Origin of the sequence: Eilatimonas milleporae (assembly GCF_003688555.1) — a bacterium.
GTDB lineage: Bacteria > Pseudomonadota > Alphaproteobacteria > Sphingomonadales > Kordiimonadaceae > Eilatimonas > Eilatimonas milleporae.
The window spans coordinates 749,729-807,399 of record NZ_REFR01000009.1; the positions used below are offsets into that span (position 1 = coordinate 749,729).

Annotated in this window: 44 protein-coding genes and 1 pseudogene (2 of these 45 running past the window's edge); 6 read left to right on the plus strand and 39 right to left on the minus strand. The window is 64.9% G+C overall.

The features are described 5' to 3' along the window. Together glmU and glmS are read left to right on the plus strand one after the other, a co-directional pair. A protein-coding gene (glmU, locus tag BXY39_RS04090) for a bifunctional UDP-N-acetylglucosamine diphosphorylase/glucosamine-1-phosphate N-acetyltransferase GlmU (protein ID WP_121937525.1) crosses the window boundary here: on the plus strand, positions 1–1,006 show its 3' portion. The gene continues 368 nt to the left of window position 1, outside the view; 1,006 of the gene's 1,374 nt are visible here — the last part of the coding sequence; the start codon falls outside the window, past its left edge; it ends in the stop codon at positions 1,004–1,006. A gap of 13 nt (positions 1,007–1,019) precedes the next feature. Further along, positions 1,020–2,843 carry a glutamine--fructose-6-phosphate transaminase (isomerizing) gene (gene glmS / locus BXY39_RS04095; RefSeq protein ID WP_121937526.1) on the plus strand — a complete coding sequence of 608 codons (1,824 nt, stop codon included), beginning with the start codon at positions 1,020–1,022 and terminating at the stop codon, positions 2,841–2,843. A 1,152-nt stretch (positions 2,844–3,995) separates the two neighbouring features. Here glmS and BXY39_RS04105 read toward each other — a convergent pair. Continuing rightward, positions 3,996–6,224: a PatA/PatG family cyanobactin maturation protease gene (locus BXY39_RS04105; RefSeq protein ID WP_170163608.1), complete on the minus strand. Its 2,229-nt coding sequence runs from the start codon at positions 6,222–6,224 to the stop codon at positions 3,996–3,998. Between the two features lie 618 nt (positions 6,225–6,842). Between BXY39_RS04105 and BXY39_RS04115 the strand changes: the two genes are divergently transcribed. Beyond that, a complete protein-coding gene (locus tag BXY39_RS04115) occupies positions 6,843–7,739 on the plus strand; it encodes a hypothetical protein (RefSeq protein WP_121937530.1) in 897 nt (298 codons plus the stop codon). Between the two features lie 108 nt (positions 7,740–7,847). Beyond that, positions 7,848–8,513, plus strand: coding sequence for a ferritin family protein (locus BXY39_RS04120; protein WP_121937531.1), 666 nt, complete (start codon positions 7,848–7,850; stop codon positions 8,511–8,513). Here the strand turns inward: BXY39_RS04120 and BXY39_RS19125 are convergent. From BXY39_RS19125 to BXY39_RS04175, 13 genes are all read right to left on the minus strand, one after another. After that, positions 8,430–9,461: an SGNH/GDSL hydrolase family protein gene (locus tag BXY39_RS19125; RefSeq protein WP_147453460.1), complete on the minus strand. Its 1,032-nt coding sequence runs from the start codon at positions 9,459–9,461 to the stop codon at positions 8,430–8,432. The two genes, BXY39_RS04120 and BXY39_RS19125, sit on opposite strands and share 84 nt — an antisense overlap. Beyond that, positions 9,451–10,515 carry a hypothetical protein gene (locus tag BXY39_RS04125; protein WP_121937532.1) on the minus strand — a complete coding sequence of 355 codons (1,065 nt, stop codon included), beginning with the start codon at positions 10,513–10,515 and terminating at the stop codon, positions 9,451–9,453. Before BXY39_RS04125 ends, BXY39_RS19125 begins: the two co-directional genes overlap by 11 nt. Before the next feature lie 16 nt (positions 10,516–10,531). Beyond that, positions 10,532–10,732, minus strand: a complete 201-nt coding sequence (locus tag BXY39_RS04130; RefSeq protein ID WP_121937533.1) for a hypothetical protein — start codon at positions 10,730–10,732, stop codon at positions 10,532–10,534. Next, positions 10,729–12,561 (minus strand): carbamoyltransferase family protein, encoded by a 1,833-nt coding sequence (locus BXY39_RS04135; protein WP_170163609.1) that lies wholly within the window; start codon positions 12,559–12,561, stop codon positions 10,729–10,731. Before BXY39_RS04135 ends, BXY39_RS04130 begins: the two co-directional genes overlap by 4 nt. Further along, on the minus strand, positions 12,558–14,192 hold the full coding sequence (locus tag BXY39_RS04140; protein ID WP_121937535.1) for a class I SAM-dependent methyltransferase: 1,635 nt from the start codon (positions 14,190–14,192) through the stop codon (positions 12,558–12,560). The genes BXY39_RS04135 and BXY39_RS04140 overlap by 4 nt, the downstream gene beginning before the upstream one ends. After that, positions 14,189–15,361, minus strand: coding sequence for a methyltransferase domain-containing protein (locus tag BXY39_RS04145; RefSeq protein WP_121937536.1), 1,173 nt, complete (start codon positions 15,359–15,361; stop codon positions 14,189–14,191). Before BXY39_RS04145 ends, BXY39_RS04140 begins: the two co-directional genes overlap by 4 nt. A gap of 30 nt (positions 15,362–15,391) precedes the next feature. Then, on the minus strand, positions 15,392–16,480 hold the full coding sequence (locus BXY39_RS04150; protein ID WP_147453461.1) for a hypothetical protein: 1,089 nt from the start codon (positions 16,478–16,480) through the stop codon (positions 15,392–15,394). Between the two features lie 40 nt (positions 16,481–16,520). Next, entirely contained in the window at positions 16,521–18,392 is a 1,872-nt protein-coding gene (locus BXY39_RS04155; RefSeq protein ID WP_121937538.1) for a B12-binding domain-containing radical SAM protein, read from the minus strand. Continuing rightward, entirely contained in the window at positions 18,389–19,735 is a 1,347-nt protein-coding gene (locus tag BXY39_RS04160) for a hypothetical protein (protein ID WP_121937539.1), read from the minus strand. Before BXY39_RS04160 ends, BXY39_RS04155 begins: the two co-directional genes overlap by 4 nt. 1 nt (position 19,736) lies before the next feature. After that, positions 19,737–21,851: a B12-binding domain-containing radical SAM protein gene (locus BXY39_RS04165; protein WP_170163610.1), complete on the minus strand. Its 2,115-nt coding sequence runs from the start codon at positions 21,849–21,851 to the stop codon at positions 19,737–19,739. Between the two features lie 5 nt (positions 21,852–21,856). Beyond that, entirely contained in the window at positions 21,857–23,557 is a 1,701-nt protein-coding gene (locus BXY39_RS04170; RefSeq protein ID WP_170163611.1) for a tetratricopeptide repeat protein, read from the minus strand. A 13-nt stretch (positions 23,558–23,570) separates the two neighbouring features. Next, positions 23,571–24,341 (minus strand): hypothetical protein, encoded by a 771-nt coding sequence (locus BXY39_RS19290; protein WP_170163612.1) that lies wholly within the window; start codon positions 24,339–24,341, stop codon positions 23,571–23,573. Positions 24,342–24,564: 223 nt separating this feature from the next. After that, complete coding sequence (locus tag BXY39_RS04175) at positions 24,565–25,662, minus strand: calcium-binding protein (RefSeq protein WP_170163613.1); 1,098 nt, start codon at positions 25,660–25,662, stop codon at positions 24,565–24,567. A gap of 494 nt (positions 25,663–26,156) precedes the next feature. On the opposite strand from BXY39_RS04175, the gene BXY39_RS04180 reads away from it, so the two are divergent. Further along, complete coding sequence (locus BXY39_RS04180; protein ID WP_121937543.1) at positions 26,157–28,082, plus strand: hypothetical protein; 1,926 nt, start codon at positions 26,157–26,159, stop codon at positions 28,080–28,082. Between the two features lie 212 nt (positions 28,083–28,294). Here BXY39_RS04180 and BXY39_RS04185 read toward each other — a convergent pair whose 3' ends face one another. The 21 genes and pseudogenes from BXY39_RS04185 to BXY39_RS04285 all read right to left on the minus strand — a co-directional run bounded on the left by BXY39_RS04185 (position 28,295) and on the right by BXY39_RS04285 (position 48,998). Then, positions 28,295–32,137: an FG-GAP repeat protein gene (locus BXY39_RS04185; RefSeq protein ID WP_121937544.1), complete on the minus strand. Its 3,843-nt coding sequence runs from the start codon at positions 32,135–32,137 to the stop codon at positions 28,295–28,297. Between the two features lie 82 nt (positions 32,138–32,219). After that, a complete protein-coding gene (locus BXY39_RS04190) occupies positions 32,220–33,323 on the minus strand; it encodes a TIGR03032 family protein (protein WP_121937545.1) in 1,104 nt (367 codons plus the stop codon). Between the two features lie 504 nt (positions 33,324–33,827). Beyond that, positions 33,828–34,148, minus strand: a complete 321-nt coding sequence (locus BXY39_RS04195; RefSeq protein WP_147453462.1) for a hypothetical protein — start codon at positions 34,146–34,148, stop codon at positions 33,828–33,830. A gap of 394 nt (positions 34,149–34,542) precedes the next feature. Beyond that, the gene (locus BXY39_RS04200) at positions 34,543–34,914 is read right to left on the minus strand and encodes a hypothetical protein (RefSeq protein WP_147453463.1); all 372 of its coding nucleotides are present in this window, start codon (positions 34,912–34,914) and stop codon (positions 34,543–34,545) included. A 64-nt stretch (positions 34,915–34,978) separates the two neighbouring features. After that, positions 34,979–35,659: a hypothetical protein gene (locus tag BXY39_RS04205; RefSeq protein WP_121937548.1), complete on the minus strand. Its 681-nt coding sequence runs from the start codon at positions 35,657–35,659 to the stop codon at positions 34,979–34,981. Between the two features lie 330 nt (positions 35,660–35,989). After that, positions 35,990–36,301 carry a hypothetical protein gene (locus BXY39_RS04210; RefSeq protein WP_121937549.1) on the minus strand — a complete coding sequence of 104 codons (312 nt, stop codon included), beginning with the start codon at positions 36,299–36,301 and terminating at the stop codon, positions 35,990–35,992. A 291-nt stretch (positions 36,302–36,592) separates the two neighbouring features. Further along, the gene (locus tag BXY39_RS04215; RefSeq protein ID WP_121937736.1) at positions 36,593–36,880 is read right to left on the minus strand and encodes a gas vesicle protein GvpK; all 288 of its coding nucleotides are present in this window, start codon (positions 36,878–36,880) and stop codon (positions 36,593–36,595) included. An 88-nt stretch (positions 36,881–36,968) separates the two neighbouring features. Next, positions 36,969–37,826, minus strand: coding sequence for a GvpL/GvpF family gas vesicle protein (locus BXY39_RS04220; RefSeq protein ID WP_121937550.1), 858 nt, complete (start codon positions 37,824–37,826; stop codon positions 36,969–36,971). Further along, a complete protein-coding gene (locus BXY39_RS04225) occupies positions 37,801–38,082 on the minus strand; it encodes a gas vesicle protein (protein ID WP_211332077.1) in 282 nt (93 codons plus the stop codon). Before BXY39_RS04225 ends, BXY39_RS04220 begins: the two co-directional genes overlap by 26 nt. Positions 38,083–38,216: 134 nt before the next feature. Then, the gene (locus BXY39_RS04230; protein ID WP_121937551.1) at positions 38,217–39,578 is read right to left on the minus strand and encodes a GvpL/GvpF family gas vesicle protein; all 1,362 of its coding nucleotides are present in this window, start codon (positions 39,576–39,578) and stop codon (positions 38,217–38,219) included. Then, positions 39,575–41,812 (minus strand): CDC48 family AAA ATPase, encoded by a 2,238-nt coding sequence (locus BXY39_RS04235; RefSeq protein WP_121937552.1) that lies wholly within the window; start codon positions 41,810–41,812, stop codon positions 39,575–39,577. Before BXY39_RS04235 ends, BXY39_RS04230 begins: the two co-directional genes overlap by 4 nt. A 251-nt stretch (positions 41,813–42,063) precedes the next feature. Next, a pseudogene (gvpJ, locus tag BXY39_RS19980) lies at positions 42,064–42,339 on the minus strand (gas vesicle protein GvpJ); the annotation flags it as partial. 156 nt (positions 42,340–42,495) lie between these two features. Further along, entirely contained in the window at positions 42,496–43,047 is a 552-nt protein-coding gene (gene gvpO, locus BXY39_RS04245; RefSeq protein ID WP_121937554.1) for a gas vesicle protein GvpO, read from the minus strand. Between the two features lie 18 nt (positions 43,048–43,065). Further along, positions 43,066–43,302: a gas vesicle protein GvpG gene (locus BXY39_RS04250; protein ID WP_121937555.1), complete on the minus strand. Its 237-nt coding sequence runs from the start codon at positions 43,300–43,302 to the stop codon at positions 43,066–43,068. A gap of 102 nt (positions 43,303–43,404) precedes the next feature. Further along, on the minus strand, positions 43,405–44,208 hold the full coding sequence (locus tag BXY39_RS04255) for a GvpL/GvpF family gas vesicle protein (RefSeq protein WP_121937556.1): 804 nt from the start codon (positions 44,206–44,208) through the stop codon (positions 43,405–43,407). Between the two features lie 69 nt (positions 44,209–44,277). Continuing rightward, complete coding sequence (locus BXY39_RS04260; protein ID WP_147453464.1) at positions 44,278–44,940, minus strand: Hsp20/alpha crystallin family protein; 663 nt, start codon at positions 44,938–44,940, stop codon at positions 44,278–44,280. Positions 44,941–44,989: 49 nt separating this feature from the next. Then, a complete protein-coding gene (locus BXY39_RS04265) occupies positions 44,990–45,385 on the minus strand; it encodes a hypothetical protein (protein ID WP_121937558.1) in 396 nt (131 codons plus the stop codon). Then, the gene (gvpN, locus tag BXY39_RS04270) at positions 45,385–46,770 is read right to left on the minus strand and encodes a gas vesicle protein GvpN (RefSeq protein ID WP_170163615.1); all 1,386 of its coding nucleotides are present in this window, start codon (positions 46,768–46,770) and stop codon (positions 45,385–45,387) included. Before gvpN ends, BXY39_RS04265 begins: the two co-directional genes overlap by 1 nt. Before the next feature lie 148 nt (positions 46,771–46,918). Then, on the minus strand, positions 46,919–47,689 hold the full coding sequence (locus BXY39_RS04275) for a hypothetical protein (protein WP_147453465.1): 771 nt from the start codon (positions 47,687–47,689) through the stop codon (positions 46,919–46,921). Between the two features lie 181 nt (positions 47,690–47,870). Continuing rightward, a complete protein-coding gene (gene gvpA, locus BXY39_RS04280) occupies positions 47,871–48,125 on the minus strand; it encodes a gas vesicle structural protein GvpA (protein WP_121937738.1) in 255 nt (84 codons plus the stop codon). Between the two features lie 135 nt (positions 48,126–48,260). After that, positions 48,261–48,998, minus strand: a complete 738-nt coding sequence (locus BXY39_RS04285; RefSeq protein ID WP_121937561.1) for a response regulator transcription factor — start codon at positions 48,996–48,998, stop codon at positions 48,261–48,263. Positions 48,999–49,431: 433 nt separating this feature from the next. Here BXY39_RS04285 and BXY39_RS04290 point away from each other — a divergent pair, with 433 nt between their 5' ends. Continuing rightward, on the plus strand, positions 49,432–50,091 hold the full coding sequence (locus BXY39_RS04290) for a tyrosine-type recombinase/integrase (RefSeq protein WP_121937562.1): 660 nt from the start codon (positions 49,432–49,434) through the stop codon (positions 50,089–50,091). 291 nt (positions 50,092–50,382) lie between these two features. Here BXY39_RS04290 and BXY39_RS04295 read toward each other — a convergent pair whose 3' ends face one another. The 4 genes from BXY39_RS04295 to BXY39_RS04310 form a co-directional block, all read right to left on the minus strand. Continuing rightward, complete coding sequence (locus tag BXY39_RS04295) at positions 50,383–51,915, minus strand: alpha/beta fold hydrolase (RefSeq protein WP_121937563.1); 1,533 nt, start codon at positions 51,913–51,915, stop codon at positions 50,383–50,385. A 736-nt stretch (positions 51,916–52,651) separates the two neighbouring features. Further along, positions 52,652–55,696: an FAD-binding protein gene (locus BXY39_RS04300; protein ID WP_121937564.1), complete on the minus strand. Its 3,045-nt coding sequence runs from the start codon at positions 55,694–55,696 to the stop codon at positions 52,652–52,654. Beyond that, complete coding sequence (locus BXY39_RS04305; protein WP_121937565.1) at positions 55,686–57,296, minus strand: class I adenylate-forming enzyme family protein; 1,611 nt, start codon at positions 57,294–57,296, stop codon at positions 55,686–55,688. The genes BXY39_RS04300 and BXY39_RS04305 overlap by 11 nt, the downstream gene beginning before the upstream one ends. Beyond that, positions 57,296–57,671 carry the 3' portion of an amidohydrolase family protein gene (locus BXY39_RS04310; protein WP_121937566.1) on the minus strand. Its footprint extends 545 nt past the window's final position, so 376 of the gene's 921 nt are visible here — the last part of the coding sequence; the start codon falls outside the window, past its right edge — the gene reads right to left on this strand; it ends in the stop codon at positions 57,296–57,298. Before BXY39_RS04310 ends, BXY39_RS04305 begins: the two co-directional genes overlap by 1 nt.

Here is a 57,671-nt window from a genome sequence, read left to right on the forward strand (position 1 = left end):
ATCACCCGAAGACGCGCCCGGCCTCGTCATTCTCGGCTTCATGGCGGAAAATCCAACCGGATATGGCCGGCTGATCACCGACGACGCCAGCCATTTGCTGAAAATCGTCGAGGAAAACGACGCGAACGCGCAAGAGTGCGCCGTACGGCTGTGCAATTCCGGCCTGATGCTGATCGACGGCACCGCCGCGCGGGGTTGGCTGGGCCGGCTGGACAATGACAATGCGGCCGGCGAATATTATCTGACCGACCTGGTCGCCATGGCCCGCGCCGACGGCCGCGCCGTCGCGGTGGTTCATGCGGACGAGAGCGACCTTCTCGGCGTTAACAGCCGCGCCGAACTAGCCGTGGCCGAAGCCGCCTTTCAGGCCCGCGCGCGCCGTGCCGCCATGGCCGCCGGCGTCACCCTGCGCGATCCGGCCAGCACCCATTTCAGCCATGACACTGAACTGGGCAAGGATGTGACGGTGGAACCGCATGTGGTGTTCGGCCCCGGTGTGCGCGTGGCACGCGGCGCCGTCATCCGGGCCTTCAGTCATCTGGAGGGGGCGACCGTCGGCGAAGACGCCAGTATCGGCCCATATGCCCGCCTGCGCCCCGGCACTGACGTGGGCGGCACCGCGAAAATCGGCAATTTCGTCGAAATCAAGAAAGCCGCCATCGGGGACGGCGCCAAGATCTCCCACCTGTCCTATATCGGCGATGCCCATGTGGGCCGGGACGCCAATATCGGCGCCGGGACCATCACCTGTAATTATGACGGTTACAACAAATATGTCACCGATATCGGCGCCGGTGCCTTCATCGGATCGAACAGTGCGCTTGTCGCCCCTGTCACCATCGGCGCCGGCGCCGTCGTCGGTGCCGGCAGCGTCATCACCAAGAATGTGGAGGGCGACGCGCTGGCGCTTACACGCGCGTCCCAAAAAAGCATCGGCGGCTATGCCGCACGCCTGCGGGCCGGGGCTGACGGCAAACGGACAGCCGGAAACGAGCCTGCTGAATAAGGATATCTGAATAATGTGTGGCATTATCGGCATCACTGGGCGGTCTCCCGCCGCTCCCCGCATGATGGAGGCGCTGAAGCGGCTGGAATATCGCGGCTATGATTCCGCCGGGATCGCCACCTTTGCACCTGGGTTGGACCGGCGACGCGCCGTCGGCAAGCTGTCGGCGCTGGACGCCGTCCTCAAGGAGGCCCCGCTGGCGGGCACGACCGGTATCGGCCATACACGCTGGGCCACGCACGGTCGGCCGACCACCGACAATGCCCACCCGCACATGGCCCCGATGGATGCGCCCAAGGTGGCGGTGGTCCACAACGGCATCATCGAAAATTTCCGCCCGCTGAAGGACGATCTCATCGCGCACGGGGCGCGGTTCGCCGGCGAAACCGATACCGAGGTGATCGCCGCCCTCATCGCCGGGGAACTCGGTGCCGGACAGGACCCGGCCGCAGCCTTCACGGCGGCGGTGGACCAACTGGACGGGGCCTTCGCGCTCGCCGTTCTGATCGACGGTGCGGACGATACGCTGTTCGCGGCGCGACGGGGCAGTCCGCTTGTCATCGGCATCACCGACGGCGAGCATTTCGTCGGCTCCGACGCCCTGGCGCTGGCCGGTTTCGCCGAACGTCTGGTTTATCTGGAGGAAGGCGACAGCGCCATCCTGACACCGGACGGATACACGGTGTTCGCCGCCGACGGCAGCCCCGTCGCGCGTCCGGAAAGCCCGGCCATGGACGGCGGCGGACTGGTGGGCAAGGGCAATCACCGCCATTTCATGCATAAGGAAATCTTCGAGCAGCCCATCGTCATCGCCCAGACGCTGGGGCGCTATGTCGACCCCGGTGCCGGCACCGTCACCCTACCCGATCTGCCATTGCCGGCAGGCGATCTGCGCCGCATCATCATGGTGGCCTGCGGCACGGCCCATTATGCCGCCATGGTCGGCAAATACTGGCTGGAAAGTCTGGCGCGCCTGCCGGTCGAAGTGGATATCGCCTCGGAATTCCGCTACCGCGACCCCGTTCTGGGCGACGGCGATCTGGTCGTGGTCATTTCCCAGTCGGGCGAAACCGCCGACACACTCGCCGCCCTGCGTCACGCCAAAGGGGCCGGCATCCCGGTCGCGGCCATTGTCAATGTGCCCACATCCACCATCGCCCGCGAGGCCGACGTCCGTCTCGATACCCATGCCGGGCCCGAAATCGGCGTCGCCTCGACCAAGGCCTTCACCTGCCAGTTGGCCGTCCTGGCCTGCCTGGCCGTGGGCCTCGCCGCCGCGCGCGGTACGCTGACTGCGGCCGAAGAAACCGACGCGGTGCAACGCCTGGAACACCTGCCCGCCATGATGGCGCGCATGCTGGTGGACGAAGACGCCATCGCCGCGCTCGCCCGCGACATTTCGGGCGCCCGCGACGCCTTTTTCGTCGGACGCGGCACTCTCTATCCGCTCGCCCTCGAAGGGGCGCTGAAACTGAAGGAAATCAGCTATATCCACGCCGAAGGCTATGCCGGCGGCGAGCTGAAGCATGGTCCCATCGCCCTGATCGACGCGGGCGTGCCCATCATCGGCCTGGCGCCGGACGGCGACCTGTTCGGCAAAAGCTGGTCAAATCTTGAGGAAATCATGGCACGTCAGGGCCATGTCTATCTGTTCACCGATGCGGACGCACCGGCCGACACGCTCAGCGGCCATGTGCCGATGCCGGCGACGGACCCGCTGACCGCCCCCATCGCCTACGCCCTGCCCATGCAGCTTCTCGCCTATCACACGGCGGTCGAAAAAGGCACCGACGTGGACCAGCCGCGCAACCTGGCCAAATCCGTAACGGTGGAGTAACGCCACGGAAAGAACAAACCCTCAGGGATTGGCATGGGACCCGGACCGAGCATTGCGCCGGCAACCCACGACCGCCCGGACATCCTGGCCCAGCCTGTATCACGCATCAAAGGGCAGGGTCACAGCACAAAGACCGTCAATTGCATCAGGGGCACAGGGCCGCCTTTCCGGCGCCTGCGTCCTTTGCCTTTTACAGCCGGCATGGATGGTCTCTCGTCCGCCCATGCCCGTCCCACCATATGATGCATATAGGGACGCGGTCGCGGCGCGGCTTGGGCCGGGGTATGGAGGGCGGTCGCACCGGCGGCGGTGACACTCTGTTCGGTGGCGGCGGATACCATGGAAAAATCCTCCGGTTAAAATCATGGCGGTCGGCGGCATATGGCCGGAAAACAAACGGCAGGAACTCGCGCCTCATCTACGGCGTGAACGCAAGGATCAGAGCCGGGAGACCCGCCAGTCAATAGTCTCTCACTCCCGGAATGCGATATCCCCATATGACGACCGTCCATCCGGGATACATCAGGCCGGGGTCACGTAACCGGTGTCACGAAACCCCGTGCACCAAAATGTTATTTGGGCACACATGCTCCTACGCAATGACCTAAAATACACAGACCCGCGCATGAGCTGTTAGCATCACAGTTGCACTGCCCCGGATGCGATTGCCGTACCGTCGACATGACGGCAGCTGCTTTAATCGGATTGCGGTATACTGGCCCGGTTTGAAATGGAGTTTTCATCATATCGTCCTTTCCTTGTTGAGTGAGAGGGTACGGGGCCGCAAAGCCCCGCACCGGGAGGTCGGATCCTTGTTTAAGGACCGCCTGTCGAAAGTGTTCTAGACGCAGGCTCCGACGCACCTGCCAAGAACGCATGCGCCAAGGCACATGGTCGGACAGTTACATTTGTCAAAAGACTGTCCCACGCCGGATACGCCTTGAACGGCCTTCAGGGACCCGCGCTGAACGGGGGTCGATTGCATTGGAGATCTCATGGTTTCACCTCTCCTGTGTTGATGGTGGCGCCTGCGCTCATATCGTCCCGCAGGCTTGGACGTGGGGGCCGGCACCGCATGCCGGCCATGTCTGACGAGACGCCAGTTCCGCTAACGGGGCATCGCCCGCCATCGCACACCACGGGCAAAACGCCCTAAAGCTGCGACAGGGGTGCCGCCCAGCTACGGATCGGGCCGACGGTCACGGGCAGCGTTTCGCTGACATCCACCGTAAAGCGGTAAATGCGGCCCGCCCGCCGGTCATTTTCAGGATCGAACATCTGCAAATGCACATCCCAGCAATCGGAATCAGGCCGGCAGATCGGGCTTTTGGCGACCCTGATGGCGAACAGTTCCAGCTTCCGCGTCGCGCAGTCCCGAAACACGGTGGCCGCCTGATAGGCATTGGTCGCGGCAAAATTGATGGCACGGTCCTGCGGCGTCGTGCCCAGATTGCGCAATTCGTCATATACCCGCGCCAGGAAATTCAGGATGACGTCCTCGGGCACATCCTCGGCGTCGGCCGCCGCGCGCACGCTGGATACCAGATCCTCGGACTTCCACTGGTACATGCCCCGCAAATCGGGCACCAGCACCGGCAGGGTCATGCCGTTCATCAGACGGGTGGTGCCGCCGACGATCCCCGGTACCGATACCCGCTGCATGTCGCCACCACTGTCCAGCGCACTGCTCAGAGCGCCCAGAACGGCCTTGTAGACAGGTACGGCAAAGGTCCCGGCAGGCTGAATGGCGTATAACGGAATTTGGTCCTGCATCAGGATGAACGTGATGCCGCCGGCATATTCCAGATTGTCGGACAAAAATTTGATCAGCTCGGCCGGGGTGTTGGCCTTCACCGGATCGCCGATCGCCTGCACGATCGCGTCATAACGCGCTTCTGTGCCGAAATCGAACCACAACGCCCCAAGGGCATAGACCGTCTGCGGTGCCTCGCCGCCGCCGCAGCCACAGCCCGATTGTTCCACCGGGGCGCCCTCGGCCTGCGACGGGACCACGGCCCCTTCAGTGGGCCCCGTGTCCTTCAGGCCTGATTCATGAAGGCCGGATTTATTCAAACCCGCCGCGCCGCCTTCGGCTGCGGGCATACCGTCATGCGCGGACGGCGCCATACCCTGTAACGACACGCCCTGTGGTGCTGAACTTTGGGCGAACGCGACCGGAGTGTTCGTCATTGGGGCCGCCGGGCCCTGTGGCAGGGGCGCTGCCGCAAGGCCCGGATCGGCGGCATGACCGGTATCGCCGGAAGGCGTTACGGCCGTTTCGGAAGCAGTGGGTGTTTGCATCGGTCTTTCTCTCTTGTTTGCTGGGTGGCTGATATGCGCGGGGCAGCGGTCCCCCCGCATGGCGGATGGCGTAACGAAATCCGAAAAACCGGCCCCGTCGGAGGCAGAGCCCGAAGAAGCGCTGCCAGAAAAGACGGTGTCAGAAGAGACGGCATTGGAAGAAACGGTGTTGGAAGGAACAATGGCGCGGGGAGCAGAACTCCGCACAACGCGCGCATTTGCACGGCCCCGGTCATGCAAATGCCGGATGGCTGCGGCAATATTCAGACGCCCGGCCAGAAGACGCTCGCAGGCACCGTCACGGTCCGGCACGCAAGGGTCGGCGCTCTCGATCAGGACCGCCCGGATGTCGGCGGCTCGCAAATCGTAACCGGCCTGCCGTGACAGATGCAGAAGATGGGCGGCAACGCCCGACACAATGGCGGTGGCATAACTGGTGCCGGTGCGTTTCGCCGACCTGCCGTGCCGGTCGGTCAGCGCGATCCCGACACCCGGCGCCATAAGGCCGTGTGTGCCGTAACTGTCGCCCCAATTGCTGCTGTCATGCGGCCGGCCGTCTGCATCCATCGCCCCCACGGCCAGCACGGTGGGAACCGCCGCCGGTACATGCAGGCATGCGCATCCGTCATTGCCGACGGCGGCGATGACCAGAACGTCTTCCCGTTCGCAGTGGGCCAGCGCATCCTCAAGATGGCTTCCCGCATCCGCCGTCGATGTTCTTTGCCCGGCACTGACATTGACGATGGACGCACCACGCGCCACCGCCAGATTGAGGGCACGCGCCAGATCCAGTTGCGAGGCCATGCGCGCACCCGGTTGCCCAGGCCCTGCGGAAAAGAAAATGGGCAGCGCCAGCGCGGACAAAGGCGTCGCCCCATCGCCAAGCGCCTCAGCCGTATCGAAAATCAGCCCGCACACATCGGTCCCATGATCGTCAGGAGCCTCACAGGCCGGCGGAATCAGGCTTGTTTCCATGGTGACGCTCCGGTCGACCAGCGCCGGCGCCTTCAGATCGGGCACACCGTCGACCACGGCAACCATAACGGTATCGGATCGCTCGGCGGCGGCGTTGCGTGACATGGATATATTCCCCTGGACTGGAATGACCGGTTTCGTTTTGAAGAGATGTTGGCGGCAGCGCCTGCGACACGGGCTCCGCCCGGATGGCATCAGGGTGCCGCCGGCATGGGCACCGTCGCGCGTTCGGGAGGTGGGATGTCCGGTAAATATACCGGCAAACAGTCCGGCATATCGTGTGATGCATGGGCCGTCGAAGACGCAGCCCCATACAGTGCCACAGACACTGCCGGCATACGGACGGTATTACCGTCACAGCCTGCTTGGACCAGCAGAAAAGCGGTTGCCTGTATCATGATCTCGCACCCCCCATCGGTGAATGAACACACCCATAAAGGGCAATTTGCATGCCAGTTCGGTGATGCCACATGACAAGAGGACACAGCGGCTGTCCGGTGATACGGAAAACGGCGGTGAAACAAATAGCTATCGTCTTCAGGGGGACAGACGGGGACGGATTTCACCCCGCCCTGGGGCCCTCTCGGTTCTCGTCGGGAAAGATGTCCAAAATGTCCGGACAGTCGCACCGGACACTTTGGACATCCTGGGCGGGGCCGCCATTTCCTGACCCCGTAAGCGATACGGACGTGACAGCGTCAGCGCACAGCCTATACTTGTGACATGCTGCCCTTTTCCATCAATATGCGAGACAGAAAGCTGTACTTTCTCGACCGTGACATTACCGCCCTGTCATGGGAGCCGGCCTTGGATGTGCGCGCCATACTGTGCGAGACGCCGCTTTTTGAAATGGATATGACGGATGAGACACTGCACACGCGTCAAACGGATGTGCCGGTCACCTTTTTGTTTCATCCTTCCTTTTGCCACTCCACCCTGTTAACCGCGCTGCTGCATGAAAATGGTCTGACCGCCATCAATGAACTGCTGCTGCTGCATCAGCTTGAAAGCGAAATGGAAAGCGGGAACCCCGACGGTCTGCGACCGGTCATTCATTTCACCCTGGAGACGGTCTTTCATCTGAATGAGGACAGACCGTTCATTTGCAAACTGGATACGCTTTTACTCGCGGACCTGCTTGTGGCCTGTTATCCGAACGCGCAAACCATCCTGTTGATGCCGTCCCTGGAACAGTTTCTGTTTCACATCCTTGACAAATATAAACGACAGGCCTGGTGTGAGGATCAGTTTTTTCGCTATCGCAAACTCTGCGGCCTGCAACGGATCCAGCCCAAAAACGATCTTGAATATATCGTGGCGCTGTGGGACTGCTCCGCGCATATTCTGCAACGCATCGCCGACCGGCAACCGTCGCTGTTCATACAGTCCGGGGATTTGCTGGCGGACCCGGAAGCCACCCTTCGAAAATGCTGCGCGTTTTTCGGTCACGGACCCGACCGGATTTCCCTGGATGCGATGGGGTATCATTCCAAGACCCGGGGCCGCTTTCTGCCGGAAGACTATGCCGGCCTGTTGCGGGAATTTTGTGACCGCCGGCCGCACATGATCGAAACCGCCCATATGTATCGCTCTCAACTATGCCGCGAACGAAAAATATGATATTTGTGCATCATCGGGTTTCGGGTACCGCGCCAGGGATTTACGAACAGAAAAGAGATTTACGGACAGGATATACGCATTTGTCTCCTTCCCGGGAGGCCCGCACATATGAGAGCATTTCTGATAAAATATTTCACCCGCGCCTCTTGGGGGTCGAGCCCGAGACGCCTTGCACTGTCGCTGCACCGTTTTTCCCAGGTTGAAGCGGATTCCGGCTGGCAGGCCCTCAACCTTCTCTACCGGACCGACGATGTCGACCTGCAGGCGGAACTGTTCAAGATCGCGGTTGAAGAGGCCGAACATGCGGAACTGTTCCGCAATCTGGCCCAAAAAATCGACCCGCAGGCCAGGGCGTTTCTGGCACAGCGGGAACGCATGGACCTTTACGCCGCCTATGGCTCCGTCCTGAACACGCTTGCCGATATTTCCGTCAGCGAAATGGCGGTCCATGACGAATTCGACAAATACGGCAAGGCAACGGACAATGCGGATGTCAAAGCCCTCTTTGAAAAAATCAAGGAGGATGAGGCCGATCACGGCAACGACACCTTTGATATTCTCAGGCGCGTGGCCGGCGATGAAAAATCCTTCCGGTCGGCGTTGCGCTCCGCGTCCCACCGGCGGATGTGGCGCAATTACGGGTTTGTGTCCAAAGGCTTCGGCAATTTCATGATGTCGATCCTCACATCGCTATTTTATTGGAGCCTGGGCTTTCTGGTTCTGCTCTTCTCCGGTGGTCGCGGGGTGGCGCGCCAGAATGTGGCGGGCCAATAGGGCCGCGACCAGATCCACCCCTTCGGCGGACAGATGCTGATCGTCACGCTGGAACAAATCTAGCCTGTTTTCCGCCGATGTCATATGCGACACCAGATCGATATCGCCGGGAAATGCCCAGAAACATTGGGCTTGCGCCAACACGGGCCGATAATTGGCAAGCCGGCGGCTGTCGATCCGCGCATCCCACGGAATGGCAAGCCGAATTCTTTTGGGAAAGATATCCAGGCGCTGGTCCAGTGTCTCGATACGGGTCTGTATAACCGCCGCGGCCGACCGCGTCAGTGGATTGCAGTTGATGGGCGGTGCCAGGTGGTAGGGCGACAGCATGTTCCTGGCATCGACGATGAAGGAAAAAAGCGCCGTCTCCATCATCCAGCAGGGCAGGGTCTCGGCAGGGCCGCCCGGCACCACAAGGGTCGAACAATTGACGCGGGCAAATGTGTCTCGTGTGTAGCTGTCCTGACCATCGTTGATTTCCGTATAAACGGTCACAAGGATCGTATCCGGGGTCTCCTCGGCGGCGCTTTCCCAATAGGACCAGGGTCCGGTTCCCGGCAGGCCCTTGTTGATGACACGGTAGTCCGGTCCGATATGGGCTTGCAGCCGGTTTGAAAGGGTCTCGGCGTCGTCAAGCCCCCAGCCGAACACCTGGGAATCCCCGATCAGGACCACTCTTTGCGGGGCGCTGTTTTCATTCCGGTCACCGCCGGGACTGTACCGGTGTCCCTGCCCGTTGATCGACACATTGACCGGCCGGCCGCGATGCAGATAGCGGTGCCTGCCGTGTTTGAGCACATAGGCGGTGCCGCCCGCGCCGGGCTGAAAAAAATTGGGCAATGTGTTCGAAAACCCGGATCGCGCATTCAGCAGCAGCTCCAACCCGGCAACAGCCGCGAGAAACAGAAGAAGGTGCCTCGCGGTATTTTTGAGAACTCTATTCCCCATTCTGAAGCTGTCCGATGATTTCAGCGGCCAGAATTTCATGACCCAGTCGGGTTATATGGTGCGAGCTTCTTTCAAAAACCCCTGCACTGTCCAACGCACGGTCAAGGACAAGCGCACGAAACGAAACCACGGACAGGCCCTCAACCGACAGGCGCGCGGCAATATATCGCTCAAGGGCATTCATCATCTGGGCAAGCGCCGCCCGCCGGCCCGCCCAGTCTTCAAACATCCGGGGATCGTTGCTGAAAGGGCCGTATTTCAGCAATTCATCCGGGTCAACCTGGAAATCGGACGGCATCAGCACGACAATTTTTTGCGCCGCCTCGGGGCCGCAGGCAAGAACGGCCTGAATATGCCTGACCATCTCGTCCGCAAGCGTGACACGCTCTGCCGCCGTCAGATTGTACAGAATTGGGTTCACCCCCGGCAAAGCATGCGTCATCAAAATCCCGCGTGACCGCGCAATCGCCAGGCGCATGTAAATCCGGCTGTGGCGCAACAAAAATCTGTGAAGGCCGCTGGACGCCGTGCCGCGACGTGTGCGCCCGCCCAGATAGATTTCGTCCAGATCATTTCCCAAATTGACGACGACAACCATAAGCGCGGCGGACATCTCATTCGTCAACGCCCCGCCGCACACGGCATTTGACAGAAGCTCCATGTCCGTGGACGGGCTGGCGAAGATCCGGACACCATTGTCTTGAAAAAGCCGCTGGTGGACACGAAAACCGAACGTGTCCTCGAAATCGAGACCATACCCAAGGGCCTGCGAATCCCCGATAACAAGCGTGCCGGAACTTGGGGCCGCATCAGGGTCGGCGGTCTCGTGAATGCGGGCCCCCATGGAATTGGTTTTGTAACGCACGGGTGGGCGGTCCGGAAAGGACACAAGCACATTGTCGTTTTGGTAAAGGCTGGGGATGCCCGTTTCCTGATAGAAAAAGGGGATCGTCGGCAACCCGGCGAACACAAGCCGCAACACGATTTCCATGATCGCAATAACGGCCGACAGGCTGCACAGCAGGTAAACCAATATTTTGCCGGCCCTGACCATTCATACCCTCGCGGTCTTACAGGATCGGGTACACAAAAGGGGCAAGCGGCCCGGTCAGGGCCAGCAGGGCAATGACCAGTGCCAGGGACAACAGCACCAGCAACAACGGGATCAGAACATAGGATCTGGTTGCCCCGACCGCCTTCAGAATATCCCCCAAGGATATCATGACCGAGAAAACGACACGCCCGCGACGGGCCCACGACAGTCCTTTCATTGTTCCCCCCCATGCCCGTTCAGTCTGGTGATGACGACATTTTCCACGCACAGAATGTCAAGGTCCATGCGTGCAAAAAACACCAGGGCCTCTTCAGCCGTGTTGATAAGCGGCTCCCCCGCCCCGTTGAACGAGGTGTTGAGAAGCGCCGCCACACCCGCATGGGCCTTGAACGCCTTCAGCAGTTCGTAAAAATCCGTGTGATCCTCACGGGTAACGATCTGGGGGCGGGTCGTGCCGTCGCTGTGAACGGCCGCCCGCACCTGATCCAGCGCCTCTTTGTCCACAGGCAGCGTGCTTTGCATCCATCTGCTCAGGTCCCGGTTGATCCGGCTGCCGAAAAGCGCTTCGGCATCCTCTTCGGCGACGCTCAACGCATAGGGTCTGAAGGCCGCTCTGAATTTGACCGCGCGGCTCAACCTTTCGGCTGTTTCAACACGGGCCGGGTGGCAGAGAATGGACCGTGCGCCAAGGGCGCGAGGGCCGAATTCCGCAGCCCCTGAAATCCATCCCACAATGGCCCCTTTGGAAAGCCCGTCGCAAACAAACCGCCGTTTCTCCGCATCGTCGTCGAAGGTCAATAAGGCCGGGCGGATGTCCGGGCTGCCGACATGACCGGCACGCCCGGCATCGGCCCAGTCCTCTTTGCTCAATTTACCGAACAGCGGCGCAAGGCGCCGCACATCGACACGCGGGCCCGAGTAGATTTGCCCGGACGCGGGCCGGGGCACAGGATGCCCCAGGTCGGAAAACCCCAGATACATGGCACCGACGGCACCGCCGCCATCACCCGGGTCCGGCGGGACGAAAACGTCGGAAAACAGGCCGCTGTCACGAATGCGGCTGTTTGCAACCGCGTTGAAGGCAAGACCCCCGGCCATGCAAAGCCGCTTTGAACCTGATTTGTCCCGTACGGTTTGCGCCAGCGCCTCGACAACCTCCTCGGTTTTCATTTGCAGACTGGCGGCCACATCGGCGGCCCTGCGATTGGTTATGCACGGCTTTTGCCGCTCAAGGGCGTCAAAGGATGAAAACCCTTTGCCGGCATGTCTGTACGGGCCGTCCAGTGCCTCGGAAAGCTTCGGTTTGTAAAAGCGGTCGGCATTGGCGGCAAAATCGAAATAAGACGGGTCGATCCGGAACCGGCCGTCACCGTCCACCTGGATCAACCGATCAAAAAACGCCTTGAACGCAGGCTGCCCGTAGGATGCCAGGGCCATGGTGCTGCATTCGGAATTGTTGGGCTCAAACCCCAGATATCCGGTCAGCGCGGCATAGACGAGACCAAGCGAGTTCGGAAATTTTTGCAGCTGTATGGTGTCGATGCCGGCGTCCCTTGTGCCCTTGGCCAGCATGCCGCAATTGTCTTCCCCCACACCGTCAAGGGTCAGGATGGCCGCCTCGTCGAAAGGGGACGCATAAAACGCATAAGCAGCGTGGCTTAGATGGTGTTCCGCGAAAGCAACCTTGCGCGGGTCGACCCCAACCTCGCGCACGATTTTGGTCCGGACCCATAATTTATCGGACATCCAGTGCAACATGGACCGCGAAAAGCTGAGGGGCCGCCAGGGGTAATGGGCAAGGTGCCGCTTCATGACATGAAGAAACTTGAAATGCGGGCGCTCGTAAAAAACGATACGGTCCAGCCGGTCGGCGTCGATACCGGCTTCGGCAAGACAGTGGTTGATCGCATTGACCGGGAAGGCCTGATCATGGCGAATACGGGTAAAGCGCTCTTCCGCGACCGCTGCGATCAACCGCCCGTCACCGCCGATCGCGGCGGCACTGTCATGATAATATGCGGACAGGCCCAGGACATATCTGGTCATTGGATACTCCCGGCCATCGCATCGGGCTGGCGGCGCGGGGCATGCGCCGGCTCCGCCAGCCGTGGGGGCTTTTCTATGATCAGGACAAGAAACTGGCGCAGGTCGGGGCCGAAATGCAGGCCTTCGCAGGCCGGCTGAAAATCCAGACGCCCGCATCCGATCCGGCTCAGGATCGTCTGAAACCGCTCGTCGAATTCGGCCCGGTCATAAGCCCGGAAATCCAGATCAACACCGTGATCTTGCAGCACCGACCGGATGACAAGATATTTTTCATGCTGTCCGCACAGAAGCGGCGCCTGCGGGTCCATGCCCAGAAACTCCGCCAGTGACACGACCCTGGCACGGGCACCCAGCGTTTCCGCGCAGTCGACCAGCGCGCCGAAATGGGTGCTGTGCTCCGTGTGATTGAGATGATCGACACATCTGTTGCCCGAGACAAGATCGCCGAACTCCGAGATGAAGGCCCGCCCGCCCGGCTTCAGCGCCCGCAGGACATTTTCCAGAAACGCGAAACAACCGGTTGCGGTCCTGACCGTCCCGGCCGCCCCCATCATGCGCAGATCGGCGATCACCTCGTTACAGACAATGACATCAAACGCATCCCGGCCCGGCAACGCGTCCTCCGCATTGCCGTGAAAATACCGGACATGGTCAAAGGATTTCAGCGCCTGTTTCTGTCGTTGCAGCAGGTGATCCGACAGGTCCTGAAGGGTATAGCACAAAGGATGGTCCTTGGGCGCGGCCCCCAGAAAGGCCCTCAGAAAGGCTCCTGCCAGATCGCCTGTTCCGCCGCCGACCTCAAGAATATCCGACACCGCCCGCAGGTCCGCGTGCCGGGCGACTGCCCGCAGGAAGGCGGCCCCGTACGCCTGCCCGTCCAGCATGGCCGTCGGCCGGCGGAAGCTGTGGGCGACCGTTGTCTCCACCCAGTCGAAATTCCACAGGCCGTCGATCTCCAGACCCTCATAATAAGCGGTCGGGTCTGTCGCGGATGTCGCGCGGATATAATTCTGAAACGGGAAATGCCAGGGCGCCTTCAGGCTGGCGCTGAAAATGCTTGGGTCGACCAGCCGGATCATCTGGCGGTTTGGATCGCTCAGGTACAAGAGCCCGTCACGGATCTCCCGCGGCGTGAAGGAAGTCGTCCGCAAAAAATCCCCGAAACAAGTCTCCGCCTCGGCGGCACGCAACAGGGCGGCATGAACGGCCTGAAGGGGTTCGCAAACGACTTTCGGTGCCTCGGCCGTTCTCGGCAGGTGGCAGTCGATCAGCGTTTCCAGACGGTATAGCCGCACAGGCGCCGTCTTCAGCGTATAGACGGCCGGCACATGCGCCGGAACGACAAGCCTGTGATGCGCCCACGCGTGCCACCACGTGTCCGGGTCCGTGGACCCTTCTTCCACCGTCTCGAACCCCAGCCCGGCGAATATGTCAAGCAGGGCGGCGCGGGCATCGGGCGCAAGTCCGCCATCACCGTGCAGCGCCGCGTGCATCTCGGGGCTCAGTTCATGGGCCAGCCCCGTGAACCTGTGGGCAACGCCGTATGGCGACCGCTCGGGATAAAAGGCATTGCGAAGGAACACCACGCTCGGCAATGCCGCCAGACGGGATATGTCCACCCGACCGGTCATGGGCGCAGCTCCAGCATTTCAAGGGCATGGCGGACATGATAGCCGCCCAGCACCCGCCGCTCGAACAGGTCCGTGACCAGATCGTCGCCCTGTGCCTTGTCCAGCGCGAAACGCGCCGCCAGCTTCCCGATGGCCCGTGTTTCCACGGGCGCGCGGAACGCCTCGATGAAATCGCGGGCCGTGGTGCTGACCACGAAAGGCGGCACCATCCGCGACCCGGTGGCGACAAGATATCCGTCGTCGCCGTCCAGCGGGATCGTTTTGACCCCGTCGGGCAGGCACAGCGCCCCGCAGTCGGGCCATGCCAGGACACCACGGCGCCGCCCCGCCGGCTTGACAGCGCACAGCATGCCCGAGACATCCGGCATGTTCAGGCGGACGATGGTGAAGTCCCGCGCCAGGCGGTCATAAAAACGTGCCACGGCGTTTTCATCGCCGCTGTGCCAACCGTCGTCGGCGAAACTGGCGTCGAACAGCAGGAAACCGCTGCCCCCCAGCCGCCTTTGCAGCAGACCCAGACAGGTGTCCGGGTTGGCCACGTGATCCAGCACATCGATTGCCAGTATCAGATCGCAGTCCCCGGCAGGCCTGCCGCCGGTATACAGGGTGCCGAGGCTCAGTTCCCGACCGCAGAACCGCACGAAGCGCCGTTTCACATGATTGGTGTCCGAATACCGGACAGTGATGCCCCGCCCGGCCAGGGCAAGGGCGAACCGTCCGCCGCCGCCACCGAAATCATGGACACTGGCGACACCAAGGTCCGCCACCATATCCAGATAGCACTGGTCGCGGTACTTCAGGCGGTCGGATGTGCAATGTTCCCACACATCCTCGATCAATGCCGCCATCAGCCAGAAATAGGCCGACTTGGTTTCCCGGGCGGCGTCCTCGGGCTCCGGCGGGAACCCGGTTTTGCGGGCCGCCGGGATCTGTCCGGGCACGTCCGCCACGACGAAGCGGAAAAACAGGTCGGTCCATTCGGGCAGCGAGAACCGCCCGGTGGCCACGGTGTTCCGGCTCATACCCGCCAAGGCGAACAGGTTTCGGAAAAACCTGTCTTCGCTGTCCGGATACTTGAACGAGGCGGCGGGGACGCGGTACCCGAAGGCCGCTTCAAAAAGGTCCACGGCCTTGCGGAATATCACGGCCCCGCAGTGCGATCCGGTCATACGGACGGATATCCGGACTGTGCGCGTGCGCTATTGCAGCCGGTCAATCGCCAGCCTCAGCAATTCCACTCTGGGATCGTCGCTGTCGCCCCTCGGCAGGTCGGCCAGTTCGGCGACCTCCGCCCGGCGGATTTTGTTGCCTCTGGACCGCGCGTCAAGCTCGGCCAGTCCGAACCGGCCCCATGCCACACCGGCCTCGTCCTTCAGGGCTTCGGCCTCGCGGATGGACTGGTTGTAAAGGTCGGTGGCCCGCTCGGTCCTGCCGCGCAGCCCCTCATAACGGGCAAGCGTCCATTTGGCGATCATGATCTCCTTGGCCTGGTCGCTTGTCATCATCTGCCGGGTCTCAAGGCCCATTTTCGCGGCCTGATAGCCCATTTTCAGCGCCCTGTCGGACATCTCGCCGATATCGGGGATCATGTAGGACGCGATATTGTGATAGATTTCGGCGATCCGCAGCATCAGGGCCTCGTCCAAAACCGTGTTGTCCTTGGCCCCCAGGCTTTTCAGCGTTCTTTCGTTGAACGCCATGGCCGCCTTGGAAATGGCCAGAAGCTCGCGCTCATTCTCATTGGTCAGGTCATTGCCCTGCTGATTCAGATAGACAATGTCGGTGATGGTCCACAAATATTCAAAGGCGACTTTTTCCGGATGGCCTTCGCCCTCGATCGCCGCCACCGCCGCGTCGGTCTTGCCGGCCTTGACCAGCAGCATGGCCTGACGCGATGTCTCGCGCAGCCGCAGCGAATCCTCAAAGGCGCGGGTGTCCCGTTGCAGGGATGCCATCTTCTCGCCGTCACGCGTGCCCAGATTGGCCCTGTCCCGGTACAGCCGCATCAGGGCGACCGTCTCGGGCGCCGTCGGAGCCGTCATCTGCTGGCGGAAGGCCACATAGTCGCTCGGCATGAACAGGTCCGACCGCAGCGCCGCCAGATCGTGGCTGGACCGGTTGCCGTGCGCCTGCGCCTGCCACCCGTTCAACTGAAAGGCGCCACCGGCTGCCAGGGTGCCGATGATCAGCCGCCGCATGGTCTTGTCGCCGCTCATCACGCCGCCCTGTTGTGTTTTTTTCTTCTTCGACTCTTGAGAATTTTTCTTCGTCGAATCTTTTTTCGTCATCAGATCATTCCTCATCAAAAAGCCGGAAACCCCCGACGGTTCACGCTATTCGAAGACAAATCGGGTCGCCGCGCCCGTCCTGTGGCATGTCATCGCCGGCAAAGGCGGCCATGGCGGACGCGTCCATCTCCCGTGACTGGAGGGAGAAGTCAGCCCCGTAACTCATCAAAAACCACCGGCCGGCTGCCCCGGACACCGGGCCGGCGGATACACAGTCACGCACAGCTACTGGATTGTTACTCAGAATATGACGAATTAAACCTATGATATCATATTTACAATTTATAAGCCACGCATAATCTAGCGCCTCTTCCGGGTTGCTGAGCGACAGCGCCCGCATTTCCGCGCTGACCCGGCTCACCTGGGCAAGCTCCGCCAGGTAGGAGGCCTGCGGCCGGTGCGACAAAGTCTCGATCAGGTGCAGAAAGCGCGCGGCCACCGTCTCCGTCACCGTGGACGATGACGCGAACTCGAAGGGCCGCTCCCCGACCATGGCCGCGAACAGGCTCGACAGCCGGCCGCCGAAATAGGTCCGGACCACATGACTGAGAAAGGGGGTGCCGATTTCGGGCGCGATGAAATTGACAAAGGTGGAGGCGGCGATGATCCGCCAGCGCGGGCACTCGGACGGATAATGGTAAAAGACCGAGAAAACCTCCGGATGGGCGGCGATCATATCCCGGTCCAACAACACGTCGGCCTCCGGCCCGATCCCGTCGAAGCGGATCGGCCGGCCCTCGGCGTCCAGACTGGTGCCCGGCTCCGGGGACAGCATATGCAGCTGGGTGCGCAGCTTTTGCGGCTCCAGCGCCCAGAGATCGCCGATCAGGTCCAGGGTGGCGTTCTGGTCATCCACCGTTTCCTCCGGGAACCCCGTGATGAAGGAGGCCGTACAGTTGAGCCCACGGTCCACGACCAGAGACAGCGCCGCCCGGGTTTTCGCCAGGTCGAGATTCTTCCGCACCACCGCCTGCAGGCGCTGCGACCCGGTTTCAATACCGAAATAGATATCGACACAGCCGGCACCGATCAGATCGTCCAACAGGTCCAGGTCCAGCGTGTCGGCACGCATGGAGCATTTCCAGGTGAACCCCCGGTCTTTCACCATGGCGCAAAACTGCCGCAGGCTTTTCTTGTTCAGCCCGAACAGATCGTGATTCATATTGAAAAAGGTGGTGCCGAACCGGGCCCGGCACGCCTCCATCTCCTCCAGAATGCGGTCGTTGGATTTCAGCCGGTACCGCCGCTGAAAGAATTGCGCCGTCGAACAGAAGGTGCAGGCAAAGGGGCAGCCGCGCCCGGCTTCCACGCTCAATTCGCAATTCTGCAGATATTTCGCCGGGTAGAAGTCCAGCGCCGGCGCCGGAATGGCGTTGATGTCGATCAGGTCGCGCTCGGCCCCGGTCTCGACCAGATCGCCGCCCGCCCGGTAAATCAGGTTGGGGATATGGTCCAGGCTGCCGCCCGTCGCCAGCGCCTCCACCAGCGGCACGATCAGATTTTCGGCCTCATATTTCACCACAAGGTCAAAGACCGGAAAGTCCTCCATCAGCCGGCGGCCGACAATGGTCGCATGGGGGCCGCCGATAATAATCGCCCCGGTGAAACCCGCCTCCCGCATGTATTGCGCCACCCGGATGACAAAGGGCAGCGTGCGCCCGTAAGCGGTGAACCCGACGATATCCGGCGCCCGGTCGAGGCAGTGCCGCGCCCAGTGGACGAGAAAGGCATCCGTCAGGTCGGAAAAGTCGCTCTCGGTGAACAGGATTTTGGGGTCGACAATGGCCGGTGCGTGTCCCGCCTGCCGCAGGATGGTCGCCAGGCTCATCAGTCCCAGATGCGGGTCGGGCTTGGCCATCGTGCGGCCGCTGCTGCGATAGACGAACATATTGTCGTTCAGAAGAACCTTCATGACCGATCCGCTCCCGCCTCTGATGCCGGTTTTGGCCTGAGGGCGCGCGCCGCCCGCAAAAAGTCAGTGACGCTATCCGGCAGGGCGGGACCGGCCGCCACACCGTCCCCGTCAGCCGCCGCCGCGATCCCCCGGCACAGGTCATCGGACAGATTTTCGAAAACCGCCGCATGGCCGTTGGCGCACAGACAGACATCTCCGGTCGACAGCCGGGCGCTGAGGACACGCGCCGACCGCCGGAGCGGGGCGGCCGCATCGGTCCCATCCCCTTCCCCGTTCTTTTCCCCGCTCTCCTCCTCGCTCACGGTACCATCAGCCAGCAGCGGCGGCGGTGTGCGAAAACCGTCGGCGGTGACGAATTTCATCCAGTCGATGCGCAGGCTGTCGCGAAACAGGCTGTCGTCGATCAGGGCCGCCAGTTCGGCCGTGGCCATATGAAAACAATCCGGCGGCTCGGCGCTGTTCTCTTGCGTGCCGGCAAAACTGACCCCCATACCCTTGTGTACGGCGTCAAAGCCCAGAAAGCTGTTGGCCAGACTGTGCAGCACCCGTTCGCGCGGCCGGTTGTCCCACCACATGCCGATATTCCACGCGGCCGTCGGCCCGGGCGGGTCACCCGGTGCATCGTCGGTCTCGGCGATGTGCCAGAAATCCGCCGGCCAGTAGAGCAGCTCGCCCGGGTCCGCCGCACGGTACAAGGCGTCCCCCCGGTAGGGCGCCACATCCATGGAATCCTGCATCTCCGGATGGTCGAGGCCGTATTGATGCGGCCACAGCCAGAAGGCCTTGCGCCCCAGGATCGGCACGGTCAGCACGCTCATCTGTCCCCGGTGAATGCCGAACGGCGTTTTGGAATAGCGCCCGAGGAAAGCGCAGGTGTCGAACCCGCCGGACGGCAGGCCGACCTCGGCCGCCACGCCGCGCGCCAGCGTCCGCGCCGCACCCCACAGCCGGTCCGAATACAGATGCGGGTCGGCAAGCAGGATGGTGAACTCCCGTGGCCGCAACAGCCTGTCGACCCGGTCGAGATACCCGCCGAGATCGGCGTCCTGCCCGTCCGGCAGATAGGCGGGCAGAATGTCCGCGGGCACACCGTCCAGCCACAGATTGACGCCCGCACCGCCGCACCGCTCCAATTGCCTGCGGATGTTTTTCAGGGCGTCGAACAGCGGCGCGCCGTCCCCCCGGCCGGGCATGTCGTCGGCAAGGGCGGCGGGCGCAATCTGCCACACGGTCTTCAGCCCGCCGCGCCACGGCGGCTTCCGCCCGGTCTCCATGGATGGATCATCCGTGGATGCGCCCTTCACGGCGGCCGGTGTGTCTGCAAGGCGGTGTCCGGCCATCTCAGCGCATCTCCCGGTAGGGCAGGATGGACAGCCGGTAGGTCTGGCTTTGCCCCGGCAGAAGCGAGCGGATCATATCCTCGGCGGACTGCTGCAAATCGTCCGGAAGCGTCCCCCGGCTGTCCGGGCATGTCAGGGCCCGGTGGATAAGGACATTCTCGATCACGGTGGGAATGTCATAGGGCGAGCGGGTGACATGGTCGATATTCTCGTCCCGCCGGCGGTTCTGTGTCCGGATACGCTCGAACACGGTGCGGCCGTGCCGCTGCGCGTACAGATGGGTGTGAAAGGTATCGATGCCGCCGATCCACGGCCGCTCGAACGCGGTATCGGCGGGCAGTTGGTCGTTGAAGGGTTTCAGCAATTCGCAGTCCGTCGGGTTGTCGCGGCCGTCGAAGCGGTAGTTCAGCGCGCCCGAAAAATCGTCATTCTCCGGAAACGCCAGATCGCTCAGCCCGTAAGCCTCGGGATTTTTCGCCAGGATCGACCCCGCCAGCAGGGTGAAGCGGCCGCCGTGCGAAATCGGCGTGAAAATATCGGCATATTCCAGCAGCAGGTCGACGGTGGCCTGCCGGTCTTCGTCCGTCTCGCCCGGAAAGCCCATGAAGAACAGCGGTTGAAGCGCGATGTTCGAGGCGCGAAAGGCCTCGAAAGCCGGTCGCAAGATCCGGTCGACCCTGTCCGTGCCCTTGCCCATTTTCTCCAGCACCCGCGATGAACCGGATTCAAGCCCGAAAGATGCCTGCACCAACCCGCTCCGCTCCAAAAGGGCGACGAACTCCGGGGTGAAGGTCTTGGTCAGGAACAGCTGGCACGACCAGCTGATGCCGATATCCTCGGCGATCAGCTCCTCGGCGAAGGCTTTGAGAAAATTCGGCGGCAGCGCATCCGACGACAGATAGAAATAGATGACGCCCGCATCCCGCAGCCGACGCACCACCGCAACCGCGATTTTCGCGTTCATCGCCCGCGACGGCGCGGTCGGCTTGTCGCTGTTCAGGCCATAGTCGCAGAAAGTGCACTGGTTCCAGAAACAGCCGCGCACGGGCGCGTAATTCACCCGCCGTTCGGGCGCCAGATACAGCGACCAGTCGACCCAGTCGAAACGCGGCGGAAAACGCTCCCAGTCAAAGGGGGCGAAGCCCGCCCCTTTGCCACCCTTGCCTTCCCTGCCGCCCAGCGAAACATAGTCGGGCTGCGTCAGCCGTTCCCGCGCCTGCCCATCCAGCTGTACGACACCGTCCGGCGCCTCGCCCCCGCCGGACAGCCAGTCGATCAGGCCGGCCATGCCCGGCTCCGCCTCGCCCGCATACATGGCCTCGCAAAAAGCCGACAGCGGCGCCAGCGCCGCCTCGCTGCGCGCATATTTGACCAGATCGGTCACCGCCGTGCCGCCGGCGACCCGCGCCACACCGGGAAACACCTCCGCCAACAGGTCCAGCACGGCAAAACCGGGGGCGATGTTGGCGGTAAACTGCATGCCGACACCGATGAACAGATAGTCCCGGCCCCGGCAGTGCGCGCGCAGCAAATCGGCCAGCTCCTCCTTGAGGCGGTCGCTCGCCCGCACCATGCCGGTCAGCCGCGCCGCCGTGTCGATATGGGGCGGAATGGCGAAAGCGTTGAGGAAGTCGATCGGTGCATAAAAATGGTCCAGCAGCGCCTCGAACATCCTGAACTGGCGCCGCGCGAACTGGTAGCGCTCCGGATCGTAAAACGCCTCGCTGCGAAAGATGCGCCGGCAGGTCTCGGGCCGGATATCCCGGCAGATCGCCTGAATTTTCAAAAGGTCCGCCAGGCGGTTCTGATCGCCGATCTCAAGGGACGGCCGCGCGTAACAGTCGGCGATATGCTCACTGACCTCCGCGTCCCAGGCGGCGATCGCCGGTTTCGACAGTTTCGCGTTCAGCCACAACGCGTTCAGGTCGATGACCTCGGCCTCATACCCGGCCGCGTTCACCGCCGCCGCCACATAGGACAGGGCATGGTACGGATAGGTCAGATCGCCGTAAGGCGGCTGGATCAGCAGAACCGTCTTGCGCCCGGACTGGCGTTCCGGGTGCGGCACCCGGTCTTGTCCGGGGTCTCCGCCGCGTGCTCTGTGTGGGTCCGTCATATCCCTTATATCCCCCATTGCTGTTGGGACCGCGCGTGGCAGTCCACGGCGCGCGGATCGTCCGGCCCGCCATACCGGCGCCACTGGGCGGCGGCGTCCGCGAAACAGCGTTTTGCAGCCCCCGGCCGCCCCAGGTCGCTGTACAGTTCAGCCAGATTTCCCAGCGCGACAGCCAGTTGAAAGTCCGCCTTGCCGGCATTGCGGCGGAACACCGTCACCGCCGCCTCAAAGGCGGCCAGCGCCTCCTCAAACGCGCCGAAGGCATGCTTCGCCACCGCCACATTCACCAGAATGTTCGCCGTCAGAAGATGATCGGCCCCGAACAGGGCCTCGCTGATGGTGTGCGCCCGGTCCAGCGCGCGCGCGGCCTTCTCCCCGTGGCCGAGGGACAGGTACAGCGCCCCCAGATTGTCCAGCGCCTGCGCGGTCACGGGATGGTCGCCGTAAGCGGACTCGAAAATCCCGGCGGCGCGCTCGAACATGGCCAGCGCCTCGTCCCGCCTGTCCATGTGACTGTACAGCGAGGCCAGATTGTTCAGCCCCTTGGCCGTTTCCGGATGGTCGGGCCCTCTGGACGTTTCGAAAACCGCCAGCGCCTGTTTGAAAAACCGTTCCGCCCGGCCGGCATGGCCGGCGGCCTGCTCCACAATGCCCATATTGGTGATGCTGTGGGCGGTCACCGGATGATCACGCCGCAGCGCCGTTTTCCGGATGGCGAGCGCGCGGCTGTGATAGTGCCGCGCCCGCGCCACGTCGCCCACGGCCATCTGGATGTTTCCGGCGGTGTTGCAGGCGGTGGCCACATTCGGGTGCGACGGGCCGTACTGCTGCTCGAAAATGGCGATGGCGTCGGCGATCTCGGCCTCGGCCGGGCCGGTGCGCCCCAGACTGTTCAGGGCCAGCGCATGGTTGTTCCTGACCTGTCCGACTATGGTGTGCCGCACGCCGAAGGTTTTGACGAAAATATCGAGCGCCCGGGAAAAATCGGCGGCGGCCCCGGCATAGTCGGCCAGCCCGTGTTTCAGGCGTCCGAAATTATTGTACACCTGCCCGATATCGGGATGGTCGGGCGGCCTTTGCCGTTCCATCACCGCGAGCGCCCGCGCCAGATGAATGCGCGCCTCGTCCAGATCGCCGATGGAATCCAGCAGCGTGCCGATATTGTTGACGCTTTCCGCCGTCTTGAAATGCTCGTCGCCAAAGGTGCTGGCGTAAATATCGTGGGCGGTCTCGTAAAAGGGCTGGCACCGGTTCAGGTCGCCCATGTCATGCATCAGACGGCCCATATTGTTGGAACAGCTGGCAAAGCCCAGCTTGGACGGGTCCTCCGTTTTCAGGATGTCATAGGCCCGCCGGTAATGGTCATGGGCCGCCCCGATATCGCCGAGCGACTGCCACAGGGCGCCGAAATCGTTCAGACAGGCCGACACGAAAACCCGGTCGACCCCCTCGGCGCGCGCGCACAGGGCCAGCACATCCTCGAACAGGTCGAAACTGCGCCGCAACTCCCCCTTGGCGTGGTAAAAGGCGGCCAGATCGTGCTTGGCCTGGATATAGTCCCGGTCGGTGTTCCGGCCGTGCGCCGCGACAGTGGCAAACGTCTTCTCGAACAGCGCCTCGGCGCGCGCCATGTCGGCCTGGGTGGTAAAGGCCTCCCACGCCTTCAGCCGCAATGCCTGCGCGCGCTGGGTCCCGTCCCCCCTCATGACCGGAAATCTCTCATGACAGGGCATCCGGGTCCGGATCGACGCGCAGAGCCCCCCGCGCCGTCTCGATCTGGTCGGCGACCGACGCGGCGCCCTTGTCGCCGCGCCCGCGCAAGTCCGCGAGAAAGCCGTCAAATTCCGCCGCAGTGTCATGCCCGGCGAAGGACCCGGCCAGCATGCCGTATCCCGTGGCCAGATCCGCCATGACCGGGGTGTCGCATTCAAGAAAATGGCGTTTCGCCTGCCGGAAGTCCGCCTCCGCCGCTTGCGTCATGCCGGCGGCCAGCGCATGCGCCCCGGTCAGCCACAGCCCGTTGCCCAGCTGATACGCCCCAAGTTCAAGCGACCGCACAAGATCCAGGCTTTTCTGGCTGGCCCAAAACCCGGTCAGGCGCGCCGTCCCGTCGATGGTGACATCCCCGTCGCCCCAGCCCGGCCACGTGTTCGCCCCCAGATTATACAGCAGCACCTTCGCCCGTTCGCGCAGAAGCCGGGCAAGGCCAAACCCGGAATCAGGGCCGGAATCAGGACCGGAGTCAGAGCCGGAAACAAGGTCGGGATCAGTGCAGGAACCGGCCTCCGCCGCGCGCGCTTCGTCCAGGCAGTCCTGCGCGGCAAGGCTGCTGATCAGGACAAAGGCGGGGATATCCTTCCGCGTCCGCACACTGTAGTCGCACAGCTCAGCGTAAAGTGTGATGATCGCCTTTAAGTCGTATTGTGTTTTCCACGTCCGGATGGCCTGCCACGGGCCCGCGAGAAAGTCACGGAAGGCGCTTTCCGTCAAAATCGCTGTTCCCCCTGCATGGGCCCCGGTCTGCGGGGCCCATATGTGTGAGCGTGGCCTACTCAACAACAGGCTGCGACTATACTACCCGCCGTGCATCATCTCAACAAAAACATCCATTGGTAGCATTTAACAGGAAAAGCGGAGCCGCGAGGCAAGGGGAGACACCGGCCCGCCGCGACATTTGGGCCGGTGTCCTCCGGATCGTGACAGCGCCGGGCCGCTAGACGAGGACCAGGGCCTCGTCCGTCAGGTCGGCCACGGTGATGCCGCGCAGGAAGATGCTGTTGCCGCCGCCGGTGTCGAGCAGCACCCCGGTCGCGCCGGTGCCCGACGTCACCGCCTCGGCCGCCGCGCGCACGGCCTCGGCGGAGGTGAAATCGGTCACCGTGTTCACCAGATACAGCTGGTCCTCGCTGGCGTCGAAATCGGCGATCGAGTCCTCGCCGTGATCGTCTTTAAAGAAAAACGTATCGCGGCCGCCGTCCCCGTACAGAACATCATTGCCGGTGCCGCCATACAGCCTGTCATCCCCGTCATTGCCGCGCATGGCGTCATTGCCGGCGCCGCCGAACAGCAGGTCGTCGCCGTCCCCGCCGCGCACCCGGTCGTCCCCGGCGCCGGAAAACACCGTGTCATTGCCGCCGTCGCCCCGGATATTGTCGCGGAACACACCCCGGCCGCCATGAATGATGTCATCGCCGCCGCCGGCCACGATCCAGTCGTCGCCAAGGCCGCCATACAGCATGTCGTTGCCGTCGGCGCCGATCAGCGTGTCGTCGCCGGATCCGCCATACGCCTCGGTGTCCGCCGTGCCGCTGATCGCTTCGCCGACGTCATAGCGGCCATTTTCATTCCGGTCCTCGTAAGAGCCGGCGATCAGCACATCGTCGCCGGCCCCGCCCATCAGCGTGTCGCGGCCGGTCAGCACGGTGCCCGAATCATTGCCGCCCACCAGCGTGTCGTCGCCGCCGCCGCCCAACAGCAGGTCATCGCCGGACTGGCCGAGCACCCAGTCGGCGCCCGCGTCGCCGGCTCCGGCATAGACCGTATCGTCGCCGTCCCCGGCCAGCACCCGGTCGTCGCCGGTGCCGCCGATGATCAGGTCGTCGCCGGCCCGGCCGGCGATGGTGTCGTCCCCGGCCAGGCCGCGAATACGCTCGCCGTCGGCGCTGCCGTCCAGGCTGTCGGGGCCATCGGTGCCGTCCAGCCGGATGGCAAAGGCCGGGCTGGCGGCCGCCGTCGCGGACAGGGCGGCGCTGTCCGCCCGTCCATAAGGGTCCATGGTCATGCTGTCGTCGGTTTGAAAGGTCTGCGCCATTCTATCCTCCACGCCCCGCCCGGCACACCGCGCACCGGATAGATAAGGGGCTTGTCCCGCCGGCGCGGGGACCGCCCCGGCGGGATCGCGGTCCATAAAACCGCCGCCGGATGAAGGCAGGATGAATGTGGCGGCACCATGAACAGCCGCGTCAAAAAGGCACGCATCACCCAAAAATCTTACCGTCCCCCCGTCATCAGAGACTGCGTGCAACATATTTGAGACGCACGGCCATATCGCCGCGACGCCGCCATGCTACCGTCAGGTTGCGTCGGGGGATGCGGATACACGCAAGAGCAAAGCCTGTTTTCTGTAAATCCGTCCCGGACTGCCTGTGTCTGAACGCCTGTGTCTCGCGGTCTGTGTCTGGCGGTCTGTGAGTGCGGTCGCCCCCACCGGCACAACAGTCCCGCAACGGCCCAAACCCGTCCTGAGACGACACCGTCAGTCAGGCATGACCATTACGAGGCATAACCATAATGGGGAGACACCGAATGATCCTGCGACACAACATGCTGGCCGCATCCCTCCTGCTGTGCCTGTCCTGCACCGGACAGTCGGACAGCGGCACGGACCGCAGCACTGGCGAAAACAGTGGCGAAAACAGTGGCGCAAACACCGCGCCCGCTACCGGGGCCGGCGAAAAACGCGACACCCCCCCGGTCCACATGTCCTTTTCCGGCGGCGGTTATCACGCCCATGCCGGTGCCGCCGCCGTCATGATGTCCCTGATGGACCGGGTGCGGCACACGAAAACCCCCGGTGCCTCGGTCGGGCTCAAGGACATCACCGGCAATGTCAGCGCCTTTTCGTCCAATTCCGGCGGCAGCTGGTTCCTGTCCCAGGCCGCCTACACCAACAAGATGCGCACCGCGCTCGAAGCCGAGGACGCCTGGCAGACCTATACGCGCGGTGACGGCTATTTCGGCCAGGCCTATGCCCATATCTCCACCCTCAAATGGGACACTGCCTTCTGCGACATCATCCGGGACAAGACGGCCCGGCAGGCCTGCAAGGATAAATTTGAAAATGCCGACTCCTTCCTGAAATTCCTGCTGTCCGGCGGCACTGCCAACTGGCACGAACTGGCCGTCAACGCCGTCTTCGGGAAAAAATTCAAGGACACCGCATGGCAGGCCATGGCCGACCAGGCCGCCATCGCCATCACCGGGCCGCGCCAGCCCTGGGCCGAGGACAAGGCGCTGGTGTTCGCCAGCGCCCTGCTCACCGACGCCCCCGCCCTCAATCTGGAGCTGGCGGATATCCTGCATATCCGGTCCCTTCAGGGCCGGCAGGGCGGCGGCACCGACCCGGTGCCGGGCGCGGCGCCGGTGATGTTCACGGTTGCCGGCGACACGGGCTCCGGCCCGACATCGCCGTTCCTGCCCGGCGGCGATGTGGCCCTGCAATACGGCAACTGGCGTGTTCTGAAAAAGGAATTCGAAAAAGTCGACAACCTCACCGCAACCCTGGAACGGAATGTGAGGTTCGGCGGCGCCACCGCCATCGATGTCGCCGCCAGCTCATCGGCGGCCGGCGCCGGTTTTATCGACATCCCCGATATCCGGGCAAGCGGCCTGTCCCCATACGTCGCCAATGCCCTCGCCAACTTCGCCCCCGCCTTCACCTTCAAGGGTACAGAGGGCGCCCATTATCACGGGCCGCTCAAGGACGAGCAGGGCCGCCCCCTCAGGCTGGAAGATATGGCCGCGCAGCGCGCCGTACGCCTGGCCGACGGCGGCTTTATCGACAACACCGCCGTCGCCTACATGCTGCGCCACATGGCCGACACCGGACAACTCACCGACGGCTTCAACATTCTGGCCATGGACAATTATCCCGCCCAGCCACTGGTGGACGCGAACAGCAAGGCACATTTCCCCACCGGCCCCGACGTCGCCGCCCTGTTCGGCTATCCCGACCCGAACGCCACAACGCGGACCTCGACCCTGTTCGGCGCGTTCAGCTTCACCGGTATCGTGCCCCATGTCTTCGAACACGACGCCTATTTCAAGACCTCCAAGACCGGGCCGGTCCCCGCCAAGGACGCGGACTGGTGCGCCTGGATCGATATTCCCCGCGACAGCCAGCCGCCCCGGTCCGGGGAAACCGAGTGCCTTGTCATCAACCATGAGACCGCGACCGACGACCCGGAGCCGCAATATTGCGAACTGTTCCTGTCCTACACACACTATGCGGTCAAAGTGCGGGAAAACGCCTATTTCGGCATCGACAGCGACGATACGAAAACCGGCAACCTCCACGTCTTCGGCATTATGGGCAAAAATGCCGGGGTGGTGCCGGACAGCGATTTCGAGGCCGGCTGCTACACCAAAATGATGGCCGGTGTCCATGAAGTCGTCACCGGCGACTATCCCTTCGGCAACGAACTGGCCGACCTGCTCAATCTGGGCAACTGACCGCCCCCTGCCCCCACCCGGACCGGGACAACGGACAGGGACAACGGACGGGGACAACAGCCAACCGGGCGCGGCGACAAACGCCGCGCCCCCGTCTATCAGTCCATCAGGGCCGTTTCCGTGCCAAGGCGACGCCAGAGCAAAGTCAGAACAAAGTCAGAGCGAAAGCGCGCCAACCGCCGCCATGGCGTCCGACAAAGGGCGCCAAGCGATTACAGCACCAGGGCGGGATCCGTCAGATCGGCCCTGGCGATCCCTTCCAGAAACAGGCTGTTGCCGCCGCCCGTGTCGATCAGCAGCCCGGACGCGCCCCCCCGCACCGTCTCCACCGCCGCCGCGCGCACATCCGACCCACTGGCGAAATCGGTCACCGTGTTCACCAGATACAGGATGTCCTCACCGGCATCGAAATCCCTGACCGTGTCGTCGCCGTGATCGTCGGCGAAGAAAAACCTGTCGGCCCCGCCGCCCCCGGTCAGCACATCGTCGCCGCCGACGCCATACAGGCTGTCACCGCCGGCACCGCCCCGCACCACATCGTTGCCCGCGCCGCCGAACAGGGCGTCCGCCCCGCCGCCGCCGTCCACCGCGTCGTCGCCGGCCCCGGCGAATATGGTGTCGTTGCCGCCGCCACCCTCGACCGTGTCATCGCCAGCGCCCCGGCCGCCATAGAAAATATCGTCGCCGCCATGGCCGATCAGCCGGTCCGCGCCCGTGCCGCCACCCAGCGTATCGCCGCCGTCACCAGCGATCACCAGGTCGTCGCCGGCACCACCGTAGGCCACATTGTCGGCCGCGTCGTACACGGTCTCGCCGCTGTCATGGCGGCCGTCGCCATCCCTGTCGTCGAAGGACCCGGCGACCAGCGTATCGTCGCCCGCGCCGCCATAAAGGGTATCGCCGCCCGTCCCGGCGGCATCGGCCGCGATCCGGTCGCCCACCAGATGATCGCCGCCGCCGCCGCCGGCCAGCAGGTCGGCACCGGCCCCGCCCAGCACCCGGTCATCGCCCTCATCGCCGGGCCCGGCATAGACCGTATCGTCACCGGTGCCGCCCAGGACCAGATCATCGCCCGTACCGCCGACCATCAGGTCATCGCCGCCGCCGCCGTCCAGCGTGTCATTGCCGGCAAAACCGCGAATACGGTCGTCGCCGGCATCGCCCGTCATGCGATTGCGGCCATCGTCACCGTCCAGCGTATCGTTGCCCGCGTCACCGTCGATGATCCTGTAGCGCGCGCCGATGTCCCGCGCGCCGAAAATGACATAGGTTTCACCGGCATCCCTTAGACCGTTCGAGTCCGCGCTGGGATTACCGACGATCATATCGTCAAAACCGTCACCATTCACATCGCCCGCCCCGCTGACCATCTGATCGTACGGGGTCCCGACCCAGTCCAGGACAAAGCCGTCCTCCGGGCCCAGATCGTCCACGCGCAAACCGGGGCCGAAACCGTCCGCCTTGCCGAACACGATATGGGTTTTGTCCAGCGCCGCCACGATCAGATCGTCAAAGCCGTCGCCATTGATATCCCCGGCATCACTGGCGGCAATACGGCTGGGCTCAGGGGTTTCACTGCCGAACAGGGTGAAGCCGTCCCCGCCGTCCAGCGCGGCCAGATCGATACGGGCGTCAAAGCCGTCCGCCGTGCCGAACACCACATACAGTCTGGGCTGGGGCGAATCGTCCCCCTCCCCGATGATCAGATCGTCGAAGCCGTCGCCATTGATATCGCCGGCGGTACCGGCGGTCCGGCCTTGAGAGTCGTTTCTCAAAATGTCGGGACCGTCCAAAACAAAGCCGTCGCGCCCATCCAGGGCCGTGAGGTCAATGCTGGCGTCAAACCCGCCCGCCATGCCGAACACCACATAAGTGTCGCCCAGGCTGGAAACGCTGTTGATTGCAACCCCCGGCGTGCCGACGATGATGTCGTCCAGGCCGTCACCATTGACGTCGCCGGCGCCGCCGACCCACGAACGGTCGAGGGGGTGCCCGGCCGCGCCACGCAACACAAAACCGTCACCGCCATCCAGGCCGGCCAGGTCAAGGCTGGCGTCAAACCCGCCAGCCTTGCCGAACAGTACGTAAATCTCGCTGACTTCAAATCTTTCGTACGGGTTGTCAATACGGCGCGCTCCGACGATGATGTCGTCAAAACCGTCGCCATTGATATCGCCCGCCGTGCTGACGGATCGGGCGCTGAAATCGTCGTCGCCGGTGCCGACGATGGCAAAGCCGTCGCCGCCGTCCAGACCGCTTAGGTCCACGACATCCGCAAAGCCACCGGCCTTGCCGAATACCACATAACTGACATCCGTCCCGGACACACCACCGGGTCTGGTCCCGTAAACGCCAACGATCAGATCGTCGAAGCCGTCCCCGTTCACATCCCCGGCACCGCTGATGGACCCGACCCTGACGCCATCGGCCACGGTACCGCCAAGGACAAACCCGTTGGTGCCGTCCAGAACGTCCAAATCCGTCCCGGCGGGAACCCCGCCATCGGCGCCGAACACCACATGGGCTTGGCCCAGGTAAAACCCGCTCTCGTCGTCGAAGACGCTTCCGCTGATAATCACGTCGTCAAAGCCGTCACCATTCACATCGCCGGCGCCGCTGACCGAAATTCCGCTTCGATTGTTTTCGTCGATGCCTGTCAGGACGAAGCCGCGTCCACCATCAACATCCTGTCTGGCCACATCCTGCCTGGCAATGGCGACCTCCCTCACGGTGCCGGTCCCACCCGCAGGAGGACTGCCGATGGTCGCACTGCCGAACACCACATAAGAGTCGCCGGCGGATTGCGCGCCATACTGGTCGGCCAAGGGCGCGCCGACGATCAGGTCGTCGAAGCCGTCGCCATTCACATCTCCGGCCCCGCTGACCGACAGGCCGCTATAGTCATTGGCACCGGCACCGACAAGGGCGAACCCGTCACCGGCCTCTATCGTGGACAGATCCAGCCGGGCGTCGAACCCGCTCGCCTTGCCGAACACCACATGGCTCTTGCCCACACTCTCGCCATAGCCGGCATCGCCCCCGGGCGCGCCGACGATCAGATCGTCGAACCCGTCGCCATTCACATCCCCGGCGCCGCTGACAACGTAGCCGGCATAATCAAGCGCGGCCCCGCCTTCCAGGACAAAACCGTCGGTACCGTCCAGCGCGCGCGGGTCGACGGTGGCGGCAAAACCGCCCGCCCGGCCGAACACCACATAGGCCTCGCCGGCGTTCTCAATGCCGTTCGGGTCGGCGCCCAGGGCCCCGACGATCACATCGTCCAACCCGTCGCCATTGACATCGCCGGCGCCGCTGACGGCAAACCTGATCTCGTCCCCCGCCTCCACCCCTGTCAGGGCAAAGCCGGTCTCGCCGTCCAGGCTGGCAAGATCGATACGCGGGTCAAACCCACCGGCGCGGCCAAAAACCACATACCCCTCCCCCGCGCTGTCACTGCCGCCGGGATCGGTGTTGTTCAGGCCGATGATGACATCGTCGAAACCGTCGCCATTCACATCGCCGGCGTCGCTGACCGACCAGCCGCTATAGTCAAATCTGCTGACACCGCTCAGGACAAAGCCATTGTCCCCGTCCAGCGCGGACAGATCGAAAGGGTCGTCAAACCCACCTTCACCGCCGAAAACGATGTAGGTCTCCCCGGCATAGCTATAGTCGGTCCCGCCACCGGGGGCGCCGACGATGATATCGTCAAAGCCGTCACCGTTCACATCGCCGGCCCCGCTGACCGACCAGCCGCTCCAATCCCGTAAACCGGCGCCGTTCAAAACGGATACCTGGGCGCCCAAATCCACCGACGCGTCAAATCCGTCCGCCCGGCCGTACAACACATAGGTTTTGCCCGCAAACCTCTCAACACCGGCACGTGCGTACGGTGCGCCGATCAGAATATCGTCGAAACCGTCGCCATTCACGTCACCGGCGCCGCTGACCGACCAGCCGCTGCGGTCGTTTGCATCGACACCGGTGAGCGTAAACCCGTTCCGCCCATCCAGGTCTTCAAGTGCAATAACGATATCCGCCACGCCGTCCTCCATACTGTTGTCCGCCCCTATGTCCAAAAGGGGCCGTGATGTGTCAGCATCCGGCGCCGCCCCAGCACGCGCCGATGTCCATCCTTCAAAGGCCGGCCCTTGGGACCGTGTCTTCACCCTTATCCCAGTCACCCACCCGGATAACCCGCCGGACTTCGTCCGACTTGAACCCCACCAGGGACGGATTTTGCACCCCCGGCAGCGCGGTCACGTCATACAGTTCGCTGACGACCCCCTCGATCCGCACCCAGTGCACGATGTCGCCGGACGCCAGGTCGACGACGATCAGGCCGCAGCGCGGCGCCGCCTTGCGCTGTGTCAGGGCGGCCTCCAGCGGCAGGCCCTGAAACGTGCCGCTGTCCCGGGGCAGGGACAGGCCGATCACCGCGTGCCCGCCGATAAAGGTCAGACCCCGCGCATAGCCCGGACAGAAGGCGATCGGCGTGAAGGCGCCGGTCTCCGGCGCGATGGTGCCGAACGCGCCCGTGCCGCTGTTCAAGACGTAAAGCCGCCCCCGATACAGGCGCGGGGAATGGGGCATGGACAGGCCGCGCGCGATCACCCTGTTGCCGCGCACGTCCACCACCACGCCGCCGTCCACCCGGTGGTCCCGCCAGCCGTCGGCCACGTCGCTCTCGGAAACGGCGGTGACATAGGCCGGGCCGTCGCCGTCCACGGCCAGCCCGTTCAGGTGGCAGCGGTCCTCCGCCGCCAGCCGGCTCAGAAACGGCGGCTGCCACACCGGCCGGAAACTGTCCGCCGCCGAGACCCGCGCCAGACAGCCGAACAGCGTGTTGACGAAAACCGGCGCATCCGATTCCGGGACCACCGCCATGTCATGCACGTCCAGGTCGCCGGTCACCCAGCTCATCTGCGGGACGTAACAGGCATCGAAACCGTCCTGGCGCTGGCCCGGCGTCATCGCATTTTCAAACCGCCAGATCTGGTACAGCGTGCTCACATACAGGCTGCGGCCATGGGCGGCGAGGCCCATGCAGCGTTCCAGCGTGCGCTCGAACACAGCCAGCCCGCCGCCGGGCCTGGTGCCGAGGAAAAACAGTTTTCCCGCCTGATAGGTGCTGAAGGCCAACGACCCGCCCGACGCCGCCAGCCAGTCGGAAAACTGCCGCGATGCGCTGATATTCAGGTGCGGGGTCGGGGGCGCCTCCGTGACAGTGTCCACCTGCATGATGCCCCCCTTAAACACAACCTGTCGCTGACATGGGCGGCAACATAAACACGTCCTCGCCCGGCCCACAAGGGCCATCTGGCCTACCCGCCCACAAGGGCCATCTGGCCTATCCGCCCGCAAGAGCCACGTATCCCGTCCGGCACACATCCCCCGGTTGCCCAGACCGTCTTTGACACGGCCTTGACTCTGCCCTGAGCCTGCCCTGACACGGCGTTGACTTTGGGGCTGGTTTCACCCATCACTGCCGTAGTGGGAACCCGCCGCACACATCCGGCGCCCAGCCTCCCTGAAACCGGTCTTCCGGGCATCGGTCTTCAGACACTGATCCCCTTGAAACTTGATAAGACACACCCCATATCGGATCGGTAGGAATGGGGGCCGACTGGCGTGTCTTTTTTGCTTTTCCGGGAGTCCGTGGAGGCCCGTCCAAGGGCCCCTGTTGTCCCCCGTCCGGTCGTGACCTGCATCGATAGCCTGTTCTGATAACCTGATTATGGGCCCCTATTCGGCGGCGGTGCCCGGCGTCACCCGGCTGAACAGGGTGGCGTTTCCGTCTCCGGCAACGCCCGCCTCCACGCCCGGCTGCAAAAACTGGTCGATCCAGCCTGTCGCCTCCCGGTCCGTCGCCTTCCGGTCCACCCCGTCCCTGTCCATCGCATCCCAGGCCGTTGTGTGTCCGGCGGCATTGTGGCCGTTTCCCGAAACCGTTCCGGGCCTGTGCACCGATCCCTGGGCCCGCCTTTGGCCGGCCCCGGCGAAATCACCTTGCATCAAAACACCGGCCGCCTCGGCTGCGGCGGCCTGTTCGTCCATCACTGACATGTGTCCCATCCCGTTTGCGCCGACCCCGGCGCTCCCGTCCATCCGCGGGCTTTATCGGGGATATATGTGTCAAAAATAAGAACAGTCCCATGAAAAATTCATGTATCCTGAAAATGTATTTGATTAATAAAAGGTCACTGGCAAGAAATCATCTGCGGCAAAAAACTATTCACAAAATAATTGATTGAATTAATATGAATGAATTATGACATTTATTGCAGTGCACACTGAAAAGGCGCCGCCAACCCGCTCGATACATCCATCCGGTTATCCCGAAATCTGCCTGAACCAAAGGGCCCGGCCACCGAAAAACCGGGCAGCCGGGCGGAAACGTCCCAAAACCGGGTAAGCGCCCGGCCCCAAATACCCAGAAGGAATACTCAGGCAGGCACCCTCACGGCCGGAAGATACCCTTCAACTGGTTGAAGGCATAAGGCGCGAACAGGGCCGAACCCGACAGGAAATAGACCCCCAGTTCGTCCAGATCCTTCAGGTCCGCGCTTTTGCCGAAAAACAGCGTGAACAGCACCCAGTACCCGGTGCCGACGAAAAACGCCGTCAGCCCGAAGGCGCCGATCGCCGCCGCCGTGCGGCTGAAACTGTTCTTGCCCGGCGCCCCGTCCGTGCCCTGCTCCGACAGCAGTCGGACATGGCCGCCATCGTCGGTGGTTTTCCGCACCAGCCGCAGGCCCATGGCCAGAATGCTCGTCACCATTGCCAGGACAAAGAAAAAGACCGCGTATTTCACCACAACTTCAAAGGTCATCATATCCTCCATGTCTGCGTGAGCCGGCGCGCCGGACCCGACCGGCGGCGAGCCTGTGGATATTTCAGGATGTCACGGTAAAACCCAGAACAATCTCGCCATTGGTCGCCGGCGTGGCGTTGACCAGGGCCATGACGGCATCGGACGGGCCGTCCTCATAAACGATGACCGACCGCCGGTCCCGCCGACGCCCGGAATACAGTTTGATCAGCGCCTTTTTCACATCGCCGTTGATCTCCAGCGGCACGGTCAGCGACCCGCCGTCCCGCACCACATCGCCGTCCATCACCACGGTCGCCGTGCCGATGGGGTCCTCCCAGTCCTCGCGCACGTCGAACACCTTGCCGACGACCGTTTTCGCCAGCGCCCCGCCGATGCCGCCGATCCCCCCGGTCACCGTCCCGAACACCGCACCGAGCAGACTGGTGAACAGATCCGCCAGGCCGGACAGCTTTTCCTGTTTCAGCACCGTGATCTTCAGCACCGATGCCCCCTCCAGCGTGGTCTTGAACAAACGCCGGTTCAGGTGTTTCAGCGTGTCCCCGCCGGCATCGCCGCGAATGTCCTTGGACACACCGTCGGCCACATCCTCAACCGCAAAGGCCGCCTGCACCACATCCGCCTGAAAATTCGGGTCGTCCCATTCCAGGGCAATCATCAGATCCTCGGTTTTCCCACGTTCCGACCGGGCATTGCCGTTTTTCTCCACCCGCACGGAATCAAGAAAGACCTCCACTTTTTGCATTGTATCGTTCCCCTTTGATGGGCCCCGGTTTTATGGGGCATCGGGTCATCGGCCATCCGGCCCCTGCCCAAATGCGAATCTCCGATACGCACCATAACGTGCATATATACCATCCGGGCGTGACGCTTGTCACACCCGGCGGACAATAAAATAATGACACCCGTCACACAGGGGCGGGCCCGCCATGGCGCCAAAGGCGGATCAGGCGGGCCGGGTTCAGGCGGGCCGGGTACAGGCGGGCCAGGTACAAGCGGACATGGTGATATCGGGATATCGATCAGGATCGGCCAAGAAGCGGCCCAGAATCGACCAAGAAGCGACCAGCGCGGCTCAGGCCGCCTGAAAACGCTCCAGCACCGCGCGGGCGTCGCTGTCGCTGCCCGCCAGCAGCGTCTCCCACCACTCGGGGCGGATGACCGCCGGGTCATAATGGACGGTCAGGGTAAAGGTCAGCGGGCTCACCTCGACTTTTTTCACCCCGGCAATGGTGTCGAACACCTGATTGTCCGGCGCTTTCTGCGCCTGCCGCAGGACGGAAATCGCCGCCATTTTATAGCGCAGTCTGACCCGGCCCTGTTTGTGGCGGGAAATGCGCAGATGGGGACGCAGTTTCATGACAAGATCGGTGTCGATGGCCGGCATGCTGTTCTCCAGGCAAAATGAAAGGGGCGCGTGAAAACGCGTGCCCCCACTATCCGCACTGCCGGCCCGCTTGACCATTTGGGGCGGCACACGGGGCCTCGCCCGGAAGACCACTCAAAAAAGGAAACCCGCCAAAGGGAAACGGCCAAAAAGAAACAGGGGCGAACAGGAAACCGGACAGGCGGCCCAGAAGGCCCAGACGGCCCAGGCAGTCCAGGCAGCCGCGTGGCGCCCACGGCGTGCCGCCTGCCCAACACGCCCAGATCGGCCCGCCTGATCTGTCAGGTCGTCTTATCTGTCCAGATCGTCCACCGGCCCCAGATCCAGGCGCAGGTCCGCGTCGCTCAGGCCGAAGGTCGCCTTCAACGCGTCCATGCGGCTGTCCAGACGCATCAGGGTCTCGCCCAGACGCTCAATGGTGGCATCGTCCAGGCCGCCGGCCTCGACCCGGCGGATCGCCTGACGCTCCATCAGCTGGCGGATCAGCTCCACCAGGCTGAGGACCAGCCGCGCCAGCCCGCGCTCCACCGACGCGGGGTCCACCGCGATCCGCGACGGCAGGCCGCCGGACGGGGACATCCCCCTGTCCGGAATAGCGGCCTCAAGGGCATCCGGGTCCAGCGTGTCCAGATCGCGCACACCGTCCGGCACGGACAGGATTTTGTCGTCAAACATCCCGGATGTCATACCCACCCCCTTCGCAAGACACGCCCCCTCCGAAAGATCCCCCTTCCTCCAGAAGATCGTCGGCGACAAAGGAATAGGGCGGCCACGGACCGAAGGCGCACACCAGCGGTGCGCGCGCGCTCACACAGCCTGCCATATCGGCCCTTCCGTCAGCCGTATGGGGGCCGGCATCGCCCTTGGTCGCGGCGGCCACCGTCCGGGCAAAGGCCGCTATGGACTCTCGCGGCACCAGATAGGACAGGCGCAGCCTGCCCCCCTGTCCGGATAGGCCGTCACCGCCCGCCGGCAGGCGCCGGCTGGCCCGCGACAGCCCGTCCAGCCGGGCACGCAGGTCGGCGGTCGCCGCCGCCAGCCCGTCCAGATGCGCGGTCCGCGCCGCGTCGCGGCGGCACAGCCGCTCAAGATAGGCCCGCCCGCCGCCCTGCTTTTCCCGGCCACGCGTGGTATCGCCCGCGCCATCATGATCATCCGGCGCGGGCGGCCCGCCGGCGGCGACCACCAGCGCCACTTCGGCGCAGCCCGCCACCCTGTCCAGATTGTCCGTCACCGCCGCCGCCCCGCGCCGGACCGTGGCCGCCACCGCCGCCGCATCGGCCACCGTCACGCCGAAACGAAACGGCAGCACCGGCCCGGATGCCATCAGCCCGGCGATCACCGCGTCATGCCGGCGTACCGCATCGGCCCCGACGTCGACACCGGGCCCAAAGCCGGACATGTGGTCGTGGCAGGCGAAGACCAGCTCCAAATTCCCCGCCCGCATCGTCTCGACGTCCAGCAGCGCACCACCCGAGACCGCGCCAACTGAAACCGCCTTACGGATCGCGTACAGATACGCCATCGCCTTCCTTCCCCTGCAAGCCCTGCCTCTCCTGGAACCCGTCCCGGCCGAACAGGACCTCCGCCCGGTCGGACGAGGCCAGCACCGCCTTCAACCCCACATACAAAAGGTCCACATCCGCCAGCGAAATGGTGATATCCCCGCGCACCACCACCCCCTTGGTCAGTGCCCGGTCCAGCAATTCCGCCAGTGCCAGACGCTGAACGGGGCCCGGAATCGTCTCGGGAATCGTCTCGGGGGTCGTCTCGGGTGTCACCTTGGGGGTCGGCTGGTGTGGCGGTTCCGAACCCGGTCCGGAGATTGGCCCAGGGACCGGTCCAGGAATCGAATTGGGCGGGGGGCGCCCAGCCCCATCCGTCCCAACCCCATCCGCCATGCCCGTTATGTCCGTCATACGGACCCCTCACCAGTATTCGGGCCAGTATTCGGACCAGCGTTCGGGCTGACGTCCGGCTTGGCATCGATGGTGGCGAAACTGTAGGGCGGCAGCGGCCCGATGATGTCGAAATGCAGCCCCGCCTGGCCGTACCGCCGGGCCAGCGCCGCGACCGCGCCGTGAAAGGCGCCTTCGGCCTGCCGCGTCACCAGATAGGCCGCGTTCAGGATCATCTCCTCACCGCGCCCGTGCAGGTCCGGCGGCTGCACCGGCTGGATCGCGGCGTCCCGCGCCGCCTCGGCGACTGCCCGGTGGATCGCCCCGGCATGCGCGCCCGCCGCCTTGTCGGCGGTCTCCCGCGCCATCTCGTCCAGCTTGCGTTTCAGGAAAAAGGCCGTGCCCGGACTGGCCGCCCGCACCCGTTTGCCCAGCGCCGCCAGATGCGGCGCGGTGGCCAGCGTGTGCCGGGTCAGGACAGCGCGGTCCGCGAACAGTTTGACCCCCCATTCCCGCGCCCCGTCAAGGGTCGCCAGCGCGGCCTGTAAATCGGCGCGGCGCGCATCCAGCGCGCGCAGCACCGCCGCGTCCCCGGAAAACAGGCTACAGAATTTGAACGGCAGCAGCGCCGCCCCCGCGACCGCCATCCGCTCCGTCACCGCCATCAGCACCCGGTGATGATCCAGCACCCGCGCCCGCGCCCAGTCGCTGTCTTTCAGACGGTCCGGCAGCGCGCCCGCGCCGAACACCGCCGCCGGCACGCCGCTGACCACCGCGCCAAGGCCGTCGCCGGCGATCAGACGCACCCGCCCCCCTCCCACGATCTGACCATCACCTCTTTGGCCATCGCCACCTTGGCAATCACCAGTCAGGATATCCGGCCCGTTCAGCATATCCACACCGGGCGCGGCGCCCGCGCGGTCCGTGTCCGTCCTCACGACCCCGTACACATAGACCAGCGTGTCTTCGCCGGACACAGCGCCGTCACCGACGCTCGCGCCCGCGCCGGAAGACCGGCGTTTGCCTGGGTGCGGGGCCTGGGCAGCGCCTGCATGCGTGGTCCCCCTGACGGCGCCGCGCATCTCGGCCGCCGGCTTCTTGCCGGACGGCCCGGCGGCCTTGCGCGATGGCGTCACCCGTTTGCCACCCCCTTTGCCGCCCCGTTTCCGTTTGACCGGCTGTTTCTTGGCCGAGCCCCTGTCCCCGCCCGTTTTGCCCTGAACGGTCCTGTCATGAACGGTCCTGTCAGTATCCGTCTTGTCAGGCTCCGCGCCCGCCTTGCCGCCCGCCCCCCTCTTGCGGGTGTGCGTCCCTGTCCCCCCAGGACTCAAAGGGTTGTTCAAAGGTTTGCTCAAAGGGTTTTTCAAAGGGCCGCTCATGCCATGGCCTCCCGGTGCGTGGCCGTCAGCGCGGCGTCGAAATCGGCCACCGTCACCAGGGCCGGACCGGCGGCGTCGGGCTCCAGCCGGCGGCGGATCGCCGCCATGGCCGCGTTGCGGCACAGCGCCGCCAGCGCCGCGCCCGACCAGTCCGTGGTTTTCGCCGCCAGCATCGACAGCGACACATCGCCCGCCAGCGGCATTTTCTTGGTGTGAATGGCCAGGATGGCGGCGCGCTGGACGTCGTCCGGCAGCGGCAGTTCAATGACGGAATCAAACCGTCCGGGCCGGATCAGCGCCGGGTCCAGCCGGTCCACCCGGTTGGTGGCGGCGATGACGGCAATGTCCTGCAACTGGTCCATACCGTCCAGCGCCACCAGAAACTCCGCCACCAGCCGTTCCGACACCGGGTCCTCGCCCGACCCCCGGCGCGGCGCCAGCGCGTCGATCTCGTCAATGAAAATCACACACGGGCGCGTCTGTTTCGCCTTGCGGAATACCTCGCGCACCGCGCGCTCGGACTCGCCCACCCACATGCTGACCAGTTGCGGCCCCTGCACGGCGATGAAATTGGCCTCGCACTCCCCGGCCAGCGCCCGCGCCAGCAGGGTCTTGCCCCGTCCGGGGCCGCCGTGCATCAGGATGCCGCGCGGCGGCCGCACCCCCATGCGGGCGAACAGGGGCCCGTGCGTCAGCGGCAGGACCGCCGCCTCATGCAGGGCGCGCTTGACATCCTCCAACCCGCCCACATCGCTCCACCGCGTCTCGGAAATCTCGGCCGCGATTTCCCGCAGCGCCGACGGCGACACCTCGCCTATGGCGTCCTCGAAATCGGCCCATTCCACCCGCAGCGCGCTCAGCGTCTCCACGGGCAGAAACCCGGCGTCCAGATCGATATCGGGGATCAGCCGCCGCACGGCGGACATGGCCGCCTCGCGGCACAGCGCCGCCAGGTCGGCGCCGACGAAACCGTGCGTCAGGCCGGCCAGATGGTCCAGCGTCACGCCCGGCCCCAGCGGCATGCCCCGGCTGTGCACCTCCAGGATTTCCCGCCGGCCGTCGCGGTCGGGCACGCCGATTTCCGCCTCCCGGTCGAAGCGGCCGGGCCGGCGCAGGGCCGGGTCCAGATTGTCCGGAATATTGGTCGCGGCGGCGACAATCACCTGCCCGCGACTGTTCAGCCCGTCCATCAGGGCCAGCAACTGCGCCACCACCCGCCGTTCCATCTGCCGGTCATTGTTGATCTGCGTGCGGTTGGGCGCGATGGCGTCGATCTCGTCGATAAAGATGAACGCCGGCGCCTTCGCCTGGGCCTCGTCGAAAATCTGCCGCAGATGCGCCTCGCTCGCCCCATACGCCTTGTCGATGATCTCAGGCCCGTTGACATGGATGAAATGGACACTGGCCTCATGGGCGACGGCGCGGGCGATCAGCGTCTTGCCCGTACCCGGCGGGCCGTACAACAGCACCCCCTTGGGCGGGTCGATGCCCAGATGCTCGAACACCTCCGGATGCTTCAGCGGCAGTTCGATAATCTCGCGCACCCGCCGCACTTCCTTGTGCAGCCCGCCGATATCCTCGTACGTCACGGCGCTGCGCGCCTTGGCCGTGCCCTCACAGCGCACCTGCGTCGCCGTGTCGAAAATCACCTGCCCCGGCGGGTCGGTGCGCTGCACCACGAAGGTGTGCGGCTGCGGCCCGAACGGCGTCACCCGCACACAATTGCCCCGCTGGACCGGAATGCCGTCCAGCAGGCGGCTCAGATAACGCGGCGGCAGACTGCGGCCCGGCGCGTCCACCGGCGCCAGGATCACCGACCGCGCCCGGCGGGTGATGACCCGCCGCACCGTGACATGCTGGTCCAGCCCGGTGCGCGCGTTCGCCCGCAAAATCCCGTCCATCTGGATCAGTTTCTGGCCGCGCTGCTTGGCATGGGCGGGCAGCACCCGGCACAGCGCGCCGCGCTTGCCCGTCACCTCGATCACATCGCCGGTCTCCAGGCCCAGCGCGCGCATGTCGCCCGGATCCAGACGGGCAATGCCGCGCCCGGTGTCCTTGGCGACCGCCTCGGCCACCTTCAGGCTACCGTCCTTCAGAACCGTGTCCGTGGGGCCGGCCTCCTTGGCGCCGATGTCCTTGAAACCGGCATCGCGCGCTCGCCCGTCTTCGAGCAGCGGTGTACCAGACGCGCTATCGGGGGCGCTGCCAGATACGCTATCAGGGGCAATGGTCATGCTGATGTATCCTCTTCTGGTCTGACCTCTTGCGGCCTGACCCCTTCCGGTCTCGCCGCTTGCGGTCTGGTCATGTCAGGAATGCTGTCTTCGGGGGCCGCGTCGAAAGCGGGGGCGCCCAATTCCGAAACAGAGCCGGCAACAGGGCCAGGAACAAAGCCGGGAACAAAGCCGCCGACAGGCTCGCCGCCGGCATCGGCAGGCGGCAGCGCCCCAAGGGGGCCGGCCCCCGCCTCCATCGCACCCGCCTGCTGTTCCAGCCGCTCGATCCGCTCCCGCAGGTCGCGGTTCTCCGCCTCCATCTGGTCCATCGGGCGCGCGCCGGTGCTCAGCGCCGGGTCGTTTTCCCACCAGTTGATGCCGATTTCGCGCGCCCGGTCGACGGACGCGATCACCAGTCGCACCTTGATGGTCAGCAGCTCGATCTCGACCAGCGACACGGTGATGTCGCCGGCAATCACGATGCCCCGGTCCAGAACCCGTTCCAGAATATCGGCCAGGCTGCTCGCGCCGGTCGCTGACTGCATGATCCCGTCCTTTTTCCCAATGCCTGATGGACTCAATGGCCTGATGGATCCAGTGACCTGATGGATCCGGTGTCCGATGTGTTCAGTGTCTGCCGTATCCGGGGCACCGGTGTGCCCGGCCGTACCGCGCGGGGTCACCCCGTTCGCGGGGCCGGTCTATTCACTGACCTGCCCGCGCAGAAACCGCCTCAGCCGCTTGTAGGTGACCAGTTCGCCCTCGGCGTCGAGGATGGCCTCATAGGTGGCCAGCACATCGCTTGTCGTCGGCACCCGGCGCAATTCCACCATGTTCACATAGGCCCGCCAGCCGCCCTCGAACTCCTCCATGCCGGAAATGGTCGCCACATCCAGGCCGGTGATGTCCTGCAATTGCCGCTTGGCCTTCTGCGCCGCCTGCACCACAGTCAGCGCCGGTTTGGCCGGCTCGGGTTCAGGCGCGGGGTCCGGCATGGGCGCGGGGTCCGGCGCGGCCTGTGGAGCCGCCTGTGGCGCTACCGGCGCGGAGGCCGCCTGGGGCTCGGGAACCATTTGGGGCTCAGGAACCATTTGGGCTTCCGGGACCGTTTGGGCGACGGGCTGCACCGGATGGACCGGGGGTGCGTTCACCGGCGCGGCCTGTCCCGCACTTTCGCCCAGTCCCGCACTCCCACTCTGGGCCATGCCTCCGTTTTGTCCCATTCCACCTTGCGGCGTCTCGGTTTCACTCATGTCTTGCTATCCTTCCTGTCAGCTTTCGCGAATGGCTTTCAGTCTTTCCAGAAGCAGGGTTTCGCCTTCTTCCAGCTCTTCTTCCGTGATCTTCCCCAGGTCATAGGCAAGCTGAAGGTCCTCCATCTCCTGCTGGATTTTCTTCGGATCGAAGACTTCCGCCTCGACCTTCTCGGCCAGTTTTCCGGCCACCCAGGTAAACCCCTTGACCGGCCCCTTGACCGGCGCGGTCAGCAATGTTTTCAACAGGCCCATGATCGGTGCGTCCTCGTATCCGTCCCCCTCATGCCCCGCCCCGGCAGCAGACCCGAAACAGAGCCCACTCCCGGAACAGACTCAGAGACCGGACAGCCGGGCTCAGGCATCCGGCGTCAGGCTCAGATCGACGAAATTGTAGGGCGCCGTCGGGCCCACCAGCTTGAACAGCAGGCGGTTCTCGTTTTCCGCGTCCAGGGCCGCGACCAGCTCTTCCAGCGCGTCGCTCTTGTCCCGGTCCAACAGCAGCGACACATTCAGGATCATCTGCTCGCCAAGGGCATCCTGCTGCTTGACGCGGTAGGCCAGCGGGCTGATTTTCGCCAGCAGTTCCGTGGCCTCGCGCGCCCGCTTCTCGGACACCTCCGCCTCCAGCAGTTCGCCCAGCTTGACCCGCTCGTAATAGGTCTCGTCCGGCGACCGTCCGACCAGGCGGTCGCGCAGCTGGGCAATGTCCTGCCGCACCGACAGGATTTCGGAATACAGCACCCCTTCCATCCAGAAGGCCTTCAGCCCCATCTCGATACGCCCCTCCAGCTCGCCCAGCAGGCCGCGGATCGTCGCCGCCTGCGGTTTGAGAAGGGTGTCGTTGACGGCCTCGACCGTCGGCGCGACGCTGCCGAACCGGATCGGCACGATGGTATGGTCGGCCATGACCGTCTCAAGCACCCGCATATGGGCGGTCAGGTTGCGGCGGGTGCTGTCATACTCCGCCTCGGGCGAACTGCTGACCACGGCCGACAGGCCGTCGAACGGCAGGGTATAGACCGCGTCGCCCTTGCCGCCGATCCCGTCGACGTCAAAGGTGCGCGTCTCCTCGCCGTCAATCACACAGTAAAGATACTGGGCCTCTCCGGCCGCCGGCGTCCCGGCGGGGGTGCCGTTTTTCAAAGGGTGGGCAGTCATCTTTCAAAATCTCCTCTGTGCGGGCCGGTGGTCTCGGCCCATGTGGTCATGCGCTGTCACTGCGGCGCGCTAAAGGTTCCGGTCACCATCCGGGGCAGTGGTTGCCGGCCCGGATGCCTGTGCCGGTGTGGCGTCGCCCTCATCGTCGGGCGTCGGCGCGTCCGGCGCGCTTTTGCTCAGCCGCACTTCCAGCATGCCGTTCTTGCAGCTTGTCTCCATCGGGTCGGGCACGATGGTCGCGGGCAGGCTGAAATGACGGCGGAAGCCGCGCGCCCCTTGCGTCGTCAGCGTCAGGCCCCGGCCGTCCGCGTCCACATCGATGGCGATATCCTCCAGGCCGCAGCCCGGCACCTCCGCCGCGACGACGATTTCCTCGCCCTCGTCGAAAATATCCACCAGCGGCGAGCGGATCTGCGTGTCCGCATCGCCCCCACCGATAGCTTCGCCGGCCTCTCCTCTGGCATCTCCGCTGGCGGCGGCCGCCGCCGCGCAGGTGCGCACCCTCAGGCTGGCCTCCAAGCCCCCGGGCGTGTCGGACCGGTCGCCGGCAAAGGGGGTAAAAGGCACCTGCACACTGCGCGACACTTCGGTGGTGCCGTGTTCCAGCGCCTTGCCGATCATGTCGGCCAGCATGGTCAACCCGTCCACAAGGGCCCCCGGCTGGCTGCTGTTGGCTGAAACCGGCCCCACGGACGGGCGCGGGCGCGGCGGCGGCATACTGCTTTTGGGCATGGCTTTCGTCTCCTTTTCCTGAAAATGCGGTTTCTGCGACGGGCGGCCGTCAGCGGCTGCGGCCCCGCCGGGGCGGCCCGGCGGGCGGCGGTCCGCCCGCACCGCGCCCGGCATGGCCAGATCCCGGCGTGGATGCGCCAATATCAGACCTCTGCGTGGATGCGCCTGAAACAGGGCCCGGCGCGGGCGCCTGCTTCGGCACCATGGCAATGCCGGTCACGGCATGGATGGCGTCGATCTGCGCCTCCAGCCGGTGCAGACGGGCCAGCGTTGCCTGCTGCTGTTCGACCCAGACGCGGTTCAGCCGTTCCAGCAGCAGCTTCTGGTGGTTCAGCCGCGCCAGCTTTGCAATCAGGCGGCTGCGGTTCTTGGCCTGTAACGGGTCGGCGCGTTCGCTCGGTGTGACGATGCTGTGCACGCCGCGGGCTTTTGAATAATCGCTCATCATGTCCTCCTGATCGCTGCAATCTCCGGTGCGGGCGCCGGCGCCGCCTGGGCGGCGGCGGGGCCGCCCGCCTCAAGGCCGAAACCACCCTGAGGACCCGGCGCCATGGCGGGCGCTGGCCCGGCCGGTAACCCGGACTGTGGTCCAGACTGTGGTGCGGATGCCGGGGAACCATCGATCTGGGAACCATCAGACCGCACACCCGGCGGCGCGGTGGGCGAAACCGGCGGGACCGATGGGTCGCGCGGCCCAGACGAGTTGGTGGACACGGGCGGATCGGTGGGCATGGGAAGGCCGGGGGACCCAGATCCGGAATTGGGCCCGGAAACGCTCACAGGCGCGGACGGGGCGCCGTCCAGCACCGGCCGGGGGCCGCTGTTGAAATGGTGGCGGGCCAGGGCGGTCAGAAAATCGCGCCGCATATCCTTCAGCACCGGGTTGCCGTCACCGCCGCACTTGGCCTCCAGCACGTCCAGACAGATCCGGCCCAGCATGGGGTTGTCCATGCTCAGGTCCAGCCCGCCGGCATGGATGATCTTGGCGATCATGATCGACGCCCGCATCGTCGGCGCGTGGTCATACGCGCCCGAGGCGCGGTAATCGCGGATGAAATCGACGATCCGTTCCACCAGCGCGCGCGGGGCGCCGGACCGCGATGCGGTGATGTCGATTTCCGCCTCTCGGTCCTGATGGCCCAGATCGATGGTGATCATCCGGTCCGCCAGGGCATCCTGAACGACATGGGTGCCGGCATATTCCGTCGGATTGCTGGTCAGGATCAGGGAAAAGCGGGGGCTGACCTTCAGATATTCCTCCGGCTTGCCGCCATGGGCCGGCAGCACCAGCACCCGTTCCTCAAGCACGCTCAGGAAAATATTGTTCGCCTCTGCGGGCGAGCGGTTGAACTCGTCATACAGAAAGGTATGACCCTCGCGGCAGGCCACCGTCAGCCGGTGGTCCTGCCAGCCCTGCACCACATTTTCCTCCACCCGGCTGACCGAGGCGACGAAATTGTCCACCACCCGCTTGGTCTGATAGCCGGACTTGGCACCGACCAGATCCGCCGTCTTCAAATTCTTGTCGCCGATCACCATCGCGATCGGCCGCTGTATCGACTTGGCCACATGCATGGCGATCGATGTCTTGCCGCACCCGGCCGGCCCGCGCAGATGCACCGGAATCCCCGCGCGCAGATAGGCCCGCATACGGTCCGCCAGGTCGCGGATGCGGGCGCTTTCCACAAACCCGCTCTTGGGCTCAAGCCCCACCCCCTGGGATTGGCCCTGAGAGGTGGCCTGAGAGGCGGCCTGGGGGGCGGCCTGGGGGTTGGCCTGGGGATTGGCCTGGGGGCTGTGATGCGCCGGCACCGGACTGGACGTGTTCATACTGCTCTCTCTTGAAAGTCGGGGGTCTCGGCGCATCTCGGGTACGCGCCCTGTCGGGGGCGCCGCTGCCATGCCCATCCTGCCTGCCATGCCAATGCTGCCTGCCGTGTCATGCGGCGACCTGCCCGCCCTGGGCGGGTCCTGCCTCTCAGGTGGCCGCTCGCGTGACCCCGCCGGTGGTTCCCTTGGCGGTCTTGCCGGCAGCATCGCCCTTCAGGGGGACATCGCCAGCCAAGGGGACATCGCCAGCCAGAGGGGCCAGCGCCTCCACCGGCGCTTCCAAAGGGTCCGCCATGGTGATGGGGGCGGGCGGCACGGGGCGGGCCGTGCGCCGGCCGCGAATGGCCCGCCATGTGGCGCGCTGGCGCGCCCGCTCGGCACGGTAGGCATCCAGCACGGCCGCCGTGCTGTCGCGCAGGGACGCCCGGTAGGCGCCAAGCCGGCCGCTCATATGCTGCAAACGGTCCAGCCGGGCCTGACTGAAATGGTCCAGCATGCGGCGGGTCTCGCTGCGGCGCCTGGCCGTCTCCTCGGCAATGCCGCTATAGGTCTCGGCAAGCCGTCGCCGGCGCTCGCTCGCCAGGTCGGCTGTCTGCGCCTTCAGGCTCTCCAGCGTGTGCCGCACCTGGGCGCGCAGGCGCTCCACATCCTCGTTCAAATTCATCAACTGGGCGCGCATCTCGTCACGGATGCGCAGACGGACGAACCGGCGCTTGCCATACACGTCTTTCAGGTCCCGGCGGATGCCGGCCATCTGCGCCCGGGACTGGGCACGCAGGGCGTCGACGGCGGCCCGGCGGGCGGTGGCCTCGGCCGCGCGCAGCATGGTGTCCATATCGCGCTGCTCTGCCGCCTGGCTGATTTCGGTTTTCAGATCGTGCGGGTCTGTGACGCTGGACATTTCTCTGGGACTGGGCATCGCCCTCGGCTCCTTGCACTCGGATCAAACGAACGGGGGTGAAACGGGCAACTCCGGCTCGGCCGGGACCGCGCGGCTCGCCGTGCCCGGCCCCGGCCTGACGGCGGGGTGGACGCGAAACCGGCTCCGGGGCAGGACGCCGGGCGGGGGGCCCGGCCGCCACGCGGTCCCTGCGGCGGGCTCAGAGATACGCCGGTTCGGGGCTGGCGCCGACGCCCACCGCAACCGCTTCCGACGCATTGGACGTCAGGCCGATGGCCTCGGCATATTTCAGATAGGTATCGACCCCGGCGACAACGACGCGCGCCTCAATGGCAAGCAGCTCGATCCCCACCAGCGAAACCCGGGCCCAGGCGTCCACCACAATGCCCTTGTCAAGGATGCGGTCAATCACCTCGGCGAGGCTGTTCGAGGCTGCGGATTTTTCAATGGCCATGTTTTTCTCCTTGGTGCTCATCAATGAGCCGGTTTGTTCAAATAACACCCACAGAAAAACACAAAATTTCTCGATGATAAATTTAGTATGATCATGATATTGATTTGGTGTTTTCCACAGGTTGACATGAATATTTTATATTTGGTTTGATTTAGTCATGATCTTTTTTTGGAGATTATTTTCGAATGACAGCGGTACAGCCATGCAGCTGGGGCAGCGCGACACCCAGCCGGCCATGACGATGGACGACCGCTGTCCCAGCTTGCGCATCATGCCGGCGCGGTAACACTCGATCGCCTTGGGGCTCACCTCCAGCACACGGGCGATTTCCTTGTTGGACAGGCCGCGCAATACATGGTCCAGCACCTGGGACTCCCGTCGCGACAGGGTGTCGATCCGGTGCCGCCGGTCGGCGCAGGCCTTCTCGGCGATCACGGTGCCGCGATCTTCCTGCACCAGTTCCAGGACGCGCGTTTGCAGCAGGTGCGGGTCCAGCGGGGTTTCCAGCACATCGCGGGCGCCCATGCGCATGGCCTCGACGGCGACGCGGGTGCCGGGGGTGTCCCCCACCATCAGAACCGGCGCGCCCGCCCGCCGCGCGCGCAGCTTGGCCAGAATGTCCAGCCCGCCGGACGGCGGCAGCAGAATGTCCAGCACCGTGCAGCTGGGCCCGTCCGCATCGAACCGCTCCAGAAGCTCTGTCCCGCTGGCGACGGTCACCAGGGTCAACCCCGCCGCCTCCAGATCGGCGCGGACCTGCGGCGGGATCATCCCAGGGTTGGAACCAGGGTTGGCCACAGGATTGGCCACAGGATTGGATAGGGCGATGTAGACGGTTGATTTGACTTGGTCTTCCGAAATGTTACCCGACATGCGTCACTCCATTTCATTGCTGGCAAGGATGAGTGCGGTACCCCTTGGGGGGCATGTCCGGACGGTAACAGAATCAGATAAAAAGCAACCTCTAAGCGATCTTGGCGCAATAAAAAAGGCCAAGCAAAACAAAGGGCTATCCATACGGGCACAAAACAATTTCAAATGCGTATAAAATTTGTGAATTGCCCTGCCCGTGACTTAAGCAAAAAAGGAACTATGTTGTGATCTGTCAGGTATCTTGATTGGCAGTTTATTGTTATTGTGAATCAATTACTTAAGCGCGATCTTGTGCCTCCCGGGCGGAGATTTTGAGCATGACGCGCAACAAGACTGTTGAAACCGTATATCTGATAAAGTTGCACTCAAAAAAACCTAAAGATTAGTGTAACTACACTTTTTAAAGTCCACTGTAATCCTGGGGGTAAAACACATGCACCACGATTTTTCCAAGTCGTTCACCGGCTGTTCGGACGCCAAATTTGACCCGTATGGACAGCAAAGTCTTTACGACCCGCAGGGCCGGCGCAAATATGTAACCGATCGGGAAAGAAAAGCCGCCTTGCAAATCGCTCTGTCCCGGCGCCCGACTGTTTACACGCTGTGCGCGACACTGGCCTATTCAGGCTGCCGCCTGTCCGAAGCCCTGGAGCTGGACGCCTCCCGCGTTGACTTCGAACATGGCGCGCTGATCTTCCGCACGCTGAAAAAACGCAACGCCCAGATGTTTCGGCTGGTCCCGGTACCGCAGGATGTGCTGGTGGACCTTGACCGGGTGCACGGCATCCATGGCCGCCAAAAGCATCAGACCGATCAGTCCCGGCAATGCAAACTGCATGACCCCTTGTGGGACTGGTCGCGCATCCATGCCTGGCGCCTGATCAAAAGCGTCCTGTGCGAGGCCGGTGTCAAGGGGCCGGCCGCCAGCCCGAAAGGGCTGCGCCACGGCTTCGGCGTCACCGCCGTGACCAAGGGCCTGCCCCTGCATCTGGTGCAACGCTGGCTCGGCCATACCAAGCTGGCGACAACCGCCATCTATGCCGACGCCCTCGGTGACGAGGAACGCCAGATCAACACCCGCATGTGGCTCTAGACCGCTCCATCCGGCGTTTTCCGCCGCGATAGAAGATCGCGGCCCATAACGCCCCGCCCTCACCGCCCCGACACCCCAAAAGCTCCGGACAGTCCGGATATCCAGACAATCCGGCACCTCCGAACTCATTGGAATCATTGGAATGCGCGGACGGACCCCTGGCACCAGACGGTGACAAACCGCCGCCCTTGGTGCCCAACCCGCTCTATTATCCAGACCCGTCTATTGCCCAGATCCGTCTTCTAGCGTCCCGCCCCCTGTATCGGCCGGGCATCTCTATGACCCAGACCGCTATAGTGCCGTGTGCGCCCGCACCTGGGTCCACATCAACAGGGACGCCAGCTTTCCGGTCCACGCCAGCGCCCGCTCGGCGCGCGGGCAGGCCCCGCTTTCCTCGACGATGGTGCGCGCCGTGAACCAGGCGTCGATCACATGCCCGCCGCCCGGCGACAGGGGATGCAAGGGGGGCAGCATGTGCGACAGGCCCGTGTCGGCCACTCCCCCATCCGCCAGTCCTCCATCCGATCCACCCTCGCCGGAGACCGGCACCGCGCCCGCAAGCCCCGCCTTCAGCAGCAGCCTCCAGAACGCCCTGTCGTCCCGCTTGCCATGTGATGCCGCCGGGTCCTTGTCCAGCCAGTCCTGCGGGGCTGCCGCAGGAGCTGTCACAGGGTCTATAGGGGGGTCTGTCGGGGGCTCCGGCGGCCATGCCGTCCCGCCGTCGGACTGGCCGAACCCGGGCCGGTGATACACCGCCACCGGCCGGCCCCGGTCATCGGCGATCCAGTCGCCGTAAACCGTCCCACCCTGAAATGTTTCCACCTGGCTTTTTTCAGCCTGACCTTTTTCAGTCTGGTCTTTTTCAGTCTGGGCATTCTCACCGGGCACGCCTTGGAAAAAGGGCGCGGCGTCAAATCGTAGGTCCGCCGCGTCCCGCCGGTCGGCCGTGTCCAGCGGCCGCAGGCCGGCAATCAGCCGCGCCCGGCCGTCCCCGTCGTCGAACAGGCCCAGCGACCAGCCCGGCGGCAGGGCCGCCCCCTTCGGCGCCAGGCGTTCCAGGTGCCCGGCCAGCAGGTCGTCCCCGGCACTGCACAACAGCACCGGCACGCCTGAATCATCCGTCCCATCCGCCCCGCCGGCCCCGGTCAGGCGCGCCAGCCGCTCGGCGGTGGGGTAGGTGATCGCCATGCGGTAGGCGTCGCGGTAATGGTCGCCCGCGTCGGCAAATCCCAGCACCGTCACGGTCATGAACACCAGATCAAGGGGCCGCGCCGGCATGCGCGTATCGGCCCGGCGGTCGTAAAAGGGAAAATAATAATGCTGGTCCAGCACCCGGCTCCACAGCGCCGTCAGGTGGCTGCCGTCGCGCACCGGCTCCAGCGGCGGCAGATAGTGGGCCAGCATGCTGTCCCGCTCGCGTTCGGTGAAGGCCGGCGGCCCGTCCAGAACCAGCGCTGCGACGCGTTTCGGTGCCGTCAGCGCCGCCTCCACCGCCATGGCCGCGCCCGTGTGCGTGCCATACAGGCCCGCCCGGTCAATGCCCAGCGCGTCCAGTGCGCCCAGAACCGTGGCGGCGAACGGCGCCGGCCCGGCAAACCGTTCCGGCAGCGGGTCCGACAGGCCGTAGCCCGGCGTGTCCAGGGCGATACAGCAGAACCGCTCCGCCAGGGCGCGCATCAGCGGCACCAGCGACCGGGACGAGCGCGGGCACTCATGCAGCATCACCAGCACCGGCCCACGGCCCATGGCCCGCGCATGCACCCGCCGCCCGTCCACCGTGACGAACCCCCGGCGCATCGTCTGTCCGTTCCCATGCCTGCTCATACCGCTCTCATCCTCTACAGGGCTCGGGCCGCACGCACGCCCTTATGCTGTCCACCTTCAACCCGCCTTGCCCAAAGCCCTCACAGAGCCCTCACAGAGCCATCGCAGGCCCATCAGGGGCCCGGTCCCGCACCGTGCCAAACACCCGCGAAGGAGCCCCCCAACGGACATGAAGCATGGGGCATGCCGCCCCGCGCAGCCTCCTGCCCGGACGGGCGCCCCCGCCGCCCGGTTCACGGACAGACAGGGTCCACACTCAAACAAGACCCACGCACACACAGGGTCCACGCATGGGCAAGGTCCACACACAGCCAGGGACGGCACCCCTGACCTCGGCCACCGACCCCGCCCACCGGGCCGGATCGGGCATCGCCCCAAACACATCGATCGCGTCACATCGATCGCGCCGCATCACTCACCCCGCACCGATCCCTGCATTGATCCCTCCGGGCAGGTCCGGCCAGTGGCGGCCGGTGGCGGCCAATAGCAGCCAGGGGCGGCACTGTGCGGAAAGGCCGGAAGGATGCGCATGATCCCGGCACCGGCACAGGGCTGGTCCTGGCATTGGCTGCGGGAAAAAGGCCCATGGCGATTGCCGCCGCCCTTGTACCCCTGCCCCTGTACCCCTGCACTTGTGCCTTCTTGGCCTTGTTCTCCCTGGCCTTTGCCGCCTGTCCCCTGCCGCCTGCGACAACGCATCATACGCTTCACCCGCTTCACCATGGGCGCCTGCCCATCATGCGGCGCCACGCCCCGCGCCGGCGGCACCGGCCGCCTCGGCTGACGCCACCGCCCCCGCCGCGCCGGACGAACTGGGCGCGGCCCCCGTGGCCGCCTCTCCGCCCGACGTCCCCCCGGCGCCCTCAACCATGCCGCCCTTTGGGGTCCCGGCCTCCGGGGTGCCAGCCTCCGGGGTGCCGGCCTCTGGGGTGCCAGCCTCTGGGGTGCCAGCCTCTGGGGTATCGACCTCTGGGGTGCCGGCCTCTGAGATACCAGCCTCTGGGGTGTCGGCCGCTGGGGTGCCGGCCGCTGGGGTGCCGGCCGCTGGGGTGTCCGCCTCTGAGATACCAGCCGCTGGGGTGTCGGACTGCTCGGATTTGACTATCAGGGATTTGGCTGTCTGGGCGCCCCTTTCCGGGTCTCCATCTGACGCCCTGGGCGTGTCGGCTGCCGGGCCGGCGGTTCCGTGTGTGTCAGGGGTGTCGGGCGTGTCAGGGATGTCGGGCGTACCCGGGGTCCCGAATGTGTCCGGGGTCTGGGCGGTGCGCGGCGCCAGCCCCAGCGTGCCGGGGGCGAGCCGCCCGTCCGGGTCCGCCGCCGTCTTCAGCGCCGTCACCAGCGCCCGCGCCGCCGGCCCCAGGCGCTCCAGATAGGCATAGCGCCGGCCCAGCTGCACATGCTGCCCCCCCAGGCTGTCGATCAGCCGGATCAGCCCGTCACGGATCTCCCCCGCCACCGCGTCGTGCCCGGTGTCGCTACCAGTGTCGCTACCAGTGTCGTCTCCAGCGTCGCCGGCTTCGCCCACGCCGACAGCACCGGCAGCGCCAGCGGCTCCATGGGCGGCCTCACTTTGGCGGGCCGCGCCGTGGGGGTCCCCGCTTTGCGGCTGCGTGCCTTGGGGGGCCGGATCTCGGGAGGAATCGCGTTGCAACGGTGCACCCTGAAATGCCTCGCCCTGAAATGCCCCGCTCTGGGGTGCCTCGTTCTGGGATGCCCCGCTCTGGGATGCCCCGCTCTGGGATGCCCCGCTCTGGGATGCCCCGCTCTGGGATGCCCCGCTCTGGGGTGCCTCGTTCTGGGGTGCCTCGTTCTGGGGTGCCTCGTTCTGGGATGGCTCGTTCTGGGATGGCTCACCCCGGAAAGCCGCATCTTCAAAGGCACCGCTGCGCCGGGATGCGCTTTGAAAAGATGCGCCCTGCCCGGCCCCCTTTTGCATGGGTACGCCGCCGGATGTCGCGCTCTGGGGTGCCGGATCCTCTGACATTGGACTTTGCGGCATCGGACTTTCCGACACCGCGCCATCCGGCCCCTGACCGCCGGATATCCTGCTGTCAGATATGCTGCCCGATATCGGACTGTCGGACAGTTGACCTTCGGGCGGGCTGTCGCCGGCGGCCCGGTCGTGTGGCATGGCGGCCTCATGGCCGGTGATCCGCTGCTCGGATGCCTCATCGCCGCCTGCCGCATGCAGGCCGGCAGCCCGGTGACCGGGTGTTTGGTCGCCGGCGGCCCCATGGGGTGCCTCATCGCCGGATGCCTGATCATGGCGGGCATGACCGGCCGCCGCGCGGGCTTTCGGCACGCTGGCCAGGTGCAGGGGGTTCAGCCGGCCGGGCCACAGGATCATCGGCTCGATCACCATCGGCGCGCCGCTGCCGCCGACGATCAGGAAGCCGGCGGTGAAGCCTTTGTCCGCGTGGGCCGCGATGCGTTCGCGCAGGTGCGCCTCCAGGAGGGGCAGGACCGCGGGCCCCCTGTCGGGCTCGAAAATGCCGTGGGCCGGCACCCAGCGCTCATAGGCGCGGCCCAGCATGCCGCGCACCGAAAAGGGCCGGGCGTCCAGCGCCGCCGGAATGGCCGCCGCGATCGCCGTGCCGCCGTGGGCCGCCATCAGCGCCGCCGCGCGGCCCGATGCTTGTCGCAGGGCGCCGCGGCTCCCGGCCTCGACGATCAGATGCAGGCCCCAGCCCGCCGGCGCCGTCACCGATCGCGGCGACAGGGCGGCGCGCACCCCCATGGCGGCCAGCCGTATCAGGTCGCCCAGGCCCCGCGCCGCCGCCAGCAGGCTTAGCCCCATGCGCAGCCGCTCGCGCCCGTCCGGCAGCGCCGCGCCGGCCATGCGCCCAGGGTCCATGCCATACGCCCGCACCCCCGTGCCCGGCCCTGCTCCGGCTCCGGCTCCTTCACGGCTGACAGCGGCAAAGGCGGCGGCGAAGGCCGCCGTGTCCGGGAACACCGCCGAAACATATTCGCTGTGGCCGGGCACCGGCTCCAGCGCCAGCCACGCCTCTGTCAGCACGCCCAGCGCCCCGCAATCCCCGATGAACAGCCCGGTCAGATCAGGCCCCTGCCCGCGCCAGTAAGATCTTGATATATCAGTCTCTTCTTGCGGCGCGCCTGCACCGCCATCAAAGACCGGCGCCTGCTCACAAGCCAGGCCGCCGGTGCGCAAAACCCGGCCGTCCGCCAGCACGATTTCCACCGCCAGCACCGCGTCCATATTGCCCGGCAATCCCTGCCGGATCGCGCCGCCCACCGTCGACACACTGCCCGAGACCGGCGCCGGCAATGCGACACGCCGTCCCGTACCCGCCAGCGTGTCGCGCAGTGTCGCCCATGTCACCCCTGCCCCCACCGCGACCCAGCGTCCCGCCGGATCGACCGTAATGCCGTCCAGCCCGCGCATATCCAGCGTCACCGTCCGGTCGGTCTGCGGCAGGTAGCCGCCACTGTAGGACAGGCCGCCGCCGCGCACCTCCACATCCAGCGCCGCCTCCCGCGCCAGCCGCATCACCGCCTGCACATCGCCGCGTGCCGCGACCCGGAACACGCCGAGCGGCGGGTGCGCCGCGCGGGCGAAGACGTCGTGGCGGAACAGGGCGGCGGTTTCCGCGCTCTGATCCAGCAGGGGCAGGAGGCCGGCGGCCTCGGCCCTGCGGCGCAGGGCCGCGCGGCGGTCCATTGTATCCGATAGGTCTGGCGACTGCGGCGCCTCCGTTGTCTCAGGCCGCTCCGACCCGGCCGGGGCCAGGCCGGGATCGGTGTCCGTGTCAGCCGGCATCGCGCAGGGCCCGGCGCAGGATCTTGCCGCCGGCGTTGCGCGGCAGTGCGTCGAGGAAGACGACCGAGCGCGGCACCTTGAAACCGGCCAGGGCCTCGCGGCAGGCCGCGATCACCGTGTCCGCGGTGACGGCGTCGCCGGCATCCCTGGCATCCCTGGCATCTCCGGCATTCACGGGGGCCAACACGACGCAGGCCCTGACCGCCTCGCCCCAATGGTCGTCGGGCACGCCGATGACGGCGCTTTCCGCCACGCCGGGCAAGCGGTTGATCACGGTTTCCACTTCTTTCGGGTAAATATTGAGCCCGCCGGATAGGATCATGTCCTTCTTGCGGTCGATGATGTGGATATAGCCCTCGTCATCGGCGACGGCAATGTCGCCGACCGTGACCCAGCCGTCGACGATGGTCTCGGCGTCGGCGTCCGGCCGCTGCCAGTAGCCGTTGAACAGGCTGGGACCGCGCGCGAACAGCTCGCCCGGTTCGCCCGCCGGCACCGGCTGCCCGGCATCGTCGAGCAGCCGGACCTCGGTCGCCGGGAACGGCAGACCGACACAGGCCGTCTTGCGCAGCTGGTCGACGGGGCGGAGATTGGTGACGATGCCGGCCTCGGTCGAGCCGTAGGTCTCGTGCAACAGGCCCTGGCCGAAATAGGCGACGATTTTCTCCTTCATCGTCTGCGGCAGGGGCGCGGCGTTGGAGATGATCGCGCTCAGATCATGGCCGTGATAGCGCGCCAGCACATCCGCATCGAGATCGAAAATCGCCCTGAAATGGGTCGGCACCATGAAGACGCCGTCAAAGCCGCCCTCATGCAGGCGGGCAAGCACGGTCTCGGCATCGAATTTTTCCATCACCTCGACCGTGCCGCCGAAAAACAGCGGCGCGAAACCGAAGGCAAAGCCGGCCCCGTGACACAGCGGCGCGATGGCGAGAAAATGACAGTCGGGCCCGAAACAGCCATATTCCGCCGCCATCCCGTAAAAGGTCATGACCCGCGCCCGGTGGGAGATCATCACCCCCTTGGGCGCACCGGTGGTGCCGGAGGTGTAGGGAATGGCAAAAGCCTGGCCCTCATCGACCGGCCCGTCGACAAGCCCTACCGGGCCGGCAAAGTCCGCCACATCAGCGACGGTGGCAACGGTTACATGTCCCGGCAGACCCGACAACAGGTCGACACGGTCCCGCGTCGCCGCGTCAATGATCACCAGTTTCGCGCCGCAGTCCAGCAGTATGGCGGTGAGCTCAGAGGCGGTGAGCCGGTAGCTGGGGGTGGCGACCGCCACGCCGATATCGCTCAACCCCCCGACAATTTCCATATATTCCAGACAGTTGGGTGCGATCAGAGCGGCATGGTCACCGTTTTGCAGGCCGAGGGACAAACCATAGGCCGCCACCCGGTCCATGGCGGCGATCAGGTCACCGTAAGTGCGGCGGCGCCGGCCCTGGCGCAGCGCCACCTTGTCCGGCGCCCGGCGCGCGGCGGCGCGCACGCCACCGGTCAGCAGGAGGGGCCGCCCCAAAGAGCGGGTCCGGGGGCGTGTCCCGGAGTGTGCCGGAGGATGGTCCGGGGCGCGGGTCAAAGGAGGCACCACCGTCATCAGGCCCCGTCTCCATCGTCGGTCAAAGGTCCGGCACCCGCCAGGGGAATATGTTTGGCCGGCACACGGTCAAAGTCGAATATTTTCAGGGCATTGCCCCGCATGATGAGATCGTGGGCCTCGGCGCGGAACGCATGGTCGCGCATTTCACGCACGGCGCGCTCGGGGTCGATGACCGGCCAGTCGGTGCCGAACAGCACCTTTTCCCGGCCATAGGTGTTCATATAGTGTTTGAGGCTGGCGGGCAGATGTTTGGGCGCATAGGCGTCGATGCCGATGAAGACATTTTCATGTTTCCACGCCATGGCGATCATCTCGTCCGTCCACGGCACGCCGATATGGATGCCGATCAGCGTCAACTCGGGAAAGTCGATG

Coding starts and splice junctions, on each gene's coding strand:
- glmS (WP_121937526.1), top strand. CDS start 1,020: ATGTGTGGCATTATCGGCATCACTGGGCGGTCTCCCGCCGCTCCCCGC.
- BXY39_RS04105 (WP_170163608.1), bottom strand. CDS start 6,224: ATGTCACGCAACGCCGCCGCCGAGCGATCCGATACCGTTATGGTTGCC.
- BXY39_RS04115 (WP_121937530.1), top strand. CDS start 6,843: ATGCTGCCCTTTTCCATCAATATGCGAGACAGAAAGCTGTACTTTCTC.
- BXY39_RS04120 (WP_121937531.1), top strand. CDS start 7,848: ATGAGAGCATTTCTGATAAAATATTTCACCCGCGCCTCTTGGGGGTCG.
- BXY39_RS19125 (WP_147453460.1), bottom strand. CDS start 9,461: ATGGGGAATAGAGTTCTCAAAAATACCGCGAGGCACCTTCTTCTGTTT.
- BXY39_RS04125 (WP_121937532.1), bottom strand. CDS start 10,515: ATGGTCAGGGCCGGCAAAATATTGGTTTACCTGCTGTGCAGCCTGTCG.
- BXY39_RS04130 (WP_121937533.1), bottom strand. CDS start 10,732: ATGAAAGGACTGTCGTGGGCCCGTCGCGGGCGTGTCGTTTTCTCGGTC.
- BXY39_RS04135 (WP_170163609.1), bottom strand. CDS start 12,561: ATGACCAGATATGTCCTGGGCCTGTCCGCATATTATCATGACAGTGCC.
- BXY39_RS04140 (WP_121937535.1), bottom strand. CDS start 14,192: ATGACCGGTCGGGTGGACATATCCCGTCTGGCGGCATTGCCGAGCGTG.
- BXY39_RS04145 (WP_121937536.1), bottom strand. CDS start 15,361: ATGACCGGATCGCACTGCGGGGCCGTGATATTCCGCAAGGCCGTGGAC.
- BXY39_RS04150 (WP_147453461.1), bottom strand. CDS start 16,480: ATGACGAAAAAAGATTCGACGAAGAAAAATTCTCAAGAGTCGAAGAAG.
- BXY39_RS04155 (WP_121937538.1), bottom strand. CDS start 18,392: ATGAAGGTTCTTCTGAACGACAATATGTTCGTCTATCGCAGCAGCGGC.
- BXY39_RS04160 (WP_121937539.1), bottom strand. CDS start 19,735: ATGGCCGGACACCGCCTTGCAGACACACCGGCCGCCGTGAAGGGCGCA.
- BXY39_RS04165 (WP_170163610.1), bottom strand. CDS start 21,851: ATGACGGACCCACACAGAGCACGCGGCGGAGACCCCGGACAAGACCGG.
- BXY39_RS04170 (WP_170163611.1), bottom strand. CDS start 23,557: ATGAGGGGGGACGGGACCCAGCGCGCGCAGGCATTGCGGCTGAAGGCG.
- BXY39_RS04175 (WP_170163613.1), bottom strand. CDS start 25,662: ATGGCGCAGACCTTTCAAACCGACGACAGCATGACCATGGACCCTTAT.
- BXY39_RS04180 (WP_121937543.1), top strand. CDS start 26,157: ATGATCCTGCGACACAACATGCTGGCCGCATCCCTCCTGCTGTGCCTG.
- BXY39_RS04185 (WP_121937544.1), bottom strand. CDS start 32,137: ATGGAGGACGGCGTGGCGGATATCGTTATTGCACTTGAAGACCTGGAT.
- BXY39_RS04190 (WP_121937545.1), bottom strand. CDS start 33,323: ATGCAGGTGGACACTGTCACGGAGGCGCCCCCGACCCCGCACCTGAAT.
- BXY39_RS04195 (WP_147453462.1), bottom strand. CDS start 34,148: ATGTCAGTGATGGACGAACAGGCCGCCGCAGCCGAGGCGGCCGGTGTT.
- BXY39_RS04200 (WP_147453463.1), bottom strand. CDS start 34,914: ATGACCTTTGAAGTTGTGGTGAAATACGCGGTCTTTTTCTTTGTCCTG.
- BXY39_RS04205 (WP_121937548.1), bottom strand. CDS start 35,659: ATGCAAAAAGTGGAGGTCTTTCTTGATTCCGTGCGGGTGGAGAAAAAC.
- BXY39_RS04210 (WP_121937549.1), bottom strand. CDS start 36,301: ATGCCGGCCATCGACACCGATCTTGTCATGAAACTGCGTCCCCATCTG.
- BXY39_RS04215 (WP_121937736.1), bottom strand. CDS start 36,880: ATGTCCCCGTCCGGCGGCCTGCCGTCGCGGATCGCGGTGGACCCCGCG.
- BXY39_RS04220 (WP_121937550.1), bottom strand. CDS start 37,826: ATGGCGTATCTGTACGCGATCCGTAAGGCGGTTTCAGTTGGCGCGGTC.
- BXY39_RS04230 (WP_121937551.1), bottom strand. CDS start 39,578: ATGAGCGGCCCTTTGAAAAACCCTTTGAGCAAACCTTTGAACAACCCT.
- BXY39_RS04235 (WP_121937552.1), bottom strand. CDS start 41,812: ATGACCATTGCCCCTGATAGCGTATCTGGCAGCGCCCCCGATAGCGCG.
- gvpO (WP_121937554.1), bottom strand. CDS start 43,047: ATGAGTGAAACCGAGACGCCGCAAGGTGGAATGGGACAAAACGGAGGC.
- BXY39_RS04250 (WP_121937555.1), bottom strand. CDS start 43,302: ATGGGCCTGTTGAAAACATTGCTGACCGCGCCGGTCAAGGGGCCGGTC.
- BXY39_RS04255 (WP_121937556.1), bottom strand. CDS start 44,208: ATGACTGCCCACCCTTTGAAAAACGGCACCCCCGCCGGGACGCCGGCG.
- BXY39_RS04260 (WP_147453464.1), bottom strand. CDS start 44,940: ATGCCCAAAAGCAGTATGCCGCCGCCGCGCCCGCGCCCGTCCGTGGGG.
- BXY39_RS04265 (WP_121937558.1), bottom strand. CDS start 45,385: ATGAGCGATTATTCAAAAGCCCGCGGCGTGCACAGCATCGTCACACCG.
- gvpN (WP_170163615.1), bottom strand. CDS start 46,770: ATGAACACGTCCAGTCCGGTGCCGGCGCATCACAGCCCCCAGGCCAAT.
- BXY39_RS04275 (WP_147453465.1), bottom strand. CDS start 47,689: ATGCCCAGTCCCAGAGAAATGTCCAGCGTCACAGACCCGCACGATCTG.
- gvpA (WP_121937738.1), bottom strand. CDS start 48,125: ATGGCCATTGAAAAATCCGCAGCCTCGAACAGCCTCGCCGAGGTGATT.
- BXY39_RS04285 (WP_121937561.1), bottom strand. CDS start 48,998: ATGTCGGGTAACATTTCGGAAGACCAAGTCAAATCAACCGTCTACATC.
- BXY39_RS04290 (WP_121937562.1), top strand. CDS start 49,432: ATGCACCACGATTTTTCCAAGTCGTTCACCGGCTGTTCGGACGCCAAA.
- BXY39_RS04295 (WP_121937563.1), bottom strand. CDS start 51,915: ATGAGCAGGCATGGGAACGGACAGACGATGCGCCGGGGGTTCGTCACG.
- BXY39_RS04300 (WP_121937564.1), bottom strand. CDS start 55,696: ATGCCGGCTGACACGGACACCGATCCCGGCCTGGCCCCGGCCGGGTCG.
- BXY39_RS04305 (WP_121937565.1), bottom strand. CDS start 57,296: ATGACGGTGGTGCCTCCTTTGACCCGCGCCCCGGACCATCCTCCGGCA.